General features: G+C 69.7%; 39 protein-coding genes (1 of these 39 running past the window's edge). 27 read left to right on the forward strand and 12 right to left on the reverse strand.

The window, feature by feature from the left end; genetic code table 11:
* The 3 genes in view from ACFC96_RS38965 to ACFC96_RS38975 are tightly spaced (each overlapping or abutting the next) and all read left to right on the forward strand, a layout consistent with a single transcriptional unit that may run on beyond the window.
* Positions 1 to 616, forward strand: partial view of a uracil-xanthine permease family protein gene (locus ACFC96_RS38965; protein WP_376617071.1) — the final stretch only. Its footprint begins 686 nt before the window's first position; 616 of the gene's 1,302 nt are visible here — the last part of the coding sequence; its start codon lies off the left edge, out of view; it ends in the stop codon at positions 614 to 616.
* The gene (locus ACFC96_RS38970) at positions 613 to 2,031 is read left to right on the forward strand and encodes an amidohydrolase family protein (protein WP_376617007.1); all 1,419 of its coding nucleotides are present in this window, start codon (positions 613 to 615) and stop codon (positions 2,029 to 2,031) included. The genes ACFC96_RS38965 and ACFC96_RS38970 overlap by 4 nt, the downstream gene beginning before the upstream one ends.
* The gene (locus ACFC96_RS38975) at positions 2,028 to 2,738 is read left to right on the forward strand and encodes a TSUP family transporter (protein ID WP_376617009.1); all 711 of its coding nucleotides are present in this window, start codon (positions 2,028 to 2,030) and stop codon (positions 2,736 to 2,738) included. The genes ACFC96_RS38970 and ACFC96_RS38975 overlap by 4 nt, the downstream gene beginning before the upstream one ends.
* A 30-nt stretch (positions 2,739 to 2,768) precedes the next feature.
* On the opposite strand, the gene ACFC96_RS38980 is transcribed toward ACFC96_RS38975, so the two are convergent.
* Positions 2,769 to 3,809, reverse strand: a complete 1,041-nt coding sequence (locus ACFC96_RS38980) for a substrate-binding domain-containing protein (protein WP_376617011.1) — start codon at positions 3,807 to 3,809, stop codon at positions 2,769 to 2,771.
* A gap of 244 nt (positions 3,810 to 4,053) precedes the next feature.
* Here ACFC96_RS38980 and ACFC96_RS38985 point away from each other — a divergent pair, with 244 nt between their 5' ends.
* The 10 genes from ACFC96_RS38985 to ACFC96_RS39030 all read left to right on the forward strand — a co-directional run bounded on the left by ACFC96_RS38985 (position 4,054) and on the right by ACFC96_RS39030 (position 17,152).
* Positions 4,054 to 4,338, forward strand: coding sequence for a hypothetical protein (locus ACFC96_RS38985; protein ID WP_340460665.1), 285 nt, complete (start codon positions 4,054 to 4,056; stop codon positions 4,336 to 4,338).
* Positions 4,339 to 4,655: 317 nt separating this feature from the next.
* Complete coding sequence (locus ACFC96_RS38990; RefSeq protein ID WP_376617013.1) at positions 4,656 to 6,350, forward strand: alpha/beta hydrolase; 1,695 nt, start codon at positions 4,656 to 4,658, stop codon at positions 6,348 to 6,350.
* Between the two features lie 332 nt (positions 6,351 to 6,682).
* Positions 6,683 to 8,257, forward strand: coding sequence for an SDR family oxidoreductase (locus ACFC96_RS38995; RefSeq protein ID WP_376617015.1), 1,575 nt, complete (start codon positions 6,683 to 6,685; stop codon positions 8,255 to 8,257).
* A 48-nt stretch (positions 8,258 to 8,305) separates the two neighbouring features.
* Positions 8,306 to 9,679: a cryptochrome/photolyase family protein gene (locus tag ACFC96_RS39000; protein ID WP_376617017.1), complete on the forward strand. Its 1,374-nt coding sequence runs from the start codon at positions 8,306 to 8,308 to the stop codon at positions 9,677 to 9,679.
* Between the two features lie 9 nt (positions 9,680 to 9,688).
* Complete coding sequence (locus ACFC96_RS39005; protein ID WP_376617019.1) at positions 9,689 to 11,188, forward strand: cryptochrome/photolyase family protein; 1,500 nt, start codon at positions 9,689 to 9,691, stop codon at positions 11,186 to 11,188.
* Between the two features lie 385 nt (positions 11,189 to 11,573).
* Complete coding sequence (locus tag ACFC96_RS39010) at positions 11,574 to 12,002, forward strand: hypothetical protein (RefSeq protein WP_376617021.1); 429 nt, start codon at positions 11,574 to 11,576, stop codon at positions 12,000 to 12,002.
* A gap of 111 nt (positions 12,003 to 12,113) precedes the next feature.
* Positions 12,114 to 12,638 carry a MarR family winged helix-turn-helix transcriptional regulator gene (locus ACFC96_RS39015; RefSeq protein ID WP_376267700.1) on the forward strand — a complete coding sequence of 175 codons (525 nt, stop codon included), beginning with the start codon at positions 12,114 to 12,116 and terminating at the stop codon, positions 12,636 to 12,638.
* Between the two features lie 134 nt (positions 12,639 to 12,772).
* Entirely contained in the window at positions 12,773 to 14,857 is a 2,085-nt protein-coding gene (locus tag ACFC96_RS39020; RefSeq protein ID WP_376617023.1) for an MMPL family transporter, read from the forward strand.
* A gap of 278 nt (positions 14,858 to 15,135) precedes the next feature.
* Complete coding sequence (locus tag ACFC96_RS39025) at positions 15,136 to 15,699, forward strand: DUF4383 domain-containing protein (protein WP_376617025.1); 564 nt, start codon at positions 15,136 to 15,138, stop codon at positions 15,697 to 15,699.
* Between the two features lie 214 nt (positions 15,700 to 15,913).
* Positions 15,914 to 17,152, forward strand: coding sequence for an NAD(P)/FAD-dependent oxidoreductase (locus ACFC96_RS39030; RefSeq protein WP_376617027.1), 1,239 nt, complete (start codon positions 15,914 to 15,916; stop codon positions 17,150 to 17,152).
* A gap of 44 nt (positions 17,153 to 17,196) precedes the next feature.
* On the opposite strand, the gene ACFC96_RS39035 is transcribed toward ACFC96_RS39030, so the two are convergent.
* Positions 17,197 to 17,805, reverse strand: coding sequence for a sigma-70 family RNA polymerase sigma factor (locus tag ACFC96_RS39035; RefSeq protein WP_376617029.1), 609 nt, complete (start codon positions 17,803 to 17,805; stop codon positions 17,197 to 17,199).
* Between the two features lie 502 nt (positions 17,806 to 18,307).
* Between ACFC96_RS39035 and ACFC96_RS39040 the strand changes: the two genes are divergently transcribed.
* The gene (locus ACFC96_RS39040) at positions 18,308 to 19,348 is read left to right on the forward strand and encodes a MerR family transcriptional regulator (RefSeq protein WP_376617031.1); all 1,041 of its coding nucleotides are present in this window, start codon (positions 18,308 to 18,310) and stop codon (positions 19,346 to 19,348) included.
* A gap of 223 nt (positions 19,349 to 19,571) precedes the next feature.
* On the opposite strand, the gene ACFC96_RS39045 is transcribed toward ACFC96_RS39040, so the two are convergent.
* Positions 19,572 to 19,751, reverse strand: a complete 180-nt coding sequence (locus ACFC96_RS39045) for a DUF6480 family protein (RefSeq protein WP_340460918.1) — start codon at positions 19,749 to 19,751, stop codon at positions 19,572 to 19,574.
* A gap of 520 nt (positions 19,752 to 20,271) precedes the next feature.
* Here ACFC96_RS39045 and ACFC96_RS39050 point away from each other — a divergent pair.
* Both ACFC96_RS39050 and ACFC96_RS39055 read left to right on the forward strand, forming a co-directional pair.
* Positions 20,272 to 20,949, forward strand: a complete 678-nt coding sequence (locus tag ACFC96_RS39050) for an SDR family NAD(P)-dependent oxidoreductase (RefSeq protein WP_376267722.1) — start codon at positions 20,272 to 20,274, stop codon at positions 20,947 to 20,949.
* Positions 20,950 to 21,202: 253 nt separating this feature from the next.
* Positions 21,203 to 23,185 carry a hypothetical protein gene (locus tag ACFC96_RS39055; RefSeq protein ID WP_376617033.1) on the forward strand — a complete coding sequence of 661 codons (1,983 nt, stop codon included), beginning with the start codon at positions 21,203 to 21,205 and terminating at the stop codon, positions 23,183 to 23,185.
* 40 nt (positions 23,186 to 23,225) lie between these two features.
* Here ACFC96_RS39055 and ACFC96_RS39060 read toward each other — a convergent pair whose 3' ends face one another.
* From ACFC96_RS39060 to ACFC96_RS39070, 3 genes are all read right to left on the reverse strand, one after another.
* Complete coding sequence (locus ACFC96_RS39060; protein ID WP_376617035.1) at positions 23,226 to 24,509, reverse strand: class I SAM-dependent methyltransferase; 1,284 nt, start codon at positions 24,507 to 24,509, stop codon at positions 23,226 to 23,228.
* A gap of 287 nt (positions 24,510 to 24,796) precedes the next feature.
* Positions 24,797 to 25,468, reverse strand: a complete 672-nt coding sequence (locus tag ACFC96_RS39065; protein WP_376617037.1) for a fasciclin domain-containing protein — start codon at positions 25,466 to 25,468, stop codon at positions 24,797 to 24,799.
* A gap of 67 nt (positions 25,469 to 25,535) precedes the next feature.
* Complete coding sequence (locus ACFC96_RS39070; protein WP_376617039.1) at positions 25,536 to 27,194, reverse strand: molybdopterin-dependent oxidoreductase; 1,659 nt, start codon at positions 27,192 to 27,194, stop codon at positions 25,536 to 25,538.
* Positions 27,195 to 27,389: 195 nt separating this feature from the next.
* Between ACFC96_RS39070 and ACFC96_RS39075 the strand changes: the two genes are divergently transcribed.
* From ACFC96_RS39075 to ACFC96_RS39090, 4 genes are all read left to right on the forward strand, one after another.
* Positions 27,390 to 27,539, forward strand: coding sequence for a hypothetical protein (locus ACFC96_RS39075; protein ID WP_376617041.1), 150 nt, complete (start codon positions 27,390 to 27,392; stop codon positions 27,537 to 27,539).
* 170 nt (positions 27,540 to 27,709) lie between these two features.
* Positions 27,710 to 27,973: a chaplin gene (locus tag ACFC96_RS39080; RefSeq protein ID WP_340460974.1), complete on the forward strand. Its 264-nt coding sequence runs from the start codon at positions 27,710 to 27,712 to the stop codon at positions 27,971 to 27,973.
* Positions 27,974 to 28,160: 187 nt separating this feature from the next.
* Positions 28,161 to 28,745 (forward strand): ECF RNA polymerase sigma factor SigK, encoded by a 585-nt coding sequence (sigK, locus tag ACFC96_RS39085; RefSeq protein ID WP_376268167.1) that lies wholly within the window; start codon positions 28,161 to 28,163, stop codon positions 28,743 to 28,745.
* A complete protein-coding gene (locus ACFC96_RS39090; protein WP_376617043.1) occupies positions 28,742 to 29,491 on the forward strand; it encodes an anti-sigma factor domain-containing protein in 750 nt (249 codons plus the stop codon). The genes sigK and ACFC96_RS39090 overlap by 4 nt, the downstream gene beginning before the upstream one ends.
* 137 nt (positions 29,492 to 29,628) lie before the next feature.
* On the opposite strand, the gene ACFC96_RS39095 is transcribed toward ACFC96_RS39090, so the two are convergent.
* Positions 29,629 to 30,033: a DUF6303 family protein gene (locus tag ACFC96_RS39095; protein ID WP_376617045.1), complete on the reverse strand. Its 405-nt coding sequence runs from the start codon at positions 30,031 to 30,033 to the stop codon at positions 29,629 to 29,631.
* Between the two features lie 228 nt (positions 30,034 to 30,261).
* The gene (locus ACFC96_RS39100; protein WP_340460450.1) at positions 30,262 to 30,672 is read right to left on the reverse strand and encodes an ATP-binding protein; all 411 of its coding nucleotides are present in this window, start codon (positions 30,670 to 30,672) and stop codon (positions 30,262 to 30,264) included.
* Between the two features lie 358 nt (positions 30,673 to 31,030).
* On the opposite strand from ACFC96_RS39100, the gene ACFC96_RS39105 reads away from it, so the two are divergent.
* The 4 genes from ACFC96_RS39105 (at position 31,031) to ACFC96_RS39120 (ending at position 33,612) form a co-directional block, all read left to right on the forward strand.
* Complete coding sequence (locus ACFC96_RS39105) at positions 31,031 to 31,396, forward strand: PRC-barrel domain containing protein (RefSeq protein ID WP_376617047.1); 366 nt, start codon at positions 31,031 to 31,033, stop codon at positions 31,394 to 31,396.
* A 285-nt stretch (positions 31,397 to 31,681) separates the two neighbouring features.
* Positions 31,682 to 32,098 carry an ATP-binding protein gene (locus ACFC96_RS39110; protein WP_376617049.1) on the forward strand — a complete coding sequence of 139 codons (417 nt, stop codon included), beginning with the start codon at positions 31,682 to 31,684 and terminating at the stop codon, positions 32,096 to 32,098.
* An 88-nt stretch (positions 32,099 to 32,186) separates the two neighbouring features.
* Positions 32,187 to 32,576, forward strand: a complete 390-nt coding sequence (locus tag ACFC96_RS39115) for a DUF3662 domain-containing protein (RefSeq protein WP_376268151.1) — start codon at positions 32,187 to 32,189, stop codon at positions 32,574 to 32,576.
* Between the two features lie 124 nt (positions 32,577 to 32,700).
* A complete protein-coding gene (locus tag ACFC96_RS39120) occupies positions 32,701 to 33,612 on the forward strand; it encodes an RNA polymerase sigma factor SigF (protein ID WP_376617051.1) in 912 nt (303 codons plus the stop codon).
* 261 nt (positions 33,613 to 33,873) lie between these two features.
* Here the strand turns inward: ACFC96_RS39120 and ACFC96_RS39125 are convergent, their stop codons facing one another.
* Positions 33,874 to 35,979, reverse strand: coding sequence for a SpoIIE family protein phosphatase (locus ACFC96_RS39125; RefSeq protein ID WP_376617053.1), 2,106 nt, complete (start codon positions 35,977 to 35,979; stop codon positions 33,874 to 33,876).
* A 969-nt stretch (positions 35,980 to 36,948) separates the two neighbouring features.
* Between ACFC96_RS39125 and ACFC96_RS39130 the strand changes: the two genes are divergently transcribed.
* Positions 36,949 to 37,167 (forward strand): hypothetical protein, encoded by a 219-nt coding sequence (locus ACFC96_RS39130; RefSeq protein ID WP_376268143.1) that lies wholly within the window; start codon positions 36,949 to 36,951, stop codon positions 37,165 to 37,167.
* An 852-nt stretch (positions 37,168 to 38,019) separates the two neighbouring features.
* Positions 38,020 to 40,692, forward strand: coding sequence for a SpoIIE family protein phosphatase (locus ACFC96_RS39135; protein WP_376617055.1), 2,673 nt, complete (start codon positions 38,020 to 38,022; stop codon positions 40,690 to 40,692).
* A gap of 42 nt (positions 40,693 to 40,734) precedes the next feature.
* On the opposite strand, the gene ACFC96_RS39140 is transcribed toward ACFC96_RS39135, so the two are convergent.
* The 3 genes from ACFC96_RS39140 to ACFC96_RS39150 form a co-directional block, all read right to left on the reverse strand.
* Positions 40,735 to 42,054, reverse strand: coding sequence for an RNA-guided endonuclease InsQ/TnpB family protein (locus tag ACFC96_RS39140; protein WP_376617073.1), 1,320 nt, complete (start codon positions 42,052 to 42,054; stop codon positions 40,735 to 40,737).
* A gap of 479 nt (positions 42,055 to 42,533) precedes the next feature.
* The gene (locus tag ACFC96_RS39145) at positions 42,534 to 44,258 is read right to left on the reverse strand and encodes an MFS transporter (protein WP_376617057.1); all 1,725 of its coding nucleotides are present in this window, start codon (positions 44,256 to 44,258) and stop codon (positions 42,534 to 42,536) included.
* 92 nt (positions 44,259 to 44,350) lie between these two features.
* Positions 44,351 to 44,800 carry a MarR family winged helix-turn-helix transcriptional regulator gene (locus tag ACFC96_RS39150; protein WP_376617059.1) on the reverse strand — a complete coding sequence of 150 codons (450 nt, stop codon included), beginning with the start codon at positions 44,798 to 44,800 and terminating at the stop codon, positions 44,351 to 44,353.
* 191 nt (positions 44,801 to 44,991) lie between these two features.
* Here ACFC96_RS39150 and ACFC96_RS39155 point away from each other — a divergent pair, with 191 nt between their 5' ends.
* Positions 44,992 to 45,531 (forward strand): YbhB/YbcL family Raf kinase inhibitor-like protein, encoded by a 540-nt coding sequence (locus tag ACFC96_RS39155; protein WP_376617061.1) that lies wholly within the window; start codon positions 44,992 to 44,994, stop codon positions 45,529 to 45,531.
* Positions 45,532 to 46,161 lie beyond the last annotated feature (630 nt).

Consider the following 46,161-nt stretch of genomic DNA (forward strand, 5'->3'; position numbering starts at 1 on the left):
GCCTCTGATGCTCTACACCCTGGCATCCATGGCCGAGGCCACCGGCCAGACCGTCATCAACGCCGAGGCCGTGGGCAAGACGATCGACCAGCGGACCGACGTGCCGAAGACCGTCCGCGCGGACGCGCTCACCTCGCTCTTCGGCGGATTCTTCGGCCTGCCCCTCATGGTCACCAGCGGGGAGAACATCGGCATCGTCCGTGTCACCGGCGTCCGCAGCCGGTTCGTCACCGCCGCGGCCGGAGTCGTGCTGGTCGTCATCGGGTTCCTCGCACCCGTCACCCGCGCAATCAGCGTGATCCCGAGCGCTGTCGTCGGCGGCACGGCCATGGTCGTCTTCGCCGTCATCACCGTGCTCGGCATCCAGATGCTGGGCCGCTCCGACCTCGACAAGCACACCAGCACCTTCATCTGCGCCGTCGCTCTCGCACTGGGGCTCCTGCCCATTCTCGTCCCCGGCGTGTACGGGGCGTTCCCGCCCAACGCCCGCATCCTCCTCGAAAGCGGCGTCGCCGTCGGCACGTTCGCCGCCGCCGTTCTCAACGTCCTCTTCCACCATGTCAGGCCGGGCATCGCCGCCCGTCTGACCGCCGCCCGCACGGAAAGCGACCGATGAACCGACACGACCGCGATCTCCTCGCCGGGCCCGGCCCGCGCCTTCTCGTACCGGGCGCGGTCCTGCTGCCCGAAGGCACCGCCGACGGCTGGGCCGTCACGATCGACGACGGTCGCTTCGAAGCCGTCGGGCCGGCGGACGAACTGGAGCGCGCGCACCCTCAATTGCCGGCCGTACGGCTGCCCGGTCATCTGCTGATGCCCGGATTCGTCGACGCCCACCATCACCTCACCCAGAGCTTCGGCTCCGCACTCGCCTTCGGGGAGCCCTCCGAGATCTTCCGCCGGGTCTGGGTACCGCTGGAAGGCGCGCTGGACGAGGAATCGGCCTACACCGCGGCCATGCTGGCCGCCCTCGAAGCGCTGCGTGGCGGATTCACCACCGTCACGGACGCGGGCACGCGCGCCGGTGTCGACGTCGACGTGGTCGCGTCCGCCGCGCGTGACGCCGGCATCCGCTGCGTCCTCGGACTCGTCTGCAACGACGCGGACCAGGAGGAAGCGACGGACCACCCGGCCGTTCTCGCGCGGGCCGAGAAGCACCTCGCCCGCTACGACGGCGAGCCACTCATCCATCCGTCCCTGGCCGTGTCCATCCCCGAGGCGGCAACCGAACGCACCCTGCACGCCACCGCCCGCCTGGCCGCCGAGGCCGGGGCCGTCGTCCAGATTCACGTCAACGAGCACCTCGCCGGCGTGGAACGCTCCCTGGTCCGACACGGGCTGCGCCCCCTCGAACACCTGCACAGCGTCGGCGCGCTCGGCCCCCAACTGCTCGCCGCGCACGCCACGATGCTCACGCCCCGCGAGCTGACCTTGCTCGCCGACACGGGAACCGCTGTCAGCTACAACCCCGTCGCCAGCGCGTGGAAGGGCAACGCGGTCGCGCCCGCGACCGCCATGGCCGAGCGCGGCATCCGCTTCGGGCTCGGTACCGACGGCACCCGCGGCGACGGCTTCCGGCTCGCGGAGGCCGCAGAATTCGCGCAGCGCCTCGCGTACGGTCTGGCGACCGGTGACTCGTCGTGCGGCGCCGGCTGGACGTGGCTGGAGCGTGCCAACCGGGGCGGTGCGGATGCCGTCGGGCTCGGCGCCCGCACCGGCGCCGTCGCCCCGGGCATGGCGGCCGACTTCCTCCTCGTCGACGTCGACACACCGGAGCTGGCGCTCTCCTGGGACCTGCCGTGGGAACTCGTACGACGCGGCAACCGGGACCAGATCACCGCCGTCTTCGTCGCCGGGCGACTGCGCATGTGGCACGGCCGGCCGACCGAATGGGACGGGCCCGAACTGGTGAGACGGGCGGCGGAACTGGCCCGCGCTGCCGTCGCCCGGGCGAACGTCACCCGGGTGCACCCCACGTCAACGGCATCACGGGCACTGATCAGGTCACAGGATCGGAGCACGGCGCAGTGAGTACGCAGATACTGGCGGCTCTCGCAGTGACGGTGGCCGTCGCCGCCTTCGTGCAGGGCAGCAGTGGACTCGGTTTCGCGCTGATCGTCGCGCCCGTGGCCGGAATCCTCGATCCCGGCCTCGTCCCGGTCTTCGTCCTCGCTTCGATGATCCCGCTCAACCTGTACGTCGCCTGGCGCGAGCGGTCCTCGCTCGACCTGCGCGGCGCGGGCTGGATCACCGGGGCGCGGCTCGCCGCCACCCCGGCCGGTCTCGGGGTGCTCTGGCTGATCCCGGAACGCGGCCTCGGCCTGTTCGTGGGCGGCGCCACCGTGCTCGCGGCCGTCGCGAGCCTGACCGTGCCCGCGTTCACACCCGGGCGGGCCGCATACATCGGCGCGGGCGCGGTGACCGGGCTGACCGAGACCGCGACCGGTGTCGGCGGACCTCCGCTCGCGCTGGTCTACCAGCACCGCCCGCCCGCCGAACTGCGCTCCACGGTCGCCGCGTGCTTCCTCATCGGGGAAGTCGCCTCCCTGGCGCTGCTGTTCGCGACAGGAAAAGCCGAGGTCACGGAACTCGGCCAGGCAGTCGCGCTGCTGCCCGCGATCGCGGCCGGTGCGTGGCTCAGCCGCCTGGTGCACCACCGTCTGGCCGCACGCAGAATGCGTCTGTTCGTGCTGGTCTTCGCGTTGGTCTCCGGGCTCGTCCTGATGCTGCGGGCCTGAACGGGTCCGGGCTCGGACGAGTCCGGGGATTCAGTTCCGGCCGGCTCGTAGCGACGAAGCCCGCACGATCACCCGCGGGTTCGGGGACACCGCCACCGACGGCGTGGCGGTGTCCCCGCGAAGCCGCCCCAGCAGCAGCTCCACCGCGTCGGACGCCGCCTTGTCCAGGTGCAGATCGACCGCTGTCAGAGGCGGTTCACAGGTACGGGCACGCAGGCCGTCGTAGCGGGTGACGACCATGACGTCGTCCGGCACGGTCCGCCCGCTGTCCCGGATCGCCCGGACCGCGCCCACCGCGAAGGCATCGACCAGCGCGCACACCGCGTCGACGTCCGGGTGTTCGGCGAGCAGTTCGGCGCACCGCTCGTACCCCGCTTTCTCACCGCCCGACTCCGGGACCCGCGCCACGATCGGCGTCCAGCCGTGCCGCTCGGCGACGCGCTCGTACGCGGTGAGCGCATCGACGGACGAGTGCCGCGTACCGGAGCCCACGACCAGCGCCGGCCGCACCGCACCCTGCGCGTGCAGGTGCGCCAGCAGAAGCTCCACCACGAGATCACCGTGCAGATCGACGTACGGCGCGTCCTCCTCGGCAGACACCGGCCTGCCGAGCGCCACGTACGGCAGGCCGCGTTCACGCAGCTGGGCGACCGCGGCGTCATCCGCTTCCGGCTCGACCACGATGGCTCCGTCGATGTCGACGGAGTACAGCGCGGAATCCGACTGCACGGGCGGTACGAGCACGAGTGCGTAGTCGTGAAGGAGCGCGCTCTCCGCGGCCGCCGCCGCGACCTCCATGTAGAAGCCGAGCCGTGACGGCCCGCCCGCCACCGCGAACGGCATCGAGGAGGCCAGCGCGATGGCCTTCGCCTGTCCACGCCGCAGCCGCTGCGCCCGCAGGTTGGGGCGGTAGCCCAGTTCCGCCGCGACCTGCCTGACGCGCTCCCGTGTCCGGGGGTCGACCTTGCCGAGCCCGTTGAGGGCGTGCGACACGGTCGTGCGCGAGACGCCGGCGACGCGGGCGACATCGGCGATCGTCGGCGGCCTCGGGCCGGGGGCGGAAGTAGCCATCTGCGCAAGGACTCCTCGCTGGCGGGGCGGTGGACAGGTCCATCTTCGCCGACGCAGCCCTGGCCCGGGATCGAGTCAGGACACACGTCCCTCGGTGCGCCCGGCCCTGGCCGAAGCAGACGCCCGGGTGGGATCACCGATGCGCCTATCCGGGTCACGTCCGGGTGTTCCCCGGGCCGGAGAGGCCCGGTGGGGGTAGGTCGTCTCGCGCAAGGTGACCTTGGGACCCATGAGGAGATCAGCTGTGTACGCAGTGATTCGACGTTACGAAGGAGTGACCGACTCCGCCGAGGCAGGACGCCGCGTGGACGAGGGATTCGTCCCCCTGCTCCGCCGCGTTCCCGGTTTCGTGGCCTACTACTGGGTGGACGCCGGGGACGGAGTGATGGTCTCCACCAGCGTCTTCGAAGACCGGTCCGGGGCCGACGAGTCGGTCAGACAGGCGGCGGACTTCGTACGGGACAGCCTCTCGTCGCTGCTCCCCAACCCTCCTCAGGTTACGGCCGGCCCGGTTGTGGCTGCTGGGTAGCACCCTGCGAAGTGGGCGGCCGGTCGCCTCCGGGGCAGGACAAGTGGCCGGCTGTGGCCGAGCTCTGCGGATGACCACTGAGCGCGACAGCCGGCCGGACCGTACACAGGGGTCGGCCACTCGCGTCGTTCCTGCGGTGGAAGTCCAGGAGCCGGCCGGGTGCTGCGGGCCGCGTCGCCGGCGACACGGCGACGGTGGTTCCGCCATGTGGCCGCGGTCGGCTCGCGCGCGTCGCCGAGCCGCGGTGCCGTTGGCACAGGTGTGACGGCGTCCAGCACGGAAGGGCGTCCGGCCCTCAGCCGTGGAAGGACAATGGCATGCACATATCTGGACCGATAGCGGGCCGTCGGATCGGTGCCTTGGTCATCGCCGCGTTGCTGACCTACCCGGCCGTTCTGACCGGGCCGGACCTCGCCGCGGCCGGACGTCTCCCCACCGCTTCGGTGCCGGCGCCCGAGCTGGACTGGAGACCCTGCGTTCACGGCAGCCCGTACGACTGCGCGACCGCGAAGGTGCCGCTGGACTACGACGACCCGGGGCGTCGCACCATCGAACTGGCGGTCATCAAACGGAAGGCGACCGACCCAGGTCGACGCATCGGCACCCTGCTCTTCAACCCCGGCGGACCCGGCGGGCCGGGAACGATCCAGATGCCACAGGAATACGAGCTCTTCCCGCGCGAGGTGCGGGAGCGGTTCGACATCGTCAGTTGGGACCCCCGCGGGATCGGCAGCAGCACCGCGGTGAACTGCTTCGCGACTCCCGCGGAGGCCGCCGTGTGGAACGCGGCAAAACCGGCCGGCGTCCCGGTCGGAGCACAGCAGCGAGCGGCCGTGTTCGCCGCATACCGGGACCTGGCTCAGCGCTGTCAGCGGCGTGACCCCGAGCTGCTGCGTCATGTGTCGACCGCCGACACCGCTCGCGACCTCGAAGGGCTGCGCCAGGCGGTGGGCGACGCGCAACTCACCTACCTCGGAACCTCCTACGGCACGATCCTGGGCGCCACCTACGCCAACTTGTTCCCCGGCAAGGTCCGCGCCATGGTCCTCGACAGCGACATCGATCCGCAGGCCTGGACGAACCACGCCTCCGACGCGGACCCCCGGCTGAACACGTTCCTGCGCATGGGCGCGGACCGCGCCGCGGCAGTGGTCCTGGACCGGTTCCTCACCCTGTGCGGATCCACGGACACCGCGGGCTGCGCCTTCTCCGCCGGCAGCCCGAAAGCGACCCGGGACAGGTTCGACCAGCTGATGCGGCGGCTGCGGGCGCATCCCGTGGGTGAGTGGACCTACGGCCACACGATCGACGACGTGCTCCACAGCCTCTACACCGTCCACCCGGGCTGGACGGAGCTCGCCGGCAGACTGCGGGATCTCTGGCAGGGCCGCGTCGCCACGGCGTCCCCGCTCCCGCCCCCGCCGCCGGTTCCGCATCCGAATCCGTACCTCGGCGAGGAACAGGCGGGTGCGGTGATCTGCGGCGACAGCCCCAATCCGCGTGACCCGGCCGCCTACCCCGCCATGGAAGAGGCCGCCGCCCGACGCGCCGGCGATGCCGGACGCGTCTGGACCTGGGCCCCCGTGGCGTGCGCCTCCTGGCCGGCCGTCGCGGCCGAGCGCTACCGGGGCCCGTGGAACAGGCCGACGGCACACCCGATCCTGCTGGTCGGCACCAGGTACGACCCCGCCACTCCCTACGCGGACGCGCAGGCGCTGGCCGGGGAACTGGCCGACGCCCGCCTGCTCACCCACGAGGGATACGGCCACACCGCGCTGATCAACACCAGCAGCTGCGTGAAGACGTACGAGAGCCGGTACCTCGTCGACGGCACGCTCCCGCCGGCCGGAACGACCTGCCGGCAGGACAAGCAACCCTTCCCCGCGCCCAAGCCGGTGGGCGGCGTCGACACCGATGCGCCCAAGCCGGTCGGGGGCGTCGACACCGACGCGCCCAAGCCGGTCGGGGGCGTCGACACCGGAGGCGGTGGGATGGCCGGCACCGTCCACTGAGTCGGCCACACCACCCGGCCTGGGCACAGGCCGCCTCGGAGGAGCTCCTTACCCGTGTCCCTCAGGCGAGCCGTTCATCGTGCATGACGAGGACGTCGCCTATGAGGACGAGTGCGAGGCCCACCGGGACGCCAGCGCGACGAAGACCGACCAGGACTGCGGTCACCTGCCCTGCCAAGCCCTGTACCGGCCGATTCTTCGCGAGTCCCGCATCCAGGACAGCGATCCGCTGCGAAACATCTATGTCGGTGGGCGTCCCTCGTGGCGTGCCACCCAGAGCGGGCGCATGAAGCGCCGGAAAGGATCACGGCCGAGCGCTGGGAGGACGAGCCATGGTGGAGAACCGACAACGGTCCGAGGAACCACTGCACTGCCTTGTGACCGGGGCCTCCGGGTACATCGGGGGCAGGCTGGTGCCGGAACTGCTGGCGACCGGTCACCGGGTCCGCTGCATGGCTCGCTCGCCGGCCAAGCTGCGTGACCATCGCTGGGCCGGTGAGGTCGACGTGGTGCGCGGTGACGTCCAGGACGCCGAGTCGGTCGCCGCGGCTCTGCGCGGTGTAGATGTCGCCTACTACCTGGTGCACTCGCTCGGCTCCGGACCCGGCTTCGAGGCAGCCGACCGCCGCGCCGCCGGTATCTTCGCCGCGCAAGCGCACGCCTGCGGGGTCCGGCGCATCGTCTACCTCGGCGGACTCACCCCTCGGGGCATCCCCGAAAGCTCCCTCTCCCCACACCTGCGTTCCAGGGCCGAAGTCGGGCACATCTTTCTCGACGGACCGGTCCCCGCGACCGTTCTGCGGGCCGCCGTCGTGATCGGCTCCGGTTCCGCGTCCTTCGAGATGCTGCGCTATCTGACCGAACGTCTGCCGGTCATGGTCACACCCAGTTGGGTACACACCCGTACCCAGCCCATCGGAGTGCGCGACGTCCTGCGCTACCTCGTCGGCTCGGCCACCATGACCGCCGACGTCGACCGGGCCTTCGACATCGGCGGACCCGAAGTACTGACCTATCGCGAGATGATGCGCCGTTACGCCGCCGTGGCCGGACTGCCGCGGCGGCTCATCGTGCCGGTTCCGGTGCTCACCCCGAGGCTGTCGAGTCACTGGGTGGGTCTCGTCACTCCGGTGCCGGCCGCGCTGGCCCGCCCGCTCACCGAGTCCTTGCGACACGAGGTGGTCTGCAGCGAACACGACATCGCGACGTACGTACCAGACCCTCCGGGTCGCCCACTGCCGTTCGACGAGGCGCTAGCGCTGGCACTGCGCCGGGTCCGGGAGGCCCAGGTCGTCACCCGCTGGTCCTCCGCGTCCGCTCCCGGCGCCCCCAGCGATCCGCTGCCCACCGACCCGGACTGGGCGGGCGGCAGCCTCTATGAGGACGAACGCCTGAGCTCGGTGGACGCCTCGGGCGAAGCCCTGTGGAGGGTGGTCGAGGGGATAGGCGGGGAGAACGGCTGGTACTCCTTCCCGCCGGCCTGGGCCGTGCGGGGCTGGCTCGACCGGTTCGTCGGCGGTGTCGGTCTGCGGCGCGGACGCCGCGACACCGAGCGTCTGCGGGTCGGCGACTCACTGGACTTCTGGCGGGTCGAGGAGATCGAACCCGGACGGCTGCTGCGATTGCGGGCGGAGATGCGTCTGCCGGGTCTTGCCTGGCTGGAGATGTGGGTCGAGACGGATCCACAGGGCGGCACGCGCTACCGGCAGCACGTCCTGTTTCACCCGCGGGGCCTGCTGGGGCACGTCTACTGGTGGCTCGCCTTCCCGTTCCACGCCGTCGTGTTCGGCGGTATGACGCGCAACATCACCCGGGCCGCGGCCAAGGGTGCGCAGGCACGCGTGAACGGGGTGCGCACAGTCCGCATCCGAAGCGACCGCCGAACGGGAAGTACCTCGTGGGGATAGCCACAGCCTTCCCCACCGCACCAGCAGCACTGCACCAGGAGATATCCCATGACCGTCGCGGTCGTCCTGTTCACCTCGGACCTGCGGACGCACGACCACCCACCCCTGCACGCCGCGGTCGCGGCTGCGGACGAGGTGGTGCCGCTGTTCGTGCACGACCCCGGTATCCGAGACGCTGGATTCGCCGTGCCCAACAGGGAGGCGTTCCTGGCCGACTGCCTAGCCGATCTCGACGCCTCGCTGCGCGGCACGGGCGGTCGGCTGGTGCTGCGGTCGGGACCCGTCGTACCGGAAGTGTGCGCCGTCGCGGCGGAGTCCGGAGCGACGCAGGTCTACATGGCTGCCGGTGTGACCGGATACGCACACCGCCGCGAACAACGGCTGCGTGACGCACTGCGACGCCAGGGTGTGACTCTGCGCGTGTACGAGGGAGTGGTGACCGCGGTCGCGCCCGGCGCGGTGACTCCGGCCGGCTCCGATCACTACGCGGTCTTCACGCCCTACTTCCGTCGGTGGTCGCAGGAACCCCTGCGCGCGCCTCTTCCCGCGCCGCGCACCGTGCGCGTACCCGACCGGGTGCACGGCGAGGCACTGCCGTCCCGCTCGCTCATGTCCGGCGTCTCGCCAGGGTTGTTGACGGGAGGCGAGACGGAAGGGCGCGAACGGCTCGCGCGCTGGTGCGGTGCCGACCTGACACGCTACGAGGAACGACATGACGACCTGGCCGGTGACGCGACCTCCCGCCTCTCGCCCCACCTCCACTTCGGGAGCATCTCACCGGTCGAACTGATCCACCGGGCCCGGGGCCGCGGCGGGCCCGGCGCCGAGGCGTTCGTGCGTCAGGTGTGCTGGCGCGACTTTCACCACCAGGTGCTGGCCGCGCGCCCGGACACGGCGCGGCACGACTACCGCCCGCGGCACGACTCCTGGCGGACCGAGAAGGACGCGGCGCAGGACATCGCCGCCTGGCGCGACGGCCGCACCGGCTACCCGGTGGTCGACGCGGCGATGCGCCAACTGCGTCATGAGGGCTGGATGCACAACCGGGCCCGGCTGCTGGCGGCGAGCTTCCTGACCAAGTCGCTGTACGTGGACTGGCGCATCGGAGCGCGGCACTTCCTCGATCTCCTCGTGGACGGCGACGTCGTCAACAACCAGCTCAACTGGCAGTGGGTCGCAGGGACCGGCACCGACACACGTCCCCACCGCGTGCTCAACCCCGTACGTCAGGGCAAGCGCTACGACCCGGACGGCGGTTACGTACACCGGTGGGTTCCGGAGCTGGCAGGGGTCGCGGCCGACACGGTGCACGAGCCCTGGCGGTTGCTGCCGGACCAGCGCGCCGCCCTCGACTACCCGGCGCCGCTGGTCGACCTGGCGGATGGACTGGCGCGCTTCAAGCACGCCCGCGGCCGGGACTGAGGACCGCTCGTGCACTGGCTGTTCGGAGACCAGCTCGGGCCCCACTTCCTCACCCCTGGGCAGGACGGTCCAGGCCGGAACGACCCTCTCCTCATGATCGAGTCGCGTTCGGTCTTCCAGCGGCGTCGGTTCCACCGGGCCAAGGCACACCTCGTGCTGTCCGCGATGCGGCACCGGGCCGCCGAGCTGGGCGACCGCGTGACCTATGTACGCGCCGCCACCTACCGGGACGGAGTGGAGCGAGCGGCCGGGGGCCGCCCGGTGACCGTGCATCACCCCACTTCGTACGGCGCGCTGCGACTGGTGCGGTCGATGCCGCAGGTCCGCGTGGGACCGGCGCGGGGCTTCCTGGTGCCGATGGCGGACTTCGCGGCCTGGGCGGACGGCCGGGGCGGTCGGTCCTTGCGTCAGGAGGACTTCTACCGCTGGGTTCGGCGCGGTCACGATCTGCTCATGGAGGACGGCGACCGGCCGGTGGGCGGGACGTGGAACCTCGACCACGACAACCGGCAGCCACCGCCTCGCGATGCCGAGACTCTACGGATCGACCGTCCCTACCGGCCGCGCGAGGACGCGATCGACGACGAGGTCCGCCACGGCCTCGACCGCTGGGAGCGGGACGGTGACGTGTCCTTCGTCGGATGTGACGGCCCTCGTCTGTTCCCTGTCACACGAGCCGAGGCGCGTGCGGCGCTGGACCGCTTCGTCGAGCGCCGGCTCGGCACGTTCGGCCCCTACGAGGACGCGATGCTCGCCGCCGACCCGGTGATGAGCCACAGCCTGCTGTCGTCCTCCCTCAACCTCGGCCTGCTCGATCCCGCCGAGGTCGTGGAGCGGGCTGAGGCGGAGTGGCGCGCGGGGCGTGCCCCGCTCAACAGCGTGGAGGGCTTCGTCCGGCAGATCGCCGGGTGGCGCGAGTACGTGTGGCAGCTGTACTGGTACTTCGGCGAGGAGTACCGGCGCTCCAACGTCCTGCGTCACACCCGTTCGCTGCCCGAGTGGTGGAACGACCTGGACGCCGACGCGGTCGAGGCGCGCTGTCTGCGGACCGTCCTCGCCCAAGTACGTGACACCGGCTGGACGCACCACATCCCCCGTCTGATGATCCTCGGCGGATACGCCCTCCAACGCGGCTGGGAACCTGCCCAGGTCACGGACTGGTTCCATCGCTGCTTCGTGGACGGTTACGACTGGGTCATGGTGCCCAATGTCGTCGGGATGTCGCAGTACGCGGACGGAGGCCGGATGACCACCAAGCCCTACACGTCCGGCGGCGCCTACATCGACCGCATGAGTGATCTGTGCGGGGGGTGCGTCTACCGGCCGCGCGAGCGCACGGGGGAGCACGCGTGCCCCTACACGGCGGGCTACTGGACTTTCGTCGACCGGCACAGGGCCCGGCTCGCCGGCGTGCACCGGACCGCACGGGCCGTGTGGCAGCTGGACCGGCTCGGGGACATGACCGAGATCCGCCGGAGCGTACGCGCACGCGGTGACGCACCCCCATGAAGGCTACCGAGGCCGGAGACTCGCAGCTGAGCAGGCGGCGTGAATTCGGGGCCGCCCCTGTCCCCTTCTGAAGGCCGGGCAGCAGTGGGCGCATCCACGGTGGCCCGTGCGGCGGAAACACGGGCGTGCAGTGGACCGGAGGTGAGAAGGACGCACACGCTGGGATGCCTGCTCGACAGCGGCCCCTTGGGGAATGCAGAGACCTTCCACTCACGGCCACGAACGTCGTCGAGGTCGTGGAGAGTTCCAGGCCCGGCCTCCCGAGGGCCGGATGCACGCGCTGTCACGCACCATGGCCGACGCCCCGGTGGCGGCCGACGGTGGGTGCTGGTGGCCAGCGGGTCCAGCAGATGTGATCGCGGCGTCGAGATCAAGGAGTGGAGCCATGTTCGAGACCATGAATCCAGGCCTGCGCAGGGACCGGACCCGGAAGTCGACGAAGTCGCCGGAGAGCATGGACATATGGCCGGCGCATACCGCCGAAGCGGTCGCCGCGGTGGCGGGTGCGGCCTACGGCGTGTGGGCGGCTGCTGTGCACAACACCGGGGCGATCACCTTTGCGGTGGTGGCCCTCGGCGTCGTGTCCGGTGTGGTGCTGGCGGTGCTGATCGCGCTGTTGCACCGGGTCGGTCCGTCGTTGAGCGCGGGGCCACGCGCTGCCTTGTGGGCGGTGCTGGCCGGCGCCGCCGTGGCGTTCTTGCGGAGTCTGGCGCCCTCGGGGGCGGGTGTGGCGTTCTGCTTCCTGCTCGGGCTGATCGTCGCCGCGGGAACGTTTGTTGCCGCCTACTACCGCTACTACACCTCCGGAAAGTGAGTACCCACTCAGCCGGGCGAGGCGGGCCCTGAACCAGCCGACGGAGGTCGGTCGCGGCAGCGAGCGCCAGGTCAGGAAGGCAGACCGGAACGGTGTCGGTAAGGTGGCCAGGTGGACCACCGTGAACCCGAAGACGCACCCGCAACCGGCAGTTCTGCTGAAGGCGCTGAGTACGGAACGGCGACTCCGCACCCGGACTTGCTGGCCCTTGCCGTGGAGTTGCGCCGCCTCAACGGTGAACTCAACCGGCTCGTGCATGCTTTCGCGGTCGGCCAGGATCTGCACCCGACGGACGTGCAGGCACTCGCGGCCATCTTGGACTCGGACACTCCGCTCACCCCGAGCCTGCTGCGTCAGCGGCTGGGACTCACCTCCGGCGCGATCAGCGCGTGTGTGGATCGGCTGGAGCGGGCGGGACACGTCAAACGGGTGCGTGAGAGTGCGGACCGAAGGGTGGTGCACCTGCACTACCTGCCCACTGCGCAGGTGAAGGCGCGAAGGCACTTCGCTCCTCTGGCCGAAGCGACCGACCGGGTCCGCCGGCGCTTCAGCGAACCCGACCTGGCTCTCGTGCTGACCTTCTTGAACGCCCTCAACGAGGAACTCGCCGAGACCGGGAGCAGCAGCCAGATGTAGGCCCGCTGCCCGCATCCGATCGGCACCCCTGGGCCGAAGAGCAGGCGACAACCTGACCGGGAAAAATCATTACTCAATCATTGAGATACTTTGTGGTTGAGTTTGTCGTCGGCCGCCTCTTCCCTGGGAGAACCATGTCCCGCACTCCACGAGCCACTCGCTGGCTGGTGCCCCTCGTCCTTCTGATCGGCTGGCTTGCCGTGGGAGGCACCTTGGGCCCGTACGCCGGACGGCTCGGTGAGGTCGCCACCAACGACCAGGCGGCGTTCCTTCCCCGCAACGCCGAGTCGACCCGCGTGATCGAGGCGCAGCGTGCCTTCAAGGAGGACGAGACCCTGCCGGTCATCGTCGTCTGGACCGCCGACGGCGACAGGCGTCTCGATGCGGCGCAGCAAGGCCGGGCCACCCGGGCGCTGGCCGCTCTGAAGGGCACGCCCGGCGTGGTCGGTCAGGTGTCGCCCGCGATTCCCTCACGCGATGGGAAGGCGTTGGAAGGCGTCGTCCAGCTACGTCCTGACCTCGGCGACAAGCTGCCCTCCACGCTCGACCGCATCTCCGAGCAGGCATCCGCTGTCACCGGCGCCACCGCGGTCCTTGCGGGACCCGCGGCAAGCCAGGCGGACCTCTCCGACGCTTTCGCCGGGATCGACGGACTGCTCCTGGGAGTCGCCCTGATCACGGTCCTGGTGATTCTCCTGCTGGTCTATCGCAGTGCCCTGCTCCCGTTCTTGATCATTATCAGCGCGGTGTTCGCCCTGGGTGTCGCCTGCGCCATCGTCTACGTCCTCGCAGACCACGATGTCGTACGAGTCGACGGCCAGGTGCAAGGCATCCTGTCGATCCTGGTGATCGGCGCGGCCACCGACTACGCCCTGCTCCTCACCGCCCGCTATCGCGAAGAACTCGCCGGAGATCACGGCCGGTTCGCCGCAATGCGCTCCGCGCTGCGCCGGTCGACCGGCGCCATCGTCGCCAGCGCTGCCACGGTCGCTCTCGGCCTGCTCGCCCTGTTGCTGAGCGACCTCACCAACAACCGAGCCCTCGGCCCGGTCGGCGCCATCGGCATCGCCTGCGCCGTACTGAGCACCCTCACCTTCTTGCCGGCCGCCCTGGTGCTTCTCGGTGACGCCGTCTACTGGCCCGCCCGCCCGCGCCCGGCGGAGGCCGCCGGCGGTGGGCACGGGGTGTGGCGCCGCATCGCCCATGTCGTGGAAAAGGCTCCGCGCAAGATCTGGGCCATTGCGCTGGGCGGCCTCCTGGTGTGCGCTGCCTTCGCTCCCACCCTGCATTCCAAGGGCGTTCCGCTCGACGAGATCTTCGTCAACGACGCCCCGTCGGTCCAGGCCCAGGCCGTCCTTGCCGAGCACTTCCCCGGCGGTTCAGGAAATCCCGCTGTGGTGATCGCCGACGCCCGGCACGAGAAGCAGATCATCGAGCGGGCCAAGGCGACCGACGGTGTGGCCGACGCAACTGCCCTGACCGAGCAGGGACGTCCCGGCAGCGGCCCGACCCGGATCGTGGACGGAAAGATCAGTGTCGACGTCACCCTGAAGGACGCCGCCGACAGCGACGCCGCCAAGGCCACGGTCTCCCGGATGCGCTCGGCCCTGCACAAGGTCGACGGCGCCGACGCTCTGGTCGGCGGCTACACCGCCCAGCAGTACGACACCCAGAAAACCGCTGAACGCGACCGCAGGCTGATCGTCCCCGTGGTCCTGGCCATCATCCTGGTCATTCTCGTCGCACTGCTGCGCTCCGTGCTGATGCCCCTGATCCTGGTCGCCACGGTGGCCCTCAACTTCGCGGCCACGCTGGGGATCTCCTCGCTCGTGTTCCGGCACGTCTTCGGGTTCTCGGGCACCGATGCCTCCGTGCCGTTGTACGGCTTCGTGTTCCTCGTCGCGCTGGGCGTGGACTACAACATCTTCCTGATGTCCCGAGCCCGGGAAGAGTCACTGGAACACGGTGTTCGTGAGGGCATCCTCAAGGCCCTCGTCAGCACCGGCGGAGTGATCACCTCGGCAGGTGTCGTGCTGGCCGCGACGTTCGCCGCGCTTGGCGTCATCCCGCTGGCCTTCCTCGTGCAGATCGCCTTCATCGTCGCCTTCGGCGTGCTTCTCGACACGCTGGTGGTGAGGTCGCTGCTGGTTCCCGCGCTGGTCCGGGACATCGGGCCGAAGGCGTGGTGGCCCGGGCGCCTGAGCCGCCGGACGGACTGACCCGGTCGCCCCTGCCGACGACCGCCGCCGTCGGCAGGCACGCATGCCCGCTTCGGGCGCAGCGGCGCCCGACGAGGCGGCCGGCACCCGGTGCGCTGGGGCGCTTGCCGCTCACTCCTTGGCATAAGGGTCGGCCGGTTCCGTAGGAACGCTCCCCTTTACAGAGCCGGACCCACGGAGAGTGATCTTCTGCGCTGGATGCAACCGTCGGGTGCAGTCGCACAGAAGCGGTGTTGGGGGCACAAGGCGGAGCAAGCGAGCAGAGAGGTGCCCGCACCATGGAGCTCAAGGACGAACTTCCCCTCGACCACAAGCTGGCGCAGGTGTACCGCTGGGGTGCCGCTTTCTGCGGTGTGGTCCTGCTGGTGTTCGGCTGTCTCGGCCTGGCCGACGAGCTGAGCCCCTTCGACACGAACGGCAGCCAGATCGCGGGAATGAGCACGAACGGCGTCCTCAGTATCATCTCGGTCGTCGTCGGCCTCGCCCTCGTCGCGGGGGGCGTCGTCGGGGGCAACTTCGCCTCGACGCTCAATATGGTCGTGGGCACCCTGTTCCTGATCAGCGGGTTCGTTCACGTATTCATCGTCGGCAAGAGCGCGAACGTGCTTGATTTCGGCATGACCAACGTCATCTTCAGTTTCGTGATGGGGCTGGTCATCCTGACGTTCGGCATGTACGGGCGTGTGTCGAGCCGGCTGCCGCACGACAACCCCTACTGGCGCCTGCGCCACCCGCGGGAAGCGGCGGCAGAGGCCGCCGCACATCGGGCCCTGCAAGCGGGCAGTCCCGCTGCCATCGCTCGGCGCGCGGCCTCCGAGGCCCCAGGCACCGGATCTCAGTAGAGCTTTGCGCGCGGGCCGTGTTCAGCGGCCCGCGCGCAAGGCCGATCCCTGTCGGCTCACGCCATGTCACGTCATGAGATGTCGTGGCACGGCTCAGGCTCCGGAGCGCATTCTGCATCCGCGACGAGCGCACGCCGGGAAGGAGCCGACAGCGACAGCAGGGCGACCTGAGAGGGAGCCCTTGGGCGGAGCTTCAGCCGTGGAGGTGTGTCTCATGGTCCGCACGGACGGAAAGACCGACGTGGTGGTCGTCGGAGCAGGCATCGCGGGGCTCGCATGCGCTGCCGACCTTCAGGCAGCCGGCCTCCGGGTGCAAGTGCTCGAGGCCTCGGACGGAGTGGGCGGCCGGATGCGGTCCGATCGTGTCGACGGATTCGTGATCGACCGGGGCTTCCAGGTTTTCAACACCGCCTATCCCCAGGTTCGGCGCCGACTGCCGCTGCGTGACCTGCGGTTGCGGCCCTTCACCCCCGGCGTGCAGGTCCACACCGACACCGGGAGGGTCGCGCTCTACGATCCGACGCGCCGTCCCGACGCGCTGGGTGGACTGCGCCGCCAGTCGGTGATGTCTCCCCGCGACGCCGCTGCGCTCGGGGCGATGTCGGTCCGCGACATGCTGCTTCCCGCGTCAGTCCTCAAGCGCGGCGGAGAACGAACCACGCTCTCCGCTCTGCGCCGGGCCGGTGTCTCCGAGGCATTCACCGAGGACGTGCTCAGGCCGTTCGTGTCCGGCATCTTCCTGGAGGACGGGCTGGAGACGTCCAGCCGCGTCTTCCACCTGGTGTGGCGCAGCATGCTGCGCGGAACATTGTGTCTGCCGACCGACGGCATCGAAGCGGTGCCGCGCACCCTCGCGGACGGTCTGAGTGAGGCAACGGTGCGCCTCACGACTCCCGTCGCGCAGCTGACGGACAGCGGTGTGATGACGGCGGCGGGCACCTCGGTCTCCGCCAGGGCGGTGGTGGTCGCGGCGGGACCGCAAGCGGCGGCCGCACTGCTGCCGCACATGGATGTGCCCCCATACCGAAGCGTGACGACGTACTACCACGCCACGGCGCCGTCACCGCTGAACGAGCCCGTCCTGATCGTGGACGCGCAGCGACGATTCCTGAACACCTGCGTGATCAGCGAAGTCGTGCCTTCCTACGCGCCGGCGCATCGCGCCCTGGTGGCCACGTCGGTGCTCGGCACTGAAGCCCCCGGACGCGAAACGTCAACACGTCAGGCACTGTCTGACGCGTACGGCACTGACACGAGTGCCTGGGACCTGGTGGCCGTGCGCAGCATCACGCATGCCCTGCCGGCGATGGCGCCACCGCACTCCTTGAGCCGCTCTTCACGTGCCGGCAGCGGCCGCTATGTGTGCGGCGATCACCGCACCACTGGGTCGGTCCAAGGGGCGATGGCCTCGGGAGCGCGGGCGGCCCGTGAAGTCGTGCGGGACCTGGCGTAGCCGACCGTCGTGCAGGACCTGGCCCAGCCGACCGAGGGTGTCGGTCAGAACGCGTCGGTGGCGACAAGCCGCTGACGCAACCGGTTCAGACCCCGCCTGGAGTGGCTTTTGACCGTGCCCAGGGGCCATCCCGTGACCTCGGAGATCTGGGTGTGCGTGAGGTCGCTGTAGAAGGCCAGTTGGAGGACGCGCCGCTGCGGTACGGGCAGCAACGTCAGCTCGTGCCGGACGACGACCTGGTCGAGGACCTGTCGTGTCATGTTGTCGGAAGGCAGGGCCGCCAGGCTCAGCGATGTCTTCGCCGCCGAGGCCAGGGTGGCTCGGCGGGTCCGCGCGGTGAGGGCATCTGCGATCTTGCGCCGCGTGATGCCCACGACCCATCCGGCGAAGGCGCCGCGCTGCGGGTCGTATCCCTCACGCCCGCGCCACACCGCCAGGAAGACCTGCTGAGTGACGTCCTCGGCCTCACGAGAGTCGCCCAGAGACCGGTAGGCCAGGGTGTGAACAAGGGTGCCCCAGCGGCGGTAGGCAGCCTCCAGGAACGCTTCCTCCCCGCGCTGAAGCCCTGCCGCGACTTCCTCGTCGGCCAGCGATTCTTCGATGGGTGCCCACAGATCGTGCTCGTGCGTCTGCGGGGTGCTCTGAGCGCGCATGGGGCCGGGCCCTTCCGTCGCCGATCAAGTGGTCTTCACTCTGGCGAGTTCGGGAGCATCGATCGAGTCGCATCGAATATGCATCGATTGGACACGCGGCATGTGTCTACAGATGTCTGCGGATGGTCTCCCAGACGTGGTCGGGAGGCTGCACCGACTCCGTTGCTCCTGCGCGGCCCGCCTTCAAGACGCGCAGGAACGACTCCAGGGCCGAACGGCACACCTGGCAGTCCCGCAGATGGCGTTCTGTCGGCGTGGGCGTCTCATCGCCCAACGCGATGAGCGCGAGGTCCCTGGGCGAAGGATGACGGATCTGAGACGCTGCTGACATCGGTCACCTCTGGCGACAAGGATTGAGGAGCGCGGCGGATCTGAGGGACGGGAAGGCTGTGTCACCGAGCGTTCAGGTTGCCGGGGTGTCTCGGATGCAGCCGCCGTCGTCCGTCAGGTCAGAACGCCCTTCTGTCGAGACGCATTGATTACGCGTCGATATGCTGGAGTCATGGCTTCCGAAGGCAGTCCCACACCGCCCCTGCGCGGCTCAGAGCCTCCTGACGCCTCCATCACGTCAGGAGCGCTGGCCCGTCGGCTGGGTATTTCACCGACGACCCTGCGTTCGTGGGACCAGCGCTACAGTCTCGGGCCCGCCCAGCGCCGGCGCGGCCACCACCGTCGCTGGTCTCCGCAGGACGTCGCCATGGTCGAGGAGATGTGCAGCCTGACGGCCTCCGGGGTCTCCCCGGCCGAAGCGGCACGCAGCGCCAAAAGGCGCGCCGGTGCCGCGCCACAGGGCCAGGAAGAGCAGCCCGTTCTCTCCAGGGCTGCTGCCGCAACACGCGCCTCTGGCAAGGCCGGCAGCCGCGGCTCGTCCGGCCTGCCGCTCGGCACGGTGCGTGCCGAGTGCCGTGGGCTTGCCCGGGCTGCCCTCCGCCTCGAATCCCTAGCGGTCCAGGAGCAGTTGAACGCTTTCGTCCAGGATCACGGAGTGGTCGCGGCATGGGAAGAACTCATGATGCCGACCCTGCACGCCGTCGGCCGCAAATGGGAGTCTTCCGGCGACCGCTACGTCGAGGTCGAACACCTCTTGTCCTGGCACGTGTCGACCGCCCTGCGCAACGCACAGCTGCTCCTGGGGCCCGGCGAGACGCGCAAGGGCAGCCCTCCAGTGCTGCTGGCCTGTGTCCCCGGCGAACAGCACACCTTGCCGCTCGAAGCCGTCCACGCCGCCCTGCTGCAGCGCGGTCGTCCCGTGCGCATGCTCGGTGCAGCCGTCCCCGCCGAGGCACTGGTCGCGGCGGTCCTGCGCACGGGGCCTGCGGCGGTGGTCCTCTGGTCGCAGACCCGTTCCCTGGCCAGCACCCCGCTCGCTCTGCATCTCCTGGGAATGGGGTGGGGAGTCAACGGCGCACGGCAACAGGCTGCTCTCGTGCTGGCGGGACCGGGATGGAGAGGAGCCAGGATCGAGGGAGCGGTTCAGCCCCGAGGGCTGCGCGAGGCCATCGCTCTCCTGGCGCCGGAGTCCTCCGAATTGCCCGAGGACTAGCCCGCGCCCCCAGGCCCCAGGCCCCAGGTCCCAGGCCCCTTCGGTTCTTCATCCGCAGAGCGACGGTCCGTCCCGCCCCGCCGTCGTGCCCGTCATCTCCGCGGAGAACCAGACCTGCCGCGCCCGTCCGGCGCGGCGCGTCGGCGCACAGAGCTGTGCCGCAGCCGGCGGTCGTCGACGAGCAGGTTCGACCGTCGGCTGCCGGGGCAGTCCGACGAGCTGGTCACATACCCCAGATACGTGCCAGGAAGTAGCCGGCCACCAGCACTGACCCGATCGCGATGAGGGACACCCAGAAATAGGGGTGCTCCCAGATGCCACCGTCGGCCCGTTCTTGATGTGCTTCGGCGATCGACCCTTCCGCCGGCGGCGTTTCTGTCGGCGGGACGAGTGGGTGAGTCATGTTTCAACGGTCCCTCGTACGCCGCCGGTTCGCACGTCGAACGAGTGCGGGCTCGGGGCGGGGCCGATGGAAGTCCCAGAGGAAGGCCCGTCCTACGTGTCTCATGGCTCTCGGCAGTCGCGCGGCTGCCGAGAGTCGTGCCGACAGCGGTGGCGAGTACGGAGCGGAGTGGGCCATCGCGTGGGGGAGTCCGCCCCGGAACATGGCGGCACATGGCCAGGCGCCGACTACCCGTCGATGCGAGCGACAACAATCCGTGACGCAGAAAAGGTCTTGTCTGCCGCATCCGTCTCTGGTGCCTCGCTGAAACAGGTGTAGACGGGCTGAGGAGTCTGCACGTCTTCCTGGACGTTGCCGCCTCCGCCTCGATGCAGCGACCGCAAGAGGGCGGCTGTCTGCGGCTGCGCCCGCCCCGTCCTGCAAGGAGAGCCGATCATGACCGCCCGTCACGCTCGAACCCCCATCGGGCCAGCGCATGGCCCGGCCGCGTCACCGTGCCGCTGAGGAAGGGAGCGCCGTGATGGAAGTCGACGGAGCCCGGATCTTCGTCCCCGGAGCCACCGGCGAATTGGGCTCGGCCCTGGCGCGCTGCCTCCACAGCAGAGGCGCCGTGCTGCACCTCGCGGGACGGGACGAGACAGCTCTGCGCACACTCCGAGGGCAGCTCCCCGGCGTGTGGACGAGTACGTTCGACGCCTATGAACTGGACGCCTGTGCCGCCCTGACCCGGCGAGCTGCCGAGCGGATGGGCGGCCTTGACGCCGTGGTCACCTGCGTCGGCGTGCCGGCCTTCGGCCCCGCCGACCACATCAGTGACGCTGTCGCGGAACACCTCATGACCGTGAACGCACAGGCTCCCATCGCCTTCCTGCGCGCGGCGCTACCCCTGATGGAACCCGGCGGCGTCCTGGCGGCGCTGACCGGCGTGGTTGCCGGAAACCCGCCCCCACACATGGCCGACTACGCTGCCGCCAAAGCCGCCCTCGCCGCATGGCTGGAAGCCGTGGGCAAGGAGCAGCGCAGGCGCCACGTCACCCTCATCGATCTCCGCCTGCCGCACATCGACACCGGCTTCGCCGACCGCGCGATCGCCGGCCGGCCGCCCCACCTGCCCCCGGGACTGCCCGTCGCCGCAGCCGTAGAGAGCGTCATGGCCGCGCTCGTCGACGCCCGGACCGTCTCCAGTCGGGCCTCCTGAACCCTTTCTGTGCAGCGCCGCCCTATCCCCTTATTGGCCGCTGCGAGCGCCCAGCTCAGGCCGCTCTCACGCGTGACTGTGACCGCGCGCTGAGGACCCGCAGCGCTGAAACCAAGATCCCCCTCGCAACGACGACCCGATGGGCAGTGGCCTCTCGGCGCCGCCTGGCTCTGCGATCGGTAACCGACGCGCCAATCACTCGTTTGGCACAGTGCGGCACCTTGGTCTCCCTCCCCGGAAAGTCTGGCGCTCCATGCATCTTCGCTCCTTCCGACGATCTGTCGAGCGGGCCGGAACGCCCTTGCTGGAGGCCGAGAGCACCCTCGTCGAGCAGTACGGCGATCTGGTCCGCCTGGCATACATCGTGCTGCCCCCTGCCCTCGGCCGACACCGAAGGGTCCTCGTGGCGCATTCGGTGGTGCAGCGGTCCCTGCCGACTGCGCGTCCGGTGCGTGCAAGGCACCGCGTTCCGTCGCCGCGCGACGAGAACCATCGTGGTGACATCCCCGAGCCGTCGCTCCTCGTCGAGGTGCTGCGCGGCGCGCTCGCACACGGGCGACGTCCGTCGTTGTGGCCCGCGCGGCTTGCTCCGCCACGTACCCTCGTGCCGCGCTTCCCTCTTGTCCTGGGGCTTCGGCTGTTCCCGCGATCGGGCGGCGCCGACGACCTGGCCCTGGCACAAGGTCTGTCGGACATGTCCGAGGCTGGCCGCGCGGCGTTCCTGCTGCGTTCGGTGTACTGCCTGAGCGACGACACGGCTCTCGACCTGCTCACGTCAGCCGGTGTGGACGACGCGGCAAGCGCGCTGCGCGCGGCCTCCGGGCTCAAGGCGATCGCCGGCGACACGCCCGCCAGGCTGCTGACCTCCCAGGAATTCGACGCCTGCGCTCTTCAGGCGAGCCCCACCGACCTGTTGCGCCGCAGGCAACGAGTACGGCTGGGGGCGGCCGTTGCCGCGCTGATCCTGATCGTCGGAGCTGCGGTGGTGGCGACCCTGCCCGAGGAGGCGACACCCGAGCCCGTCCCACCGACGGTGTCCGCCGACCCGGCACGCCTCACGCACGCTCCGGCCGAACTGTGGGACAACACCTCACGCATCGACTTCACCGCCTGGCCCGCACGTGGCTCACGCGTGAAGGACAAGAACCTGCTCGGCCGCGCGCTGTCTGTCTGGGCACGTCCGCCGACCGGTACACACGTCTCTCCGGCCCCCGCCACCTCCGTGGCAGCTCCCTCGGACTCACCGCAACTGCTGTACGCAGGCAACGTGTCCGACCGTGCCGTGGTGCTGCTGTACGACGGACAGCGCCTGGCCCGTTACAGCGAATCCCTTTCCTCGGCCGGGCACGCGGCGCTCACCGTGGCACGCGTCGACGACGCGGATGTGACGACGGCCGCGGCGGTGGCCCTCGGCACGGTGGACGGCGGCGCACGCTACCTGATCGCCCCTTGGATCACCGAGGTACAGATCCGCGATCTGTCGCGACCCGACGTCCTCGCGCATCCGCTGCGCGTGGGAAAGGACGGCGTGACGGAGACCGTGCCGACCTGGTCCGCGGCCGGCGACTGCGACAGCCGTCCGGCGCTCCAACTGCGTTCCTCGGACCGGATCGCCGAGCACCACGCGTTCCTTCTCGCGGGGCTGGGTGATCTGACTCCGGTCCACCTCACTTACACCCCCTTGCCCGGTCACGGCAGCCCACCGGCCCGCGCGCCGCGGGAGGCCACCGGCACGGCGGCCCTTCTGGCCTGGGCGCATCAGGCGTGTGGTCTCGGGTCGCTCCGCGACACCGGCGCCCGCGCGGTCAACGCTTGGGACTTCGCCGAACAGAACCTCCCCGACGGCGGCGGCCACGCCCTATGGACCTGTGCCCGGACCGACACCTGGCAAGGCTCCGGCAACGTGACGGTCACCCTTCGCACGGCCCAGGACGCCACGGACGCACCCGCCGACGTCGTGGCCCGCGCCCGCTCGACCGCCGCCTGCAGCCGGTTCGGCCAGCACATCGTGGCCTTCACCGGCTGGCGTTCACCCAAGAGCCGCTGGTACGCGCTGGTGGCGGGAAGCCGCGCTGTCACGGACATCGCGGTCAGTGGAGACATCACAGCGAGCAAAGCAGGTCGAACGCTCGCCCTTCCCGCTGACGGGCGACCACGGATCAAGGTGAGCGCCCGCCTGGCCACAGGCGGGCGATTGACCGGCATCGGCCCGCCGATCAGCGCGGCGCGGCCTTGAACCATCACTCACCCGTATCGGAAGCGTGCTTCGCGTCGGCTCAGAACTGCGGTGTTGCCTCCGTCCCGTACCAAGGGGCGAGGGTGCGCGGCATCCCCGTCCCGCCGCGAGCATCAGGCCGGACCGCGAGGATCTGGTCCACCCCCATGCGGCGCGCCTCGAAGGCGAGACCACCGCCCACGAGATACAGCCGCCAGACCCGTGCAGTCGGTTCCCCGACCAGGCCCACGAAGTCGTTCCAACGCTCTTCCAAGGTGTGGTGCCAGGCCGCGATGGTGCGCACGTAGTGCTCACGCATCGACTCCACGGAACATACCTCGAGCCCCGCACCCTCCAGCAGCCCGACGGTCTCGCCGAGGGGGCGCATATGCATGTCGGGCGCGATGTACGTCTCGATGAAGGCTCCGCCACCCGGCGCCCGCACACCTCGGGACATCTGCTGCACCAGCAACCGGCCCCGCGGCCTGAGCACACGGTGCAGCAGCGCCGCGAAGCCGGCGTACTCCTCGTCGCCGACGTGCTCTCCCATCTCGATCGAGGTGACCGCCTCGTACTGACCGCCTTCGACATCGCGGTAGTGACGCAACTGGACGTCCACCAGGTCGTCGAGGCCACGCTCGCGCACACGGGCGAGGACCGCGTCGCGCTGCTCGCGGGCGAGGGTCACGGCCGTCACCTGGACCTTGTGGTGCTCGGCCGCGTACAGGGCGAGTGCACCCCAACCGCAGCCGATGTCGAGGAGCCGTGCGCCTGGCCGCAGCCGCAGCTTGCGGCAGATGAGTTCCAGCTTGTCGCGCTGCGCCTCGGCCAGTCCGTATGCGGAGTCCTCACTGGTCCAGTAGGCACAGGAATACGCCATCGACGGATCGAGCAGGAGCTCGTAGAACTCGTTGGACAAGTCGTAGTGGTGGCTGATGGCCGCGCGGTCGCGGGTGGTGGTGTGGCGAGCGCCCCGCAGCCGCGCGCGTCCCGCGGGGGAGGGCGGACGGGGGCCGAGGGCTCCGAGCCGGGCGGCTGTGAGCGTGGCAGCGGCGAGTTGCGCCGCTCCCGGCCTGGGGGCGGCCTGCGGGCTCTGCCACAGGGTGCGCAGTCCGTCACCGAGGTCACCCTCGACATCCAGATCGCCGGCGATGTAGGCCTCGGCCAACCCGAGCTCTCCCGGCTGCCAGAGCAGCCGGCGCACAGCGCGGCGCGAGCGGAGGATGACGACAGGGGCTCCGTGCGGACCGCTCTCGGTGCCGTCCCACGCGCGCAGGCGGACAGGCATGGGGCCGCCTGTGACGTCCTCCAGGAGCAAAGCGAGCCGCTGTGCCGTCGTGGTCATTCGTGCACTCCGTTCCCGGCTGTCCCAGCGGCGGTGGTCACCAGAACCGCCGGGGCGACAAAAGTAGACATGCTGACCAATCTGTTCCGGCGGCCGCTCCGGATCACCAGTGAGCCGGGTCCGCCGTCGAACTCGGGAGTGAGGGCCCGCTCCGCGGCGACCCGGCTCCGCATGCCCACTGACATGAGCGGACACGGAGCCGGGGAGGTCGCAACGAGCCTCGTCAGTCGCGGGGGAGGGGCAGCGAAGGGCCGACCGTCTGAGGTCGGCCCCTCGCCCCACATGTGCTACTTCTTCGGCATCAGCACCGTGTCGATGATGTCGACGTTGGCGTTGGCCGTCTTGACGTTGCCGCAGACCACACTCGCGGTGTCGTTGACCTTGTAGGACTCACCGGAGCCCGCGGTCGTCAGCTTGGACTTCTCCAGCGTCGTGTACGAGCCGCTCTCCAGGTCCTTCGGCGCGAGCTTCTGTCCCACGACGTGGTACGTGAGGATCTTGGTGAGCGTGGCCTTGTCGTTCAGGACCTTGTCCAGGTCGGCCTTCGGGATCTTCGCGAAGGCGTCGTTGGTCGGCGCGAACACGGTGATGTTCTGGGCGTTGTTCAGGGTGTCGACCAAGCCCGCCTTCTTGACCGCGGTCACCAGGGTGGACAGGGCGGGGTTGTTGGACGCGGCCGTCGCGACCGGGTCCTTGGCCATGCCGTCGAAGGAACCCGCGCCGTCCTTCGGCACGGAGGCACAGGCCGGGCCGAACGGCTCGTCCGCGTTGTTCATGTCGCCCGAACCGCTGTCGTCGGCCTTGCCGGACCCGGTGTCGGACGCGGCGGACGACTTCGTGTCCGAGGCCGCCTTGTCCTTGCCGTCGTCGTTCGAGCAGGCGGTGAGCGCCAGCGGCAGCATCGCCGCCGCGGCGAGAACGAGGGCTCCACGACGGGTTCGGCGGGTGACGGTGTTCATCTGTGCTCCTTGAAAGAGGTGGTGAGGGTGCTGAGTTGAGGTCGTGGCGTCGAGGTCGGGGCGGCGGTCAGTCCACGGTGACCACCACCGAATGCCAGCCGCTGGCCCCGTCGGGGATGGTGCGGGTCCGCTTCTGGGTCTGGGTCTCGCCCGTGCGGTCGGTGGCCCGGACGGTCAGGGTGTGACCGCCGGACGTGGCTTTCCAGGGGAAGGACCACTGACGCCAGGTGTCCGTGGTGTCCTCGGCGGCGAGATCCGCCCGCCGCCAGGGCCCGTCGTCGACGCGCACCTCGACCTTGTCGATCCCGCGGTGCTGGGCCCATGCCACTCCGGCGACCATGACCGTGCCGGCCTTGGGTCGTGCGAACGGCTTGGGGGTGTCGATCCGGGACTCTGTCTTGATCGGCGCCCTGCGCGCCCAGTGCCGCTTCACCCAGTACGGGTCGTAGTCGTCGAAGGTGGTGAGTTCGATGTCCTGGACCCATTTGCAGGCGGACACGAACCCGTACAGCCCCGGGACCACCATGCGCACCGGGAAACCGTGCGCGAAGGGCAGCGGCTCGCCGTTCATCCCAAGAGCGAGCAGCGCGTCGCGGCCGTCCATGACGTCCTCGACCGGGCTGCCGATGGTCATTCCGTCGACGGAACGCGCGACCAACTGGTCGGCTGGCCCGCCCTTGGACGGCGGCCTGACGCCGCACTGGCGCAGGAGGTCGGCCAGGCGCACGCCGATCCACCGCGCGTTGCCGACGTAACGCCCGCCGACCTCGTTCGAGACGCAGGCGAGGGTGATGTTCCGTTCGATCAGCGGCATCCGCAGCAGCTGCGCGAACGACACGGTCGTCTCGCGAGTGACACCTCTACCGTGGATCCGCAGCCGCCACGAGTGCGCGTCGACCTTGGGCACCACCAGAGCGGTGTCGACCCGGTAGAAATCCTGACTGGGCGTCATGAACGGGCTGACGTCCTTGATCCGCAGCGCGGCCCCCTTGGGGACGGGCGCGGCGGCCGAGGCCGGGGCGGGCAGCGTGATCCGGCGGCGGGACGCGACGGCGTCCTGTCCTTGCGAACCGTTCAGGGAGCGGCCCAGCAGGCCGATCCCCGTCGACGCGGCCGCGGCCGCCGTCGCCGCGACGACGAATCCCCGCCGATCCCAGCCGGGAGCATCGGGGCGGTCGGCAACTCCGCCTTCATGAGTCGCCACGCCCTCCTCGAAGGCAGGCGCTTCGACGGAAGCCGATGGCCTGCCGGACTGCAGGCGCCCCACGAGGTAACAGAGGAGCAGAGCTCCCACCACCGCACCCGCCACTGACGGCAGGGCGTCGGCGAGGCTCGTGGAGTCCGGTCGGCTCGTCGCGGCGAGACCCCCGACCAAGCCGAACATCAGGACCCCCGCGGAGCCGATACGTCGGTGCCTGGCCGCCAATGCCCCGAGACCGAGGGCGAGAAGGGTGAGCACACCCAGGATGCCCACTTGCAGGACGAGCTTGTCGTTCGTTCCGAAATGGCGGATCGCCCAGTCCTTCAGCCCGGCGGGCGTGCGGTCGATCGCCGCCCCTCCCACCGCGACGACGGGACTCGACTCAGGACGTACCGCGGCAGACACGAGTTCGGCCGTGGCCAGCGCGGCGTAACCCGCCAGGAGGCCGCTCGACGCGCCGAGCCCGACAAGTCGCCACACCTCGCGGCGCCTTGATGTCTTCGCTTCTTTGCTCACACCGGCCATCCGGAGCGGTGGACGGGTGTGGATTGGTCTCCCACTCGATCGGGGGAGAATTTTTCTCCGACCAATCCGAGGCCTCCACGGGTCCGAATCAGTTGTCCACCTTCACCGAAGGAAGCAGCCCAAGAGGGGACAAGCAGACCAATCCGGATAGCCGGTGCGCTACGAATTACTCGTGCCTCGGGAGGTGAAGGCGAGATGACCGACGAAGAATTCGACGAACTGATCGCTCAGCTCCGTCGGGAGATCCGGCGACGGCACATGGCCCCGCCCCCTCCAGCGGACCGGCGGGACGACATCTATGCCATGCGGGCGCGGCACGCCGAGTTCGGAGCCTGCGCCCACTGACCACGGCACAGATGCCACGCATCGTTGATCCGTACGGGTGACAGTCGCCGATCCGGCCAATCCGCGGGCCCGATGCCCACGGAGAACCGGTCGAGGGGCGCAACAGCGCCCCTCGCGGACGCAGGCTCTCCGCCTCCGTCCGCCGGTACTCATCTGTGCGAGGTAGAACCATGTCCCGTGTCTTCAAGAACGCGTCCCTGCTCGTCGCCGTCGGTGCGGCCCTCCTCGGCGGTGCCGGCGCGGCGTCGGCCGACAGCGGTGCCGAAGCCGTCGCCGCCCACTCGCCCGGCGTCCTCTCGGGCAACGTCATCCAGGTGCCTGTCCACGTACCGGTCAACGTCTGTGGCAACACGGTCAGCGTGATCGGGCTGCTCAACCCGGCCTTCGGCAACACCTGCGTCAACGGGTCCCACCTCGGGAGCTCCTGGAAGTAGTCGCCTGTGAACCGCTCCCACTCCGCGCCGGGCCCCGGCGCGGAGTGGGAGCGGAACTCCTGTGGAGCTTCGGCCGGCGCACTCTCCCTGACCCATCCGCATCGTCGACGGCGACGAATCAGTGGCGGGTACTCCGAAACGGCACCCGCTCGGACGCGGCACGACTCACGTCGGAGATGATGCCGTCATGAGGCAAGCGGTGTTCATCGGCGGCAACCCGGAAGACGAACCCGATCTGGGTGCGCTGATGAAGCAGATCGCCGACGGCGACGAACACGCCTTCGGCCGGTTGTACGAGTCGGTGTCCGGCCCGGTCTTCGGGATCGTGCGGGCGGTGGTGCGCGACGTGGCGCAATCCGAGGAAGTGACACAGGAAGTGCTGGTGGAAGTGTGGCGTCACGCCGCGGACTACCGGCCGGAACGGGGATCAGTGATGAACTGGGTGCTCACGTTGGCCCATCGGCGAGCCGTGGACCGAGTCCGTTCCGTGGTCGCATCCACCGCACGTGAGGAGCGGGTCGCCGCGCGCGAGCGCCTTCCCGAATTCGACGTGACGGAAGCCGAGGTCGAAGCCCGCCAGGAGCGCGAAGACGTGGTGCGCTGCCTTCAGACGCTGACCGAGCTCCAGCGCGAATCGATCACCCTCGCCTACTACCAGGGACTCACTTACCGCGAAGTGGCCGAGCGCCTTTCTGCGTCGCTCGGCACGGTGAAGACGCGCATGCGCGACGGGCTGATCCGTCTGCGTGACTGCCTCGGAGTCGCGACATGAGCACGACCGACCCGCACACGCTCACCGGAGCGTACGTCCTCGATGCCCTCGATCCCGACGAGCGTGCGGCCGTCACGGAGCATCTGTCGACGTGCCCGGACTGCCGCCAGGAAGTGGCTGAGTTCGCGGCGACCGCCGGTCGCCTGGGGCTGGCCGCGGCCGTCACCCCGCCACCCGAGCTCAAGCAGTCCGTCCTCAGGGAGATCGCCGGCGTCCGGCAGGAGCCACCGCAGACCGCGCGTGAGAAGCACGTCGTGGCATCTCCGCGGAGTGCGGGATGGCTGCGCCGGTTGACGCTGGCCGCTTGCCTCGTGGCCGCGGCACTTGGCGGAGTGGCCATCTGGCAGCACCAGGAGGCCGAGCAAGCTCGCCGCCAGGCGAATCAGGCCCGGGCCGGCGCAGATCAGGTAGCCGCGATTCTGGCCGCGGGCGACGCGAAGACCCACACCGCGTCCCTGCCGGGCGGCGCCCGCGGCGTCGTGGTGACATCGGCGAGCCAGAACCGTGCGGTCTTCACCGCGTCCGGCCTCGGCACACCGCCCAAGGGCAAGGTCTACGAACTCTGGTTCAACGACGACGGCACCATGCGTCCGGCGGGACTCCTCAGCCGGGACCGGAGCAACCAGATCACCCTCATGGACGGGGCGATCGACAACGCCACCGGTATGGGCATCACCGTCGAGCCCGCAGGCGGATCCAAGACTCCCACCCTGCCGCCCGTCGGTCTGATCGAATTCCCCGCCTGACGGTCGTCAAGGAGGACCGTGGCGCGAACCTGGTTTCTGGCCGTCGTGACTCAGGGGGGGGCGGGTACCGGGCAGCCTCTGTCCTCGTCCAGTTCCGCCTGGTCGCAGGCGAGTGCCTGGCGCGACGGCCACGGTGCTCAGGTGATTTCGGGCATGCTGGCGGGCCGAACTTCGGTGTGTGCCATCAGCTGGACGTCGGTGCGGTCCCCGTCTTGGCATTCGGCCCACTCCCAATAGTGGCAGTCGGGCCCGGGGCCCGTCTGGACGTAGCCGAGGTCTGCGAGCGCCCGTTGGCGTGCGCGCAGCGTGGGGGCTTCGGTGCCGGGCAGGTTCACCGAGGGCCACCCGTCGGCCGGGACCCCGTACAGGACCACAGCGATTTCCCAGTTCGCGTCATCCGGCGAGTAGGTGAGCTGGGCGCGGGTGAAGTGGCCCTGGGCGGTCGGGTCCGTCTGGGGCCCTGGCAGTTCGGGCCGCGGGTCGAGGGCGTCCGCCATGGCGTCGTCGGGATCGGTGAACGGAGCGGGGGATTCGGAAGTCACGAGTTCTCCTCACAGCAGGTTCATGGTCGTGTGCCAGGAGCGCCCGCCGAGGGGCACCGTGGGCGCGACTTAGCGGATCGCCGACCGATGAGGCGGGCCCGCTCTCGGCGATGTCGTGAACGCGTGTGCGGGGCCGGCTCTCATGTGAACGGTCCGCCGCCCCGTACCTCCCGGCCACGTGCCGGACGAGGTCTCGGCAGACGGGACCTGAGGTAGTGGGATCGCCGCTCAGCGGGGCAGCGTGGCATGGATCGATTTGCCGCCGCCGGGCCGGGTGTGGATGGTGAGTGTCCGGGCCAGCCGGCGGACCATGGGCCAGCCGATGCCCCCGGCGCCACCGGACAGGTCGGGGCTGCGGTCCTGGGGATGCGCGGGGCTGGGATCGTCGACGGTGACGTGGATGTGCCGCCGGTCCGCGCTCAGATGAAGGGCCGTGACGGTGCCCGCGTGGCGCCTGGCGTTGGTGACGAGTTCTGACACGAGCAGGAGCAGGTCCTGTGCGGTGGGCGTCGGGGGAGCGGGGTGGAGGCAGGACAGGAAGCCGCTCGCTTCGTCACGGGCGTCGGCCGCCTTCTGCGGGCGGCTGAGGGCTTCGGCCGGGTAGGCCTGGTGGTCTTCGACCGTTGGTGGGTGCTGCATGGGCTTCACCCCTCGGGAGGACTTCGGTTCGGCTGTCGCTACACAGCGCATCTACCCTGCGAGAGCGCGATGAAAAGGATGCGTCTTCCCTGGGCTGGTTCAGAGCCGTCGCAGGCGGTCGTACGTGGTGATGAATGCGCAGGTAGGAAGTCTCCTGAGGCTTCTGGCGGTGCGCTCACCCCGGGCCGAGGCGGAACTCGTCCGGCCCACCGGACAGTGCTCTGCTGTATGACGGTCTGTTACCTGGGTACCGGGAGTGGGGAGCGGGGTCATTCCGCGACGGGCGGTCGACTCAATGTCGCAGTCGGCATCGCGGCCCCGCCAAGGGCGAGAAATGCTGAGAGAAAGGAACCACCTCATGCAGAGCGTCTGGGCCTACCCGGCAGGCATCGGCTATCAGGGAGAGGAGCAGGCGGTGTTGACGGGATTCACCCTCGAGGCGCCCGACGGGATCGTCGGCCAGGTGGAACGTCAGGTGGATGAGTACGGCATGCAACACCTGGTCGTCGATACCGGTGTGTGGGTGTTCGGCAAGAGCGTCCTGATCCCGGCCGGCATCGTCGTCGCGATCGATACGGGTGCCCAGACCGTGACGGTCTCTCACACCCGGGACGAGATCAAGGCCGCGCCCCGTTTCACCCTCGACAGCCAGACCACCGATCGGGCCTATCTCACCGAAGTGGGCACCTACTACGCCACGTTGGAGCGGTCAGCCGTTCTGTGAACGCACGCGGCGGCGCGAGCATGTGCCGACGCCGCAATACACGCAGTCCCCTCCGGGCGTGCTGAGTGCTGTGTGCGAGGCTCTCGCTGCTCGGCAGCCGCTTGTCACTGCGTGCATCCAGCACACAAGCGGTGGCCCCCTCGTGGTGAAGTCACGGGTCGAGGGGGATCCGCGTACGGGCACGAGGGTGGAGCTCTCGCCCAGAGCGGGGACGTTAGCGATCGCCAATTGAGGGCAGAAGGCCCGTTGCTGCCAGATCAGCCTATTCTCGACGGGGGTTCGGACATGAGTCAGGAGCCGTGGGAGGTGGGCGAGCGTCGGTCCGACGAAGGCCAACGGTCGGTGCCACCACAGATCACAGCCAGTCAAGCCCGTCATGCAACACGCGAATTCTTCTGCGGTCTTGTTCCCGCGCCCTCTCAAGACAGGGTCGAGAGCGCCATTCTCGTGGTCTCTGAACTCGTTGCGAATGCGTTCAGGCATGCAGGAGGCGTCACCGGACTTCATCTTGCGGCGGACCGTGACGTCGTGGAGATCGCCGTGCGCGACCCCAGCCCCGCGTTCCCGCGGGAACGTTCCCCTGACCTCGACGGCTACGAGGGCGGGTTCGGCTGGCCTCTGGTTCGGATGCTCGCGCGCAACGTCACCGTCCGCCCCTCTCGCAACGGTGGCAAGGTCATCAGCGCTGTCCTCGATCGCTGACAGCCGTCCCGGACCGCATGGAAGCCCACTCCTCGGGCCCACCCTTTTGGCCGCACATGATCCGGATGAGGACGGGCAGCCGACGGCGATGGGAAAGATGGGCAGCGTTGAAAGAATGATGGAGAAGTGGGCCGCAGACCTGGTGGACCGGGTCTTCCGGCCGGAGCGGGAGAGCGTGGAGGTCGTGTCGACACTCCGGCGTGAATGTGACGACAACATCATGATTCTGGGACGGGGACGCACGCTCGTTCCCAACGCCTTCACTGTCGCGCTCCCTCAGGAAAGTCATCGTGAACTCGGCTCGCACGTACATCGGTTGGGCCCGGTGTTGGCCGCGAAGGTACGAGATCACGCCGCCTCGCACAGCTATGTCTTCGCCGGACCGGTGACCGTCACTCTGGAGCCCGATCCGACGGTGGACACGGGGGGATACCGCATCCAGAGCTCGATCGTTCCGGCTCGGACCGGCCCGCGCTGACCACCGGTTGATCCCCGTCAGGTGCCTGCCGACGCGTGCATGAGTATGAACTCTTGCCTGAGGAATGCATGGTGACGCCATGTCTGGGCAGGTGGTGGGCTCGAACCGATCCGGGAGTGTGATCATGACAGTCCAGTCGCAGGCGAGGGACACGGAGGGCACGGAGCACGGCCGGGCACCGGCAGCGGCACAGCTGGAGACGCTGGCCGATGCGGGAGAGCTGCCCTGGATCGAGGACGCGGGGAAGGTCGCTCCGAAGGACGCGCGGAAACTGTCGAAGCTGTTCTTCGACCAGCTTCAACTCCTGGAAGAGGGCACCCGCGAGCATCAGTACGCCCGGAACACACTCATCGAGATGAACCTGTCGCTCGTACGGTTCGCCGGGCGCCGGTTCATGAACCGTGGCGACGGTGACATGGAGGACATCGTCCAGGTCGGAACCATCGGTCTGATCAAGGCGATCGACCGGTTCGACCTGTCCCGCGAGGTCGAGTTCTCCACCTTCGCCATCCCGTACGTCGTCGGCGAGATCAAGCGGTACTTCCGCGACACGACCTGGGCGGTCCACGTGCCCCGACGGCTCCAGGAGCTGCGGGTCGACATCGCCAAGGCCAAGGAGGAACTCGCCTTCGTCCTGGACCGTGACCCTACGGTCAAGGAAATCGCCGAGCACATGGAACTGAGCGAGGACGAGGTCATCGAGGGCGTCGTCGCCGCCAACGGCTACACCGCCGGCTCCCTGGACATGCCCGCCGACGCCGGCGAGGCGGGACAGGGCGAGGTTCAGGGCCGTACGGTGGCCGACTGCATCGGTGAGCCCGACCCCGGCATGGAGACGGTCGAGGACCTGCACTGCCTGAACCCTCTTCTGGGCCGTCTCACGGACCGGGAGCGCCGCATCATCGAGATGCGGTTCGGACAGGAGATGACGCAGAGCCAGATCGGCGAGGTGCTCGGCGTCTCCCAGATGCAGGTCTCCCGCCTCCTGAGCCGCACACTCGCCAAACTGCGGACCGGCATGCTCGCCGACGACTGACCCTCGTGATGCGGCGTGTGCCGCCGGCGCGCATCGCGCACTCTCGCCAGCTGGAGACCCGTCGCGGGCATGGGCTCGGACCTGCCGAGCTGAAGATCGGTGAGGCGTTGCTGATGCTTGCGGACGAGTTCCCGGAGCGAGGAGAGCCGTTTGCGCAGCGCCGGCGCCGGCTTGCCGCCGACGAACCCGGTGCGGAGAACGCGGCACCAGCACCGGAGCTGCGATGAACACGGTCGGCGGGCGGAAGGGCACGGGATGTGTTCAGTCGACCCTTGGCGTTGGGTCACGTGGGGCGTGGGGGACATCGGGTGTGGCTTGTGCGGTGAGGAGGGCGACGTCGTCGTGGTCGTCTGTGTCCCGTAGGACATCGACGAGCCACTGGCAGGTTTCGTCGAGCGGTCTGCGGGGTTCTCCCAACGTGCGCAGGAGGTCGTTGAGGCGTTCGTCGATGGGCTGGTGGCGGGTTTCGACGAGGCCGTCGGTGTAGAGGACGATCCGGTCGCCGGGATTCAGGTCGAACGCGGTGGTCCGGAAGGCGACGCCGCCGACGCCGAGGGGCGCGCCAGGGGCCAGCTCGAGGAGTTGCGGGGGTCGTCCGGCGGGCACGAGGACGGGCGGGAGGTGTCCGGCGTTCGCGATGTGACACCGGTGGGTGTGAGGGTCGTAGGTGACGTAGATACAGGTGGCGATGTAGTGCTCGAGCCCGCACGTGATCTTGTCGAGGTGGCGAAGGACCTCGGCGGGAGCCAGGTCGAGGTCGGCGAAGGCAGACGTGGCGGTGCGTAGGCGGCCCATGGTGGCGGCGGCGTCAATGCCGTTGCCCATGACGTCGCCGATCACCAGTGCGGTCTTGTCGCGGGCGAGGGGGATGACGTCGTACCAGTCGCCTCCGACCTCGCTGGATGCCTGGGCGGGCTGGTAGAAGGAAGCGACGTTCAGGCCGGTGGGCTGCGGAAGCTCGCCGGGCAGGAGGCTTCGCTGGAGGGTTTCGGCGGTGCTGCGGACGCTCTGGTACAAGCGGGCGTTGTCGATGGCGACGCCCGCGCGGGCAGCCAGATCCACGGCGAGCAGCACATCGTCCTCATCGAACGGGAGCTGGTTGCGCGCCCGCAGCAGACCGAAAGCGCCGAGGACCTCGTTGCGGGCGATCAGCGGGACCGCGAGGTAGGAGTGCACGCCTGCCTGGGCGAAGACTGCCGCGGTGTCAGCGCTGAGTGCGATGCGTTCGAGATCCTCCTGTCCGGCATGGACGACCACGGGCCGGCCGGAGTGCACGCATTCGGTGATCAGCCGGTCGGCGCCGTACGGGGCATGATCGACGGCCTGCAGGGCAGCCGCGGCCGGCGTGGGATAGGCGGCGGCCACGGCGAGCGGGCGAAACAGCTCCGGACCGTCGGAAGGACAGGAGCGGCGCAGGGCCGGCGCGGCGTCAAGGACATCGACCGACGCGATGTCGGCCAGGTCCGGCACCGCCACCTTCACCAGTTCCTCGGCGGTGTGCTCGACCTCCAGGGTCGTGCCGACACGCGCGGACGCTTCGGCGATCATGGTCAGGCGGTGCCGGGCCCGGTCCGCCTCGGCAGCGGCCCGATGGCGCTCGCTGACGTCGATGACGGAGTTGGCCACACCGATCACCCGGCCGCCGGAGTCTTCGAGCCGGTAGTGCGACACCGACCAGGCGTGATCGTGGTCCGGATCGGCCCGGGTGCGGCCGACGGTGTGCTGGTCGATCAGGGGGGTGCCGGCCAGCAGCACCCGGCGCATCGCGGACTCGATCGAGTCGACGTCGAGGGACGTGAGGATGTCGTGCGGGTATCGGCCGAGGTGGTCGGCCGCCGGGACGCCGTTGATGCGTTCCAGCTCCGGGTTGACCAGTACATAGCGCAGGTTCGTGTCCAGCAGGGCGATGCCGATGGGAGCCTGCGAGACCAGGCGCTGCGACAGTGCCAGGTCGGTCTCCACCCGCTGCAGTGTGCTCTGGTCGGCGGCTATGCCCAGGGCGTAGATGTCGCCGAGGTCGTCCACCAGGCGCATGTTGCGGAACTCGACCAGGCGCGTACTGCCGTCCTTGTGCCGGATCGGGAACGCGCCCGCCCAGCTCTCACCGGTACCCATCACTTCGGCGAACAGCCCGACCACCAAGTCCCGATGGTCTTCGTGGACCAGCAGACGTGCCGCGTGCCGGCCCAGAGCTTCCTCGGCCGCGTAGCCGAACACCTCATCGGCCTGAGGGCTCCAGAACACGATCCGCCCAGCGGCGTCCAGCACGACCGCAGCCACGCTGAGCAGATCGAGCAACCCTCCCGGCGGCGCCGCGCCCGCCCCGCCGTCCCCCTCCCGCTCCGGGCGCGGCTCGTGTACATCCATCCTGGAGAGCTCCCTCCTCAGCGCAAGCCCGCTCAGGACGCGTGCCGGTTGAGGCCTTCTCTTCCATGCTGCTCCCGGAACCCGGTGTGCACGATCCGGCAGCACCCCGACGCCCGTGCGGCCCCGCACCGCCTCCTCCGGTTGGACCGCCTCGGCGGCAAAGGCAAGGCCGAGCCGTTCCGCCTGATGGACATCGACACGGATTCCGAGTACCCCCGTGGTCGATCTCCTCCCCGTCGTCGCCGACGGCGTTGTGCCGCGTCTCCACAGTGAGGGCTCAGGCCGTCTCAGCCGGCCCCGGCTTTCCGGAGACCTGAAGCTCATCGGTCGGCTCGCCGCCGAACGGACGCGACTCCACTGCCGGTGGTTGACTGGATCTACGGTCAGTCGGCGCCGCGCCGTAGGGCCGTTGCGCACGGGCTTGTGCGCAGCGAGTTCGTGTCGGCGGCGATCCTGGCGCCCGGTCTTGGTTTTCGACGGCCTGACTCCGGGCCTGACGTCGGTCAGGTTCTCCAGCATCTCTGCGGTCGTGGGATCCATGGCGTGTGGTGACCGCAGCGCTCCGAGCGTGCGCGTCCGAGAAGGACCCTGGGTGCCTGCCGCTGCCCAGATTGCCCCCTTGCCGCGCGGCAAGGGGAGGCTGAATCGTCGTCGTGTCGCGGGGCTGCTCACGTGGGCGGACCTGCAATTAGGGCAAATGCCCCTATCCATGTGCGGCAGGGGTGGCACACAATGGACGACGAGCACGCCAGGAGGTGGGCCGGATCGCGGGTCTTGTATGCGCGATCGTCTTCGTGGCCCACTCCGAGGTCGCGGACTCCGGGAGTCCGCAGCACAGCGGAGTGCGGCCGGGTTCTGAGCCGCGCACGGCACTCAGGCGAGGAGGCTGATGTCATGGCCTGGGCATCATGGACCACCCCCGGGATTTTCACCGGCCGGGGCGGAGTCCGAACCGACGAGGTGGGCGTCGTGACGGGCGACGTGACCGTTCACACCACCTGGGACGGCCAAGAGGCCGATGTGTCGGTCCAGTACACCGGCACCTTGGAATGGTTCACCGTCACCGGCAGTCCGGTGCCCTGCCGGACCGAGCGGCACAGCAGGGATCTGCACCAAGCGGTGATCGAAAAGATCATGGAAGGCGGCGGCGCCGCCATTCCCCGACTCCACGACGCCGCCGTGCCGTAGTCGGCCGGTGTGGAGCCGAACGACCAGCATGCGTCTGCCGCGTGGTGTGGTCGATGCCCGTGCGCGCTCCCAGCCACGGGGATTGCTCCCGATGAGGCTCTGACGGAGTCCGGGTGCGGACCTGGGGTGCGGACCAGTGGTGCGGACCAGTGGTGCTGTGGGAGCCGCGCGGCGCGACGTCGTGGGCGCTTTTCCGGGATCGGCGAGGACCGGACGTTCCGGCTGAACCGCGTCACCGACGCGCGGCCCCTGCCCGGCTCCTTCGAACCGCCCGCCGACCTTGACCGGGCGCTGCGCGTCCTGCCGAGGCTCGCGACCGCTCCGTACCACCGCGAGGTGGCCGTGCGCGTCCAGGGGATGGCCGAGCGTATCCGCTCGCGCCTCCCCGCCTTCGTCGCGACCGCGGCGGAGCTGCCTCCTCCACGTCGTGCGCGGAGGAGTCCTCCTCTCGCGGCGTGGAGGAGGCCCCCGAGCCCCGCTTCCGCGTCCCGCTGCGGGTGGAGCGTCCCGCTCGGACGGTCGTCGTGCTCGCGTCGCTCGGTCGGTCGTCGTGGTCGCGTCGCTCGGGCGCCCGTCGTGCTCGCGCCGCCCGGTCGCCCGTCGTGCTCGCGTCGCTCGGACGGACGCTCGTCATCGAAGGGCTGAAAAGGCGCGAGGACTCGTCGAGGCACTCGCCTACCGGTCAGCCGATCGGGCCCGGCGGAGACCGCCTCACGTGTGAGGGATCGTCTGCGAGCGCCCGAGACAGGCCTTGAGAGGCCGGGTCCGTCCCCGCCGCGCGCGTCCCGCGCCGCGGTGCCCCGGGAGGTGCGGCCTGTGGCCGCCCCGGATCGCCAGTGCTAGAAAGGTCACATGGCGAATCGTTTCGCCGACTGGAGAAGCCTTTCGTTCAGGTCCCTGGTCAGCAGAAGCCCGCGAAGCGTAGCCGGGCAGGTGTTCGTCCTCCAGGTGGCGCTCGTCGTGCTGCTCGTGGCCGGCAGCGTCCTCGCCTTGGTCCTCCAGTCCGACCGGGACACCTACGCCGAGGCCAAGCGCCGCTCCGTCGCTGTGGCGCAGACGTTCGCGCACTCGCCCGGCGTCGTGGCCGCACTGGAGAGCCCTGACCCGAGCAAGATCCTCCAGCCCCTGACGGAAGCGGCGCGCAAGGCTGCGGGCGTCGACTTCATCGTGGTCCTGGACACCCACGGCATCCGCTACACCCACCCCCTGCCGAACCTCATCGGAAAACAGTTCGTGGGCACCATCGGGCCGTCGCTCGCGGGGAAGGTGTACACGGAGAGCGTTAAGGGCCCGCTCGGCCGGGAGGTCCAGTCCACCGTCCCCATCGACAACGCCGACGGCAAGGTCGTGGGGCTTGTCTCCGCGGGGCTGAGGGTCAAGAACGTAGCCAGTCAGGTGACCCGGCAACTGCCCATCATCCTGGGCGCCGGCGCCGGGGCACTCGTGGTGGCCACCGGGGGCACGGCACTGGTGGGCCGTCGGTTGCGCCGGCAGACCCACAGCCTGGCCCCGGACGAGATGACCCGCATGTACGACCACCACGACACGGTGCTGCACTCCGTGCGGGAAGGGGTCCTGATAGTCGGGGGCGACGGGCGCGTGGTGCTGGCGAACGACGAGGCCAGACGGCTGCTGGAGCTGCCCCCGGACGTCGAGGGGCAGTTGGTGTCGGAGCTGTCGAGCCTCGACCCCGGGACGGCCGAGCTGCTCGTGTCCGGGCGCGAGGTCACCGACGAGGTGCACTTCGCCGGAGACCGGCTGCTGGCGGTCAACCAGCGCCATACGGACAGCGGCGGTGGCCCCATGGGGACGGTGGTGACGCTGCGCGACTCCACCGAGCTGCGGGCGGTGACCGGCAGGGCGGAGATCGCGCGGGAGCGGCTCAAGCTGTTGTACGACGCCGGACTGTGCATCGGCACCACCCTGGACGTCCTGCGCACGGCCGACGAGCTGGCGCAGGTCGCCGTCCCCCGCTTCGCCGACTTCGTCACCGTGGACCTGGCCGACGCCGTACTGCACGGTCAGGAGCCGGCCCCCACCGCGACGGACATGCGGCGTACGGCCGTGTACGGCATCCGGAACGACCACCCGCTCTACGAGGCGGACAGGCTGATCGACTTCCTCCCGTCCACCCCTCAGGCCCGCGGCTACGGGAGCGGTCACGCCGAGCTGGTGGCCGAGTTGTCGACCGCCACGGGCTGGCACGCGCAGGACCCGGAGCGCACCAAGAGGATCATGGACTACGGCATCCACACCCTCATCGCCGCCCCGATCAAGGCCCGCGGCGTCGTGCTGGGCATGGCCAACTTCTGGCGCTCCGAGCAGCACGGTCCCTTCGACGAGGAGGATCTGTCGCTCGCCGAGGAACTGGTGGCCCGAGCAGCGGTCAGCATCGACAACGCCCGCCGCTACACCCGCGAGCACGCCCTCGCGGTGACTCTTCAGCGCAGCCTGCTGCCGCGAGCCCTGCCCGATCAGAGCGCCCTCGACGTCGGCTTTCGCTACCTTCCCGCCCAGTCGGGCGTGAGCGGCGACTGGTTCGACGTGATTCCGCTGTCGGGCTGCCGCGTCGCGCTGACCGTCGGCGACGTGGTCGGCCACGGCCTGCACGCAGCCGCCACCATGGGCCGGCTGCGGACCGCGGTGAACAACTTCTCCTCCCTCGATCTGCCGCCCGACGAGTTGCTGAGCCACGTGGACGACCTCGTCGGCCGTATAGACCAGGACGAGTCAGACACGGAGAGCGCCACGGGCATCGTGGGTGCCACCTGTCTGTACGCGATCTACGATCCGGTGACGCGCCGCTGTGTCGTGGCGCGTGCCGGGCACCTGGCGCCGGCCCTGATCCTCCCCGACGGCACCGTCACCTTCCTGGATCTGCCGGCCGGGCCGCCCCTCGGTCTGGGCGGACTGCCGTTCCAGACCGCCGAGCTGGACCTTCCGGACGGCGCCCAGCTCGTCCTGTACACCGATGGCCTCATCGAGGACCGCAGGCGGGACCTGGACGTGGGCATGGAACTGCTGCGCCAAGCACTGTCGGGCCACCCCGACAGGTCGCCCGAGGAGAGCTGCCAGGCTGTGCTCGACGAGCTGCTGCCCGGGCGTCCCAAAGACGACGTCGCGCTGCTGATCGCCCGCACGCGGGGGCTGCCGCGCGACCGGATCGCCGACTGGGACGTACCGCTCGACCCGGCCGCCGTCGCGGGGATGCGCGACGAGGTGGCCCGCAAGCTCGACGAGTGGGGCCTGTCCGAGCTGGCCTTCAGTGTCGAGCTGGTGCTGAGCGAGCTGATCACCAACGCCATCCGTTACGGCTCCGAGCCGATCCACGCACGGCTGATCTACGACCGCACGCTGATCTGCGAGGTCGCCGACGGCAGCAGCACCTCGCCGCACCTGCGGTACGCGGCGACGATGGACGAGGGCGGCCGCGGCCTGTTCCTGGTGTCGCAGATCGCCGAGCGCTGGGGCACCCGGTACACGCCCCAGGGCAAGGTGATCTGGGCCGAACAGGCCCTTCCTTGAAGTGTTCTCCTTCCTTCGCGAGCTTGGGGAGGAGATTCCCGTCTACCTTGCGGTGGCGGGCTTGACGCGTTTGTCGCGCCTGACGACTGCCCTCCCGGCAGCCGGGATGAGCGCATGGCCCGTCCGGTACAGGTGCAAGATGTTCCGGGCCGCGTTGTGGTCGGCGTTGCCCGACCACCCGCAGCCCGGGTTCTTGCACACGAATGTGGCCTGGTCCTCCCGGCTGCCGGGCGTGATGAAGCCGCAGGCGGAACAACGCCGGGAGGTGTTGGGGGCGGGCACCTTGTGCAGGGTGCCGCCGCACCGGCCGGCCTTGTAGGTCAGCATCGTGACCGTCCTGCCCCACGCCTCCTGGCTGATGGCACGGTTGAGTCCGGCCTTCTGGGCGACGCCGGTCCCCGGCTCGGCGATGGTGCCCCGAGCGGACTTGACCATGTTCGTGATGGTGAGTGCCTCGACCACCATGACCCCGTACTTGTGGGCGAGGGCGGTGGTCGTCTTGTGCTGCCAGTCCTGGTGCCGTCGCGTGGCTTTGGCGCGCAGCCCCCGGATCTGGTCGTAGGTGTGGTGCAGGCGGCGGCTGGTGCGCTCGCCCGGCCTGCGGTGTGTCTTGCGCTGGGCGGCCCGGCGCTCGAGGCGCAGGAGTTTGCTCTTTTCCTGCGTGTTGAGCCACTTGTCACGGTCGGCGCTGCCATCGGGGAGGCGGGGCGCACGCCCGTGGTCGTGGTGGTTGCCGTCCGACAGGGCGAGAGGCAGGTTCACCCCGGCGTCGATTCCCACCTGTGCCCCGTGGTGGGGTGCGGGCTTGGTTTCTAGGCTCTGCACGCGGAAGGCGATGTGCCATCCCAGGTGGTCCTTGACCAGCCGTGCCCCGGTGATCCGGTTGCCGGCGTTCGCGTTCTTGCCCACGGGGAGGTCTTTGGTCCAGCGGAAGCGGACACGGCCGACCTTGGGAATGTTAGCCATGCCCCACCGGCGGTGAACCCGCTTGATCTGCAGGTCACGGCCCTGCGGGATGTCCACACTCATCACGGACCGCAACCGGCCCTTGAAATTCGGAGCATCCACGCGGCCGTCCCAGCAGTTCTTCCAGGCCTGGAAGTACGTCTTGAGCACCGCCTGCGCGGCCTGCGCAGGAAGGACGGCAAGGAAATCGACCTCTTTGCGGGCCTGGCGTATCGCGGCGTCTGCGTTCACCAGAGTCCGCTTGTCCTTCGGCATCATCTGCCACCACGCGTGCAAACAGTTCCACACCGTGCGCGCGGCATGCGCCTGCTCGTCCATGAAAACATGCTCGGCAGCAGACAGTGACAGTCGAGCACGATGCCCGAACTGCCGCTTCACCGAACCGAGTTCACTCATGACGAACACGATCCTACAGTTCGTCCATGTCACCGTGATGCAATCCGCATGCGGGAGGTGTGCACGGACTTCGAGGCCAAACTCAAGCAGTTCAACAGCGAGGAGGACCACGAGCACCTGCTCACGCACCACCCGCCCAAGGCCTAGCTCTCCAAGCTGGTCAACTCCGTCTCCGCCAGGCGTCTGCGCCAGGAATACGACGCACACATCCGCCGCAACCTGCGGGGCGGCCACTCCTGGTCCGGCCCCTACTTCGCCAGAAGCTGCGGCAGTGGCCCCCTGACCGCCGTCGCAAGTACATCGAGAACCAACAGCGCCCCGCAGGCTGAGGTGAACAGTGCCGACCCGTACTCACCCGCGAGTCAAAACAGACCTGAGACGGCCTTCACCCCCGGCGCAAACGCCGGAGCACTGACCAAGATCAAAGGTATGCCTCCGAGGAGTCCGGCCGGGAAACGGACAGGTGTGTCAGCGGTGGTTCAGGCCGCGCTGTTGCGTATCTCCGCCAGGCTGTCCTTGGTCAGGTGTCGGGGTGTGTTGTCGGGGTCGACGAGGACGACCGTGCAGGTGGCGGCGTGGGTGAGGGCGGTGGTGAGGCTGCCGTCGGCGAATTGGGTGAGGGGGCCGCGTGGTGAGCGTCCGATGGCCACGGTGCGGGCGTGCACCTCGGTCGCGTGGTGGGCGAGGGCGCGGCCGGCGGCGGCGTGGTCGCCGAGGCTCTTGAGGATCTGGCCGGTGGCGGCGATGCCTTCGGCGCTGAGGCGGTCGAGGTGGGCGGTCACGGCGGCGTGAGCTTGTTCGTCGGTCTCGGTGTCGACGGCTTGTTCCTCGACCACGGCGGTCTGCTGGACGTGGACGACCTCCAGGGGGCTGTGGGTGTCGCGGGCGAGTCGGGCGGCGGCGTCGACGGTGGAGGCGGCCCTGTGGTGGGCGCCTACCGCGACGATGACGGGTGGTGTGTCGGTCGTGGCGGTCGGGCTGCCGACGGGGGTGAGGGTCGGGGTGACGGGCTCGCCCTCGCTGAGGTGCGCCTCGGCCTTGCGCAGCAGGCCGTGGCCGCTGGCCAGGACGGGGATGGCGAGGAGGAAGGTGGCGGCGCCCAGGTAGAAGGGGACGCTCAGGTCGGTGGCGTCGGCGAGCTTGCCCGCGACGAAGGGGGCCAGGCCGCCGCCGATGAAGCGCAGGAACCCGTAGGCGGATGAGGCCACGGGGCGCTCGACGGGGGAGACGAGCATGACGGCCTGGGTGGTGAGGGTGTTGTTGATGCCGATGAAGGCTCCGCTGACGATGACGGCGACGATGACGATGGTGGGGGTGGCGACGCCGGCGGCGATGACGGTCATCACGATGCCGAGGCCGAGCAGGTTCGCGTACAGGACGGGGGCGGTGCCGAAGCGGGCTTGCAGGCGGGGGGCGAAGAAGACGCTGAAGGCGGCGACCAGGAGGCCCCAGCCGGTGAAGACCAGGCCGAGTTCGTGCGCGTTCAGCTTCATCAGGTAGGGGGCGTAGCCGAGCATGGTGAAGAAGCCCCAGTTGTACAGCAGGGCCATGATGCCCATGGTCAGCAGGCCGCGGTGACGCAGTGCCTTGAGCGGTGCGATCGGGGAGGTGGGGCGCTTCGGCTTGGGCAGCGAGGGCACGAAGGCGAGGGTCGCGACCAGGGCGATGGCCATCAGGACGGCGACGCCGAAGAACGGGCCGCGCCAGCTGATCCCGCCCAGTTCCCCGCCCAGCAGGGGGCCGACGGCGATTCCGAGGCCGAGGGCGGTCTCGTACAGGATGATCGCTCCGCCGAAGCCGCCGCTCGCGGAGGCGACGATGACGGCGAGGGAGGTGGCGATGAACATCGCGTTGCCCAGGCCCCAGCCGGCTCGCATGCCGACGATGCCGTTGACGGAGCCGGCCGTGCCGGCGAGGGCGGCGAAGACGACGATGACGACCAGGCCCACGATCAGGGTGCGCTTGGCGCCGATGCGGCTGGATATCCAGCCGACGAAGAGCATGGCGACCGCGGTGACGATCAGGTAGCTGCTGAAGAGCAGGGAGACCTGGCTGGGTGAGGCGTGCAGGTTCTCGGCGAGGGCGGGGAGGATCGGGTCGACCAGGCCGATGCCCATGAACGAGATCACGCAGGCGAACGCCACGGCCCAGACGGCCTTGGGCTGCTTGAACGGGCTGGCGGCCTTTCCATGCGATGCACTCATGTGCGGTTCTCTCCAAAGTGTCGAGAAGCGGTGATGGATGGGGGGAGAGCGGACAGACTTGCGGGGTGGTGGGTGGTGGGTGACGGGATGGCTCAGTCGTGGGTCTGGCGATCCTGGATGGCGCGGGCCAGGGCGGGCAGCGCGATCCGCACGGCCTGCTGCTCCGGCTCGGTCAGCTCCCCGATGAGCAGGTCGAGAGCCTGGGCCCGCTCGGCGCGACGCCGGCGGAAGACGTCGAGGCCGCTGTCGGTGGCCTCCACGAGGACGGCCCGGCCGTCGTTGTCGTCAGCCACCCGGCGTACGAGGCCCGCACGTTCCATACGGGTGACGAGTTGGGTCATGTTCGGCTGGGAGACGCCTTCGGCCCTGGCAAGCTCGCTCAGTCGGCACGGGCCCCCGCGGCTCAGTCGGCCGATGGCGGAAGCGGCGGCCGTGCTCAGGCCACCCGCGACGGCGCTGTGCCGCACGTAGCGGACCATCTGCTCCACGGCGATGATGAGGTCTTCGGCCAGGGCGTCCGTATCCATAACCCGCTTATGCATAACGGCATTATGCATCTACGTGTAGCGTGAAGCAATATCTCGTGGGGTGTTCGCCGGCGCCCAAGTCGCCCATTTGCGGCATGCGGCCTGTGCCGGTGTCGTGCGACTGTCGGAGGTGTGACCGAGCAGGGCGGGTCGGTCACCGACCACTCCGTGAGCACCGGACCGCCTGACCAGAGGAGAAGAAGCACATGGCCCACTCCTTCGATCCCTACAGCGTCCTGCCCTCTGTGCCCGCGTTCGGCCTGCACAGCACGGACATCGCGGACGGAAAGCCGCTCGATGTCGCGCAATGCAGCAGTCTTTTCGGCGGCCCGGGCGAGGACCGCTCCCCACAGCTGTCCTGGGAGGGGTTCCCGGCCGACACCCAGAGCTTCGCGCTGACCTGCTTCGACCCGGACGCGCCTACGGTGAGTGGCTTCTGGCACTGGGCGGTGTACGACATCCCCGCGTCGGTACACGAACTGGAGGCCGGTGCCGGGGCACCGGGCGGGAAGTACCTTCCTGCCGGCGCGAAGATGCTGGCCAACGACGCCGGCGGACACAGCTTCCTCGGCGCCGTGCCCCCGCCCGGGCATGGTCCTCACCGTTACATCTACGCGGTCCACGCTCTGGACACGGCCGAGCTGGATGTGCCGGCGGCGGCTTCCCCGGCTTGGCTGGGCTTCCAGCTCTTCACCCACGCCGTGGCGCGGGCCGTCCTCACCCCGATCTGCGAGACCCAGGCCTGAGAGGACAGCTCGACAGCCCAGGAGTTGATCCTTCTGGGCTATCGGCTCTGGATCACTGTGAGGTCCGGATCGTGGGGGTGGCCCCGTTGCTCATCTCGCATCGAGGGAACCCTCGATCGGTCGACGTGAGAAGCACGACACCGGACCTCGTCGAGCAGCACGGGGTGCCCGGCCCGGGTGGCGGAGACCTGGTCCTCGATCGTGGCGCAGAAGCGGTTCGGCGGATTTTTGACGGGAGAGTTGAGCAGGAGCGCGAGACGGCGGGAGTCCGCGGCCTGGTCGAGCGCGTGGTGGAACGACCGAGGTCGGCGACACGGTCCCTGTCGTCGGCCGCGATGGCGTTCTGACGCTCGAGGATCACCTGGAGCTGTGCGAACTGATCCGGGGTGTCCTTTGCGGCCGCTCGCGCCGCGAGGACGAGCGGTCTGCACCGCCTGGTGGCCGGGGTGGGGCAGGACATCGCTGAACTCTGAGGGTGTTGGCGCGGTCGCGTCTGACCTGAGAGGTGAGACATGAGCGCCCGGTGGTCCGTGTGGGGGTCCGCCGGGCGTTCGTGTGGGGTGTGGTGGTGCCGGGGGTCAGTCCTTGATCTCGCAGATGGTGGCGCCGGAGGTGATGGAGGCGCCGATC

Origin of the sequence: Streptomyces sp. NPDC055955, from assembly GCF_042270245.1 — a bacterium.
Classification (GTDB): domain Bacteria; phylum Actinomycetota; class Actinomycetes; order Streptomycetales; family Streptomycetaceae; genus Streptomyces.

Coding starts and splice junctions, on each gene's coding strand:
- ACFC96_RS38970 (WP_376617007.1), top strand. CDS start 613: ATGAACCGACACGACCGCGATCTCCTCGCCGGGCCCGGCCCGCGCCTT.
- ACFC96_RS38980 (WP_376617011.1), bottom strand. CDS start 3,809: ATGGCTACTTCCGCCCCCGGCCCGAGGCCGCCGACGATCGCCGATGTC.
- ACFC96_RS38990 (WP_376617013.1), top strand. CDS start 4,656: ATGCACATATCTGGACCGATAGCGGGCCGTCGGATCGGTGCCTTGGTC.
- ACFC96_RS38995 (WP_376617015.1), top strand. CDS start 6,683: ATGGTGGAGAACCGACAACGGTCCGAGGAACCACTGCACTGCCTTGTG.
- ACFC96_RS39000 (WP_376617017.1), top strand. CDS start 8,306: ATGACCGTCGCGGTCGTCCTGTTCACCTCGGACCTGCGGACGCACGAC.
- ACFC96_RS39010 (WP_376617021.1), top strand. CDS start 11,574: ATGTTCGAGACCATGAATCCAGGCCTGCGCAGGGACCGGACCCGGAAG.
- ACFC96_RS39020 (WP_376617023.1), top strand. CDS start 12,773: ATGTCCCGCACTCCACGAGCCACTCGCTGGCTGGTGCCCCTCGTCCTT.
- ACFC96_RS39025 (WP_376617025.1), top strand. CDS start 15,136: ATGGAGCTCAAGGACGAACTTCCCCTCGACCACAAGCTGGCGCAGGTG.
- ACFC96_RS39030 (WP_376617027.1), top strand. CDS start 15,914: ATGGTCCGCACGGACGGAAAGACCGACGTGGTGGTCGTCGGAGCAGGC.
- ACFC96_RS39035 (WP_376617029.1), bottom strand. CDS start 17,805: ATGCGCGCTCAGAGCACCCCGCAGACGCACGAGCACGATCTGTGGGCA.
- ACFC96_RS39040 (WP_376617031.1), top strand. CDS start 18,308: ATGGCTTCCGAAGGCAGTCCCACACCGCCCCTGCGCGGCTCAGAGCCT.
- ACFC96_RS39045 (WP_340460918.1), bottom strand. CDS start 19,751: ATGACTCACCCACTCGTCCCGCCGACAGAAACGCCGCCGGCGGAAGGG.
- ACFC96_RS39050 (WP_376267722.1), top strand. CDS start 20,272: ATGGAAGTCGACGGAGCCCGGATCTTCGTCCCCGGAGCCACCGGCGAA.
- ACFC96_RS39055 (WP_376617033.1), top strand. CDS start 21,203: ATGCATCTTCGCTCCTTCCGACGATCTGTCGAGCGGGCCGGAACGCCC.
- ACFC96_RS39060 (WP_376617035.1), bottom strand. CDS start 24,509: ATGACCACGACGGCACAGCGGCTCGCTTTGCTCCTGGAGGACGTCACA.
- ACFC96_RS39065 (WP_376617037.1), bottom strand. CDS start 25,468: ATGAACACCGTCACCCGCCGAACCCGTCGTGGAGCCCTCGTTCTCGCC.
- ACFC96_RS39070 (WP_376617039.1), bottom strand. CDS start 27,194: ATGGCCGGTGTGAGCAAAGAAGCGAAGACATCAAGGCGCCGCGAGGTG.
- ACFC96_RS39075 (WP_376617041.1), top strand. CDS start 27,390: ATGACCGACGAAGAATTCGACGAACTGATCGCTCAGCTCCGTCGGGAG.
- ACFC96_RS39080 (WP_340460974.1), top strand. CDS start 27,710: ATGTCCCGTGTCTTCAAGAACGCGTCCCTGCTCGTCGCCGTCGGTGCG.
- sigK (WP_376268167.1), top strand. CDS start 28,161: ATGAGGCAAGCGGTGTTCATCGGCGGCAACCCGGAAGACGAACCCGAT.
- ACFC96_RS39090 (WP_376617043.1), top strand. CDS start 28,742: ATGAGCACGACCGACCCGCACACGCTCACCGGAGCGTACGTCCTCGAT.
- ACFC96_RS39100 (WP_340460450.1), bottom strand. CDS start 30,672: ATGCAGCACCCACCAACGGTCGAAGACCACCAGGCCTACCCGGCCGAA.
- ACFC96_RS39105 (WP_376617047.1), top strand. CDS start 31,031: ATGCAGAGCGTCTGGGCCTACCCGGCAGGCATCGGCTATCAGGGAGAG.
- ACFC96_RS39110 (WP_376617049.1), top strand. CDS start 31,682: ATGAGTCAGGAGCCGTGGGAGGTGGGCGAGCGTCGGTCCGACGAAGGC.
- ACFC96_RS39115 (WP_376268151.1), top strand. CDS start 32,187: ATGGGAAAGATGGGCAGCGTTGAAAGAATGATGGAGAAGTGGGCCGCA.
- ACFC96_RS39120 (WP_376617051.1), top strand. CDS start 32,701: ATGACAGTCCAGTCGCAGGCGAGGGACACGGAGGGCACGGAGCACGGC.
- ACFC96_RS39125 (WP_376617053.1), bottom strand. CDS start 35,979: ATGGATGTACACGAGCCGCGCCCGGAGCGGGAGGGGGACGGCGGGGCG.
- ACFC96_RS39135 (WP_376617055.1), top strand. CDS start 38,020: ATGGCGAATCGTTTCGCCGACTGGAGAAGCCTTTCGTTCAGGTCCCTG.
- ACFC96_RS39140 (WP_376617073.1), bottom strand. CDS start 42,054: ATGAGTGAACTCGGTTCGGTGAAGCGGCAGTTCGGGCATCGTGCTCGA.
- ACFC96_RS39145 (WP_376617057.1), bottom strand. CDS start 44,258: ATGAGTGCATCGCATGGAAAGGCCGCCAGCCCGTTCAAGCAGCCCAAG.
- ACFC96_RS39150 (WP_376617059.1), bottom strand. CDS start 44,800: ATGCATAAGCGGGTTATGGATACGGACGCCCTGGCCGAAGACCTCATC.
- ACFC96_RS39155 (WP_376617061.1), top strand. CDS start 44,992: ATGGCCCACTCCTTCGATCCCTACAGCGTCCTGCCCTCTGTGCCCGCG.